The 57,671-nt window shown below is 57.4% G+C and carries 48 protein-coding genes (2 of these 48 cut by a window edge); 35 read left to right on the top strand and 13 right to left on the bottom strand.

What is annotated here, in order from left to right:
* From ACA373_RS15150 to ACA373_RS15060, 19 genes are all read left to right on the top strand, one after another.
* On the top strand, nucleotides 1-678 hold the 3' portion of the coding sequence (locus tag ACA373_RS15150) for a hypothetical protein (RefSeq protein WP_370734757.1). Its footprint begins 339 nt before the window's first position; 678 of the gene's 1,017 nt are visible here — the last part of the coding sequence; its start codon lies off the left edge, out of view; it ends in the stop codon at nucleotides 676-678.
* Nucleotides 679-698: 20 nt separating this feature from the next.
* The gene (locus tag ACA373_RS15145) at nucleotides 699-1,508 is read left to right on the top strand and encodes a type VI secretion system accessory protein TagJ (RefSeq protein ID WP_370734756.1); all 810 of its coding nucleotides are present in this window, start codon (nucleotides 699-701) and stop codon (nucleotides 1,506-1,508) included.
* A complete protein-coding gene (gene tssE / locus ACA373_RS15140) occupies nucleotides 1,501-2,052 on the top strand; it encodes a type VI secretion system baseplate subunit TssE (protein WP_125290453.1) in 552 nt (183 codons plus the stop codon). The genes ACA373_RS15145 and tssE overlap by 8 nt, the downstream gene beginning before the upstream one ends.
* A 2-nt stretch (nucleotides 2,053-2,054) precedes the next feature.
* On the top strand, nucleotides 2,055-3,932 hold the full coding sequence (tssF, locus tag ACA373_RS15135) for a type VI secretion system baseplate subunit TssF (protein ID WP_253455486.1): 1,878 nt from the start codon (nucleotides 2,055-2,057) through the stop codon (nucleotides 3,930-3,932).
* Nucleotides 3,929-4,978, top strand: a complete 1,050-nt coding sequence (gene tssG / locus ACA373_RS15130; RefSeq protein ID WP_301253415.1) for a type VI secretion system baseplate subunit TssG — start codon at nucleotides 3,929-3,931, stop codon at nucleotides 4,976-4,978. Before tssF ends, tssG begins: the two co-directional genes overlap by 4 nt.
* A gap of 137 nt (nucleotides 4,979-5,115) precedes the next feature.
* Complete coding sequence (gene tssH, locus ACA373_RS15125; protein WP_370734755.1) at nucleotides 5,116-7,725, top strand: type VI secretion system ATPase TssH; 2,610 nt, start codon at nucleotides 5,116-5,118, stop codon at nucleotides 7,723-7,725.
* A gap of 25 nt (nucleotides 7,726-7,750) precedes the next feature.
* The gene (locus tag ACA373_RS15120) at nucleotides 7,751-9,187 is read left to right on the top strand and encodes a serine/threonine protein kinase (protein ID WP_370734754.1); all 1,437 of its coding nucleotides are present in this window, start codon (nucleotides 7,751-7,753) and stop codon (nucleotides 9,185-9,187) included.
* A 79-nt stretch (nucleotides 9,188-9,266) separates the two neighbouring features.
* Complete coding sequence (locus ACA373_RS15115) at nucleotides 9,267-11,201, top strand: type VI secretion system Vgr family protein (RefSeq protein WP_370734753.1); 1,935 nt, start codon at nucleotides 9,267-9,269, stop codon at nucleotides 11,199-11,201.
* A 19-nt stretch (nucleotides 11,202-11,220) separates the two neighbouring features.
* Nucleotides 11,221-12,273, top strand: a complete 1,053-nt coding sequence (locus tag ACA373_RS15110; RefSeq protein WP_370734752.1) for a PAAR domain-containing protein — start codon at nucleotides 11,221-11,223, stop codon at nucleotides 12,271-12,273.
* A gap of 22 nt (nucleotides 12,274-12,295) precedes the next feature.
* On the top strand, nucleotides 12,296-12,733 hold the full coding sequence (locus ACA373_RS15105; RefSeq protein ID WP_301253562.1) for a hypothetical protein: 438 nt from the start codon (nucleotides 12,296-12,298) through the stop codon (nucleotides 12,731-12,733).
* A gap of 13 nt (nucleotides 12,734-12,746) precedes the next feature.
* A complete protein-coding gene (locus ACA373_RS15100) occupies nucleotides 12,747-13,814 on the top strand; it encodes a hypothetical protein (protein ID WP_370734751.1) in 1,068 nt (355 codons plus the stop codon).
* 121 nt (nucleotides 13,815-13,935) lie between these two features.
* A complete protein-coding gene (locus tag ACA373_RS15095) occupies nucleotides 13,936-15,858 on the top strand; it encodes a type VI secretion system Vgr family protein (protein WP_369895238.1) in 1,923 nt (640 codons plus the stop codon).
* The gene (locus ACA373_RS15090) at nucleotides 15,855-16,277 is read left to right on the top strand and encodes a DcrB-related protein (RefSeq protein WP_301253541.1); all 423 of its coding nucleotides are present in this window, start codon (nucleotides 15,855-15,857) and stop codon (nucleotides 16,275-16,277) included. Before ACA373_RS15095 ends, ACA373_RS15090 begins: the two co-directional genes overlap by 4 nt.
* A gap of 3 nt (nucleotides 16,278-16,280) precedes the next feature.
* Nucleotides 16,281-20,759 carry an RHS repeat-associated core domain-containing protein gene (locus ACA373_RS15085; RefSeq protein WP_370734750.1) on the top strand — a complete coding sequence of 1,493 codons (4,479 nt, stop codon included), beginning with the start codon at nucleotides 16,281-16,283 and terminating at the stop codon, nucleotides 20,757-20,759.
* Nucleotides 20,756-21,190: a type IV secretion protein Rhs gene (locus ACA373_RS15080; protein ID WP_370734749.1), complete on the top strand. Its 435-nt coding sequence runs from the start codon at nucleotides 20,756-20,758 to the stop codon at nucleotides 21,188-21,190. The genes ACA373_RS15085 and ACA373_RS15080 overlap by 4 nt, the downstream gene beginning before the upstream one ends.
* Nucleotides 21,191-21,603: 413 nt before the next feature.
* Nucleotides 21,604-21,795, top strand: a complete 192-nt coding sequence (locus ACA373_RS15075) for a hypothetical protein (protein ID WP_301730202.1) — start codon at nucleotides 21,604-21,606, stop codon at nucleotides 21,793-21,795.
* A gap of 62 nt (nucleotides 21,796-21,857) precedes the next feature.
* Nucleotides 21,858-22,001 (top strand): hypothetical protein, encoded by a 144-nt coding sequence (locus ACA373_RS15070; RefSeq protein WP_301252408.1) that lies wholly within the window; start codon nucleotides 21,858-21,860, stop codon nucleotides 21,999-22,001.
* Nucleotides 22,002-22,096: 95 nt separating this feature from the next.
* Entirely contained in the window at nucleotides 22,097-22,300 is a 204-nt protein-coding gene (locus ACA373_RS15065) for an RHS repeat-associated core domain-containing protein (protein WP_370734748.1), read from the top strand.
* A gap of 423 nt (nucleotides 22,301-22,723) precedes the next feature.
* Nucleotides 22,724-23,011 (top strand): HigA family addiction module antitoxin, encoded by a 288-nt coding sequence (locus tag ACA373_RS15060; RefSeq protein WP_253455458.1) that lies wholly within the window; start codon nucleotides 22,724-22,726, stop codon nucleotides 23,009-23,011.
* Nucleotides 23,012-23,367: 356 nt separating this feature from the next.
* Here the strand turns inward: ACA373_RS15060 and yghU are convergent, their stop codons facing one another.
* On the bottom strand, nucleotides 23,368-24,234 hold the full coding sequence (gene yghU / locus ACA373_RS15055) for a glutathione-dependent disulfide-bond oxidoreductase (RefSeq protein ID WP_253455456.1): 867 nt from the start codon (nucleotides 24,232-24,234) through the stop codon (nucleotides 23,368-23,370).
* Between the two features lie 199 nt (nucleotides 24,235-24,433).
* Here yghU and ACA373_RS15050 point away from each other — a divergent pair, with 199 nt between their 5' ends.
* The 12 genes from ACA373_RS15050 (at nucleotide 24,434) to yjjJ (ending at nucleotide 37,429) form a co-directional block, all read left to right on the top strand.
* Nucleotides 24,434-25,117: a DNA-3-methyladenine glycosylase I gene (locus tag ACA373_RS15050; protein ID WP_370734747.1), complete on the top strand. Its 684-nt coding sequence runs from the start codon at nucleotides 24,434-24,436 to the stop codon at nucleotides 25,115-25,117.
* Between the two features lie 280 nt (nucleotides 25,118-25,397).
* Nucleotides 25,398-26,987 (top strand): peptide chain release factor 3, encoded by a 1,590-nt coding sequence (gene prfC / locus ACA373_RS15045; RefSeq protein WP_253455451.1) that lies wholly within the window; start codon nucleotides 25,398-25,400, stop codon nucleotides 26,985-26,987.
* A 291-nt stretch (nucleotides 26,988-27,278) separates the two neighbouring features.
* Nucleotides 27,279-27,893, top strand: a complete 615-nt coding sequence (gene osmY / locus ACA373_RS15040) for a molecular chaperone OsmY (protein WP_370734746.1) — start codon at nucleotides 27,279-27,281, stop codon at nucleotides 27,891-27,893.
* A gap of 105 nt (nucleotides 27,894-27,998) precedes the next feature.
* Nucleotides 27,999-28,160, top strand: coding sequence for a DUF1328 domain-containing protein (locus ACA373_RS15035; protein ID WP_071995405.1), 162 nt, complete (start codon nucleotides 27,999-28,001; stop codon nucleotides 28,158-28,160).
* Between the two features lie 312 nt (nucleotides 28,161-28,472).
* The gene (locus ACA373_RS15030) at nucleotides 28,473-29,504 is read left to right on the top strand and encodes a patatin family protein (protein ID WP_253455449.1); all 1,032 of its coding nucleotides are present in this window, start codon (nucleotides 28,473-28,475) and stop codon (nucleotides 29,502-29,504) included.
* Nucleotides 29,501-30,271 (top strand): TatD family hydrolase, encoded by a 771-nt coding sequence (locus ACA373_RS15025; protein WP_370734745.1) that lies wholly within the window; start codon nucleotides 29,501-29,503, stop codon nucleotides 30,269-30,271. Before ACA373_RS15030 ends, ACA373_RS15025 begins: the two co-directional genes overlap by 4 nt.
* A 356-nt stretch (nucleotides 30,272-30,627) precedes the next feature.
* Nucleotides 30,628-30,759 carry a hypothetical protein gene (locus tag ACA373_RS15020; RefSeq protein ID WP_370734744.1) on the top strand — a complete coding sequence of 44 codons (132 nt, stop codon included), beginning with the start codon at nucleotides 30,628-30,630 and terminating at the stop codon, nucleotides 30,757-30,759.
* 900 nt (nucleotides 30,760-31,659) lie between these two features.
* A complete protein-coding gene (deoC, locus tag ACA373_RS15015) occupies nucleotides 31,660-32,439 on the top strand; it encodes a deoxyribose-phosphate aldolase (protein ID WP_301252412.1) in 780 nt (259 codons plus the stop codon).
* A gap of 103 nt (nucleotides 32,440-32,542) precedes the next feature.
* Complete coding sequence (deoA, locus tag ACA373_RS15010; protein ID WP_253455443.1) at nucleotides 32,543-33,865, top strand: thymidine phosphorylase; 1,323 nt, start codon at nucleotides 32,543-32,545, stop codon at nucleotides 33,863-33,865.
* Between the two features lie 61 nt (nucleotides 33,866-33,926).
* On the top strand, nucleotides 33,927-35,150 hold the full coding sequence (gene deoB / locus ACA373_RS15005; protein WP_301252413.1) for a phosphopentomutase: 1,224 nt from the start codon (nucleotides 33,927-33,929) through the stop codon (nucleotides 35,148-35,150).
* Between the two features lie 55 nt (nucleotides 35,151-35,205).
* Nucleotides 35,206-35,925 (top strand): purine-nucleoside phosphorylase, encoded by a 720-nt coding sequence (gene deoD, locus ACA373_RS15000; RefSeq protein ID WP_125290481.1) that lies wholly within the window; start codon nucleotides 35,206-35,208, stop codon nucleotides 35,923-35,925.
* A 172-nt stretch (nucleotides 35,926-36,097) separates the two neighbouring features.
* Nucleotides 36,098-37,429 (top strand): type II toxin-antitoxin system HipA family toxin YjjJ, encoded by a 1,332-nt coding sequence (gene yjjJ / locus ACA373_RS14995; protein WP_370734743.1) that lies wholly within the window; start codon nucleotides 36,098-36,100, stop codon nucleotides 37,427-37,429.
* Nucleotides 37,430-37,460: 31 nt separating this feature from the next.
* Here the strand turns inward: yjjJ and ACA373_RS14990 are convergent, their stop codons facing one another.
* Complete coding sequence (locus tag ACA373_RS14990) at nucleotides 37,461-38,114, bottom strand: YtjB family periplasmic protein (RefSeq protein WP_253455437.1); 654 nt, start codon at nucleotides 38,112-38,114, stop codon at nucleotides 37,461-37,463.
* Nucleotides 38,115-38,222: 108 nt separating this feature from the next.
* On the opposite strand from ACA373_RS14990, the gene serB reads away from it, so the two are divergent.
* The 3 genes from serB (at nucleotide 38,223) to nadR (ending at nucleotide 41,909) form a co-directional block, all read left to right on the top strand.
* Nucleotides 38,223-39,200, top strand: a complete 978-nt coding sequence (gene serB / locus ACA373_RS14985) for a phosphoserine phosphatase (RefSeq protein ID WP_125290483.1) — start codon at nucleotides 38,223-38,225, stop codon at nucleotides 39,198-39,200.
* A gap of 9 nt (nucleotides 39,201-39,209) precedes the next feature.
* Nucleotides 39,210-40,592 (top strand): DNA repair protein RadA, encoded by a 1,383-nt coding sequence (gene radA, locus ACA373_RS14980; protein ID WP_253455435.1) that lies wholly within the window; start codon nucleotides 39,210-39,212, stop codon nucleotides 40,590-40,592.
* Nucleotides 40,593-40,667: 75 nt separating this feature from the next.
* Nucleotides 40,668-41,909: a multifunctional transcriptional regulator/nicotinamide-nucleotide adenylyltransferase/ribosylnicotinamide kinase NadR gene (nadR, locus tag ACA373_RS14975; RefSeq protein ID WP_125290485.1), complete on the top strand. Its 1,242-nt coding sequence runs from the start codon at nucleotides 40,668-40,670 to the stop codon at nucleotides 41,907-41,909.
* Between the two features lie 43 nt (nucleotides 41,910-41,952).
* Here nadR and ACA373_RS14970 read toward each other — a convergent pair whose 3' ends face one another.
* The 4 genes from ACA373_RS14970 to ACA373_RS14955 form a co-directional block, all read right to left on the bottom strand.
* Nucleotides 41,953-43,230 carry an MFS transporter gene (locus ACA373_RS14970; protein ID WP_301252418.1) on the bottom strand — a complete coding sequence of 426 codons (1,278 nt, stop codon included), beginning with the start codon at nucleotides 43,228-43,230 and terminating at the stop codon, nucleotides 41,953-41,955.
* Nucleotides 43,223-44,374 carry a mandelate racemase/muconate lactonizing enzyme family protein gene (locus ACA373_RS14965; RefSeq protein WP_370734742.1) on the bottom strand — a complete coding sequence of 384 codons (1,152 nt, stop codon included), beginning with the start codon at nucleotides 44,372-44,374 and terminating at the stop codon, nucleotides 43,223-43,225. The genes ACA373_RS14970 and ACA373_RS14965 overlap by 8 nt, the downstream gene beginning before the upstream one ends.
* 310 nt (nucleotides 44,375-44,684) lie before the next feature.
* On the bottom strand, nucleotides 44,685-44,843 hold the full coding sequence (locus ACA373_RS14960; RefSeq protein ID WP_253461128.1) for a type I toxin-antitoxin system Hok family toxin: 159 nt from the start codon (nucleotides 44,841-44,843) through the stop codon (nucleotides 44,685-44,687).
* A 224-nt stretch (nucleotides 44,844-45,067) separates the two neighbouring features.
* On the bottom strand, nucleotides 45,068-46,069 hold the full coding sequence (locus ACA373_RS14955; protein ID WP_253455423.1) for a zinc-binding alcohol dehydrogenase family protein: 1,002 nt from the start codon (nucleotides 46,067-46,069) through the stop codon (nucleotides 45,068-45,070).
* A gap of 97 nt (nucleotides 46,070-46,166) precedes the next feature.
* Here ACA373_RS14955 and ACA373_RS14950 point away from each other — a divergent pair, with 97 nt between their 5' ends.
* On the top strand, nucleotides 46,167-47,063 hold the full coding sequence (locus ACA373_RS14950; RefSeq protein ID WP_253461126.1) for a LysR family transcriptional regulator: 897 nt from the start codon (nucleotides 46,167-46,169) through the stop codon (nucleotides 47,061-47,063).
* Nucleotides 47,064-47,155: 92 nt separating this feature from the next.
* Here ACA373_RS14950 and ettA read toward each other — a convergent pair whose 3' ends face one another.
* The 7 genes from ettA to urtB all read right to left on the bottom strand — a co-directional run.
* Nucleotides 47,156-48,823, bottom strand: a complete 1,668-nt coding sequence (ettA, locus tag ACA373_RS14945) for an energy-dependent translational throttle protein EttA (protein WP_125290490.1) — start codon at nucleotides 48,821-48,823, stop codon at nucleotides 47,156-47,158.
* A 107-nt stretch (nucleotides 48,824-48,930) separates the two neighbouring features.
* Entirely contained in the window at nucleotides 48,931-49,695 is a 765-nt protein-coding gene (gene deoR / locus ACA373_RS14940; protein ID WP_301252421.1) for a DNA-binding transcriptional repressor DeoR, read from the bottom strand.
* A 154-nt stretch (nucleotides 49,696-49,849) separates the two neighbouring features.
* Nucleotides 49,850-53,788, bottom strand: coding sequence for an amino acid adenylation domain-containing protein (locus ACA373_RS14935; protein ID WP_370734741.1), 3,939 nt, complete (start codon nucleotides 53,786-53,788; stop codon nucleotides 49,850-49,852).
* Nucleotides 53,789-54,242: 454 nt separating this feature from the next.
* Nucleotides 54,243-54,941: an urea ABC transporter ATP-binding subunit UrtE gene (urtE, locus tag ACA373_RS14930; protein ID WP_370734833.1), complete on the bottom strand. Its 699-nt coding sequence runs from the start codon at nucleotides 54,939-54,941 to the stop codon at nucleotides 54,243-54,245.
* 1 nt (nucleotide 54,942) lies between these two features.
* Complete coding sequence (gene urtD / locus ACA373_RS14925) at nucleotides 54,943-55,734, bottom strand: urea ABC transporter ATP-binding protein UrtD (RefSeq protein WP_301730190.1); 792 nt, start codon at nucleotides 55,732-55,734, stop codon at nucleotides 54,943-54,945.
* Nucleotides 55,727-56,803: an urea ABC transporter permease subunit UrtC gene (gene urtC / locus ACA373_RS14920; RefSeq protein ID WP_253455415.1), complete on the bottom strand. Its 1,077-nt coding sequence runs from the start codon at nucleotides 56,801-56,803 to the stop codon at nucleotides 55,727-55,729. The genes urtD and urtC overlap by 8 nt, the downstream gene beginning before the upstream one ends.
* On the bottom strand, nucleotides 56,803-57,671 hold the 3' portion of the coding sequence (gene urtB / locus ACA373_RS14915; protein WP_370734740.1) for an urea ABC transporter permease subunit UrtB. The gene runs 694 nt beyond the window's last position; 869 of the gene's 1,563 nt are visible here — the last part of the coding sequence; its start codon lies off the right edge, out of view; it ends in the stop codon at nucleotides 56,803-56,805. Before urtB ends, urtC begins: the two co-directional genes overlap by 1 nt.

Below are 57,671 nucleotides of genomic sequence, written 5' to 3'. Positions count from 1 at the left end.
ATAGAGGCGCAAACGCCAGCGGCCGCGCCGGTACAGGCGGCAACACCCACCGTGCCGGTTCAGGCCGCACCGACAGAAACCGCGCCAGCCGCCGCGCCGGTTAAGCCAGAAGATCTATCGCCGCCGGCGGATACCACGCCGTGGATCCAGTTCAGTCTGCTGGACGGCTGCCACTTCCGCACCTGGTGGAATAACGCCAGCCAGGCCAGCGCGCTGTTTGTGCCTGCGAAAGGCGGCGTGACCTGCGGCAGCGACGGCTGGCTCAGCGGCGACAGCCAGCTAACGCAGCTGGGCAAAGGCGGCGCCAAAAGCCGTCAGGTCAGCTTCGTGCAGGGTTTCCCGGTTTCCGGGCTGAACGGCAAAGCGATTGGTCGCGATACGCAGATCACCACCGTCAACAACGAGCGTATGGTGCTGAGCGACGAGCGCTCGCCGCAGAGCTGGATGATCGTGCCTTACGCGCCCGCGCTGAACGGCTGGCAGGCTGACGGCACCGTGGTGGTGGCGATAAGCCAGCAGGAAGCCAGCGATGCAAGTATCCTGAAGGCGCGCCTGGACGAAGTCCGTAAGGTCTGGTCGCCCTATCTGGCCGACGGCGCGGTGATCGTCAAGCTGGTGGATGAAATCAATCCGCAGCTGAAAGATCCGGCCGCCGGTGCTTACCGGACGCTTAACTGACTCTGTGCCCGAGGAAAGCTATGAAATCTCTGACTCAACTGATGTCCGGCGCCACGCTGTTGGAAACCCTGGCGCGTGTCGAAAGCGATATCAAAAGCCGCCCGGCGGATGCCGACCTGCGCGCCGCCTTCGTACAGTTGCTCTGTCTGGCGGGCCACTGGCCGCGCGCCAAAACCCAGCTGAAATCCTGGCTGGCTTTAAAGCCGCAGGCAAAGCCCATGGTTACGCTGCTGGAGCAGGCCATTACGGCAGAAATCCAGCGAGCGGCGGTCTTTGAAGGCCTGGCGATGCCGAGAATGCCCGGCGAGGCGTTCGCCTGGGCGGAAGCGTTACTGAAGGCGCTGCGTAAAGAGCATGCCGAAGAGGCCGATGAGTTACGCGCGGCGGCTTTTGCGGCGGCGCAGGCCAACCCGGCCCGTGTCACCATGCAGGACGAGCAGACGCAGACCGTGGCATGGCTGATCGACGGCGACGGGCGTCTCGGCCCGATTTGTGAGCTGATCGTTAACGGCCATTACACCTGGCTGCCGTTCGCCGCCGTGCGCGAAATGCGTTTTCAGCCGCCGGCGAGCGTCACCGATCTGGTCTGGCGGCACACGGCCGTCACGCTAATCGACGGCAGCGAACAGGTTTGCCAGCTGCCGGTGCGCTATCCGTTTGCCGATACGGCCGAAGACAACCTGCGGCTGGCCGCCGTCACCGAGTGGACGCCGCTGGACGACCAGCAGTTTATCGGCCACGGTCAGAAAACCTGGCTGAGCGAAGAGCAGGATTTTCCGCTGCTGAGCCTGGCGCATATTGTCTTTGCAGCGGAAGCCGACGATGAGTGACGGTCGCGATTTGCTGCACGGCGGTTTTCGCCAGCGCGGCAGGGAGACGATGACGGCGCGCGATAAAATGCAGCCGTCGCTGCTGGACAGGCTGACCGACAACGCGCCGGATAAGCCGCAGGAAGCCCCCGGCAGCCGCGTGATTTCGCACGCCACGCTGAAGCGCAACGTTCTGCGTGATTTGCAGTGGCTGTTCAACAGCATCAACAACGAAGCGCAGCAGGATCTTTCGCCGTTTCCGCACGTGCAGCGCTCCGCTTATAACTTTGGCGTTGCGCCGCTGGCCGGACAGCGTATGTCCGATATCGAACTGGCCGACATCCAGCGCAAAATCACCAACTCTATTTTGTACTTTGAGCCGCGCATTCTGCCGGCGGGGCTTCAGGTGCGCTGCATATCAGACACCAGCTCGCTCAGCCTGCACAACATGCTGTCGATTGAAATCAAAGGGCGGCTCTGGTGCGTGCCTTATCCGCTGGAGTTTCTGTTCCGCACCGATCTGGATTTAGAAAACGGCCATTTTGAACTGAAAGACGTAGGGTAATTATGGACAGCAAACTGCTCGATTATTACAACCGTGAACTGGCGTACCTGCGCGAAATGGGGGCGGAGTTCGCCGAACGCTATCCCAAAGTCGCCGGACGGCTGGGCATGAGCGGCATTGACGTGGCCGATCCCTATGTCGAGCGGTTGATGGAGGGCTTCGCCTTTCTGACCTCGCGCGTGCAGCTGAAAATGGACGCCGAGTTCCCGCGCTTTTCGCAGCGGATGCTGGAGATGATTGCGCCCAACTATCTTTCGCCCGTGCCTTCTATGGCGATTGCTGAACTGCATCCCGACGGTAAAAAAGGGGATATCAGCGGCGGTTTCCTGGTGCCGCGCGGCACCATGATGGACAGCCAGATGCTGAAAAAAAGCGGCGTCACCTGTAGCTACGCCACGGCGCACGACGTGATGCTGCAACCGCTGCGCATCGCTCACGTGGAGCTGGGCGGCGTGCCGGCGGATATCCCGCTTGGCAGCATGGGGCTGAGCCAGCGCGGTGCGGTCAGCGCGCTGCGTATCCGCCTGGAGTGCTTTAGCGAAGTGGCGCTGAGCCACCTAACCCTGAAAGATCTGATGTTTTTTCTCAGCGGCCCGGACATTCAGGCGCAGCAGCTGCTGGAGCTGATGATGCAGCACACGGTCGGCAGCTTTTGCCAGACGGTGGAGCCGCAGCCGCAGCGGGTCGTGCTGGGCGACGACGCGCTGAAGCAGGAGGGCTTTGCGGCTAACCAGGCGCTGCTGCCGGAAGATCTGCGCAATTTTGACGGTTACAGGCTGCTTCAGGAATATTTCGCTTTCCCTGCGCGCTTCCAGTTTGTCAGCATCAGCGGCCTGGGCGAGCTGCCTTCACGCTGTGGGCCAGAGGTAAAAGCCTTTGAGATCGTCCTGCTGCTGGACAAAGCCGACGCGGCGCTGGAGCGGACGATCGACAAAAGCCATCTGGCGCTGCACTGTACGCCGGTTATCAACCTGTTCCCGAAAACGGCGGAGCGGCAGAAAATCAGCGAAGGCGTGCATGAATATCATCTGGTGGTCGATAACATTCGCCCGCTCGACTACGAGATTTACTCGGTGCAGAAGCTGTACGCCACGGGCGACAGGCAGCAGGGCGAGCAGGTGTTCCGGCCTTTCTGGAGCACCTTCAGCCGTGACGAAGGCGACTACGGCGCTTATTTTTCGCTGCGCCGCGAGCAGCGCACGCTGTCTGAACGCGCGCAGCGTTACGGTACGCGCACCGGCTATATCGGATCCGAAGTCTTTCTTTCGCTGGTGGATGAGCGCCAGTCGCCGTGGCGCGACGATCTGACCCATCTGACGGCAGAAGTTTTGTGCACCAGTCGCGATCTGCCGCTGATGCTGCTGGCGCAGGATCAGGGCAACTTTATGATGGCGGACTCGGTGCCGGTCAGCCAGCTGACGCTGCGCAAAGGCCCAACGCCGCCGCGTCCGGCGCTGGCGGAAGGCATGGCGACCTGGCGGCTGATCAGCCATTTGCAGCTGAATTATTTAAGCCTGATGGACAGCGACGACGGCCAGGGCGCCACGGCGCTGCGCCAGCTGCTGGGGCTGTATGCCAATCTGGCGGAAGCGCCGGTGGCCCGGCAGATTGAAGGCATTCGCCACTGTCGGCTCAAACCGGTCAGCCGTCGGGTGCCGGAACCCGGCCCGATCGTGTTCGCGCGCGGCATCGGCATTGAGCTGAGCGTCGACGAGCAGGCGTTTTCCGGCGCCAGCCCGTGGCTGCTGGGCAGCGTGCTGGAGCAGGTCTTCGCCAGGCTGGTCGCCATCAACAGCTTTACCGAGCTGACGCTGACCAGCCAGCAGCGCGGCGAGGTCGGCTACTGGCCCGCGCGCATGGGCAAAAGGGCGCTGATATGAACGTGTTGCGCATTCGCAAAACGCAGCGGCTGCCGGAGGCGTTCTGGTCGGGCGTGACGCAGGCACCGTGGCGCTACGACCTGTTTCAGCTGCTGCGCAGGCTGGACGCACAGGGCGGCGAGCGCTATCCGCTGGGCCGCGCGCCGCTGCCGCGCCATGAGCCGTTGCGCATCGGTCAGGAGCCGTCGCTGGCCTTCGCGCCCGCCACGCTGTCAAAGGCCGGCCCGCGCGACAACAGCTCGCTGCACGACATCTCAATTTTAAGCTTCGGCCTGTTTGGCCCGAACGGCCCGCTGCCGACGCACCTGACGGAGTACGCCCGCGAGCGCATTATTCACCATCAGGATCGCAGTATGTCGGCCTTTGCCGACCTGTTTCACCATCGGCTGACGCTGCTGTTTTACCGCGCCTGGGCCGACGCGCAGCCAACGGTATCGCTGGATCGGGAAGACAATCAGCGCTTCGATCGTTATCTGGCGAGCCTGATCGGCATGGGCCAGCCGGGCCAGCTGGCAAAAGGCAGCCTGAGCGATCACGCGCGCTTTGCGGTGGCCGGGCATTTAACCCGCCACGCGCGCGACGTCGAAGGCCTGCAAAAGATCCTCAGCCACTATTTTAAGGTGCCGGTCAGGCTGGTGGGAAACGTGCCGCACTGGCTGCCGATCGACAGCCGCGAGCGGGCGAAGCTGGGCGCGGGCCGACATGCGCCGAAGCTGGGCGAATCGATGTTTCTGGGCGTGGCGGTGCGTGACGTGCAGCATAAGTTCCGCATCGAGCTGGGGCCGATGCCGCTGGAAACCTATAACCGCTTTCTGCCGGGCGAGGCCTGGACTCTTGCGCTGCGCGACTGGGTACGGCAATACCTGGGCATTGAATATATCTGGGAGCTGAAGCTGATCCTGGCGGCGGAAGAGGCCAAAGGGATCCGGCCCGGCGACGCAACCCGGCTCGGCTTTAACAGCTGGCTCGGCCATTTAAAAAGCGGCGAGCCGCTACGCGATCTGACCTTCAGCCCGGAACCGGCGGAGCAGGTCGCTGCCAGATAACGTTTTGTTAAAACCCGCAAGACCTTGACAGAGAAAGTCACTTTTTCCGGCCGCCTTGCCGAACCGGGCCGCTCGCTTATCGGGCTTGTTCTTTACGGCTCTCTGTTTTAACCGTCATCTACTTACCGAGAACAACCATGTCAGAAATCAGCCGCGCCGTACTGTTCGGCAAACTGGACACGCTGTTATTTACCTCGCTGGAAAGCGCCACCGCCTTCTGCAAGCTGCGCGGCAATCCCTATGTGGAGCTGGTGCACTGGCTGCATCAGCTGATGCAGCAGCAGGAAGGCGATCTGCAACAGGCGATCCGCTATTTTTCACTGGATGAAGAGGCGCTGACGCGCGATATCGTCGGGGCGCTGGATCGTCTGCCTCGCGGCGCCAGCGCGGTGTCGGATCTGTCCGAACATATCGACAGCGCGGTTGAGCGCGCCTGGGTGTACGGCTCGCTGAAGTTCGGCGTGCAGCAGATCCGTGGCGGCCATCTGCTGATTGGCCTGCTGAAAACGTTCAATCTGGCCAACGTGCTGAAAAGTATTTCGCCGCAGTTTGGCCGTATCAGCGCCGATACGCTGCTGGAGCAGTTCGACAGCGTGTTCGCCAACAGCAAGGAGAGCAGCATCACCGCCGCGCCCGTCCAGGAGGGTGCCGTGCTGCAGCAAAAAAGCACGCTGGCACAGTACGCGCAGGATCTGACGGCGCGCGCGCGCGAAGGCAAGATCGATCCGATCGCCGGACGCGATGAAGAGATCCGCCAGATGGTGGATATCCTGATGCGTCGCCGCCAGAACAACCCGCTGCTGACCGGCGAAGCGGGCGTCGGCAAAACGGCGGTGGTGGAAGGCCTGGCGCTGCGCATGGCGGCAGACGACGTGCCGGAGCCGCTACGCAACGTGCAGCTGTGGCTGCTGGATATCGGTATGTTGCAGGCCGGCGCGGGCATGAAAGGCGAATTTGAGGCGCGGCTTCAGGCGCTGATCAATGAAGTGCAGTCCAGCCCGACGCCGATCATCCTGTTTATCGACGAGATCCACACGCTGATCGGCGCGGGCGGCCAGCAGGGCACGGGCGATGCCGCCAACCTGTTAAAACCCGCGCTGGCTCGCGGCCAGCTGCGCACTATCGGCGCGACCACCTGGGCGGAATACAAAAAATATATCGAGAAAGATCCGGCGCTGACCCGGCGTTTCCAGACCGTGCAGGTGCAGGAGCCGGACGAAGAGAAAGCGCTGCTGATGCTGCGCAGCACCGTCACCACGCTGGAGAAGCACCATCGCGTCCTGCTGCTGGATGAGGCCGTGGCGGCGGCGGTTAAGCTTTCGCATCGCTATATTCCGGCACGCCAGCTGCCCGACAAAGCCGTGGCGCTGCTGGATACCGCCTGCGCCCGCGTCGCCGTCAGCCAGAGCGCGCAGCCGCCGCAGCTGGAAGATTGCCTGCACCGCATCCACGCGCTTTCGATTGAAAAAGAGATAGCGGAGCGCGAGGCGAAAGTGGCGATTGGCGATGCGTCCCGGGCGGTAAAAATCAGCGAGCAGCTGGCTGCGCTAGGCCGCCAGCGCGATGAACTGACGGCACGCTGGCAGAGCGAGCGCGGGCTGGTGGACGCCATTATCGCGCTGCGCGAGCGGCTGCATAAGGATGATGCGGAAGATGTCACCGCCCTTCAGCAGCAGCTCGCAGAGCAGCAGCAGCAGCTGAAAACGCTACAGGGCGAAGCGCCGCTGTTGTTTGCCGCCGTCGATGCCAACGTGGTCGCCGCTGTAGTTGCCGACTGGACCGGCATCCCGCTGGGCCGCATGATGAAAAACGAAATCGACGCGGTGCTGAAGCTGGCCGACACGCTGAACGAGCGCGTGATTGGTCAGCGCCATGGCCTGGATCTGATCGCCAAACGCGTGCGCACCTCCCGCGCGCGGCTGGACGACCCGAATAAGCCGGTCGGCGTCTTTATGCTTTGCGGCCCGTCCGGCGTCGGCAAAACCGAAACCGCGCTGGCGCTGGCCGAAACGCTCTACGGCGGCGAGCAGAACATTATCACCATCAATATGAGCGAGTTTCAGGAAGCGCACACCGTTTCTACGCTGAAAGGCGCGCCGCCGGGCTATGTCGGCTATGGCGAAGGCGGCGTGCTGACCGAGGCCGTGCGCCGTCGTCCTTACAGCGTGGTGCTGCTGGACGAAATCGAGAAGGCGCATCCCGACGTGCATGAAATTTTCTTCCAGGTCTTTGATAAAGGCTGGATGGAAGATGGCGAAGGGCGTCATATCGACTTCCGCAACACGCTGATTATTCTGACTTCCAACGTCGGCACGCAGCTTATCAGCGCCATGTGCGCCGATCCGGAACTGATGCCGGAACCGGACGCGCTGGCGGGCGCGCTGCGCGGGCCGCTGCTGGAGGTTTTCCCGCCGGCTTTGCTGGGCCGTCTGCTGGTGGTGCCTTATTATCCGCTGAGCGACGACATGCTTGCCAGCATTGTGCGGCTACAGCTAAAGCGCATCCAGCAGCGTCTGGCGCAGAACCACGGCATCGTCTCCGAGGTGGATGACAGCGTGATTGCACGCATCGTTCAGCGCTGCACCGAGGTAGAATCCGGCGGCCGTATGGTCGATGCCATCCTTACCAACACGCTGCTGCCGCAGATGAGCCAGCTGCTGCTGGACGCACACCGGCGTGAAGAGCAGTACCAGCGCCTGCGGGTAACCCTGCACGACGGCGAGTTCCAGTGTCAGTTTGAGGCGTAAGCCGCAATTAAGAGAGTTGTCCAATATGTCAGAACAAGATATTCCGCGAGCCATTCCTGGCGCTCTGCCGGTGGGCTACCGCTTTAACGAGTTTGAAATTAAAGAGGTCATCGGCGGCGGCGGCTTCGGTATCGTCTATCGCGCCTGGGATCATCAGCTTGAACGCACCATCGCCATCAAAGAGTTTATGCCCGCCTCGCTGGCGGTGCGCAGCGACGATCTGACGCTGGTACTGCGCAGCGAGCGCTTCAGCAAAACGTTTCACGCCGGGCTGAACAGCTTTATTCAGGAGGCGCGCCTGCTGGCCCGCTTTAATCATCCGAATTTGCTGCACGTGCTGCGCTTTTGGGTGCAGAACGATACCGCCTATATGGGCACGGCGTTCTATACCGGCACCACGCTGTCGCAGCTGCACAGTCGCCGCCCGGAGATGATTAGCGAAGCCTGGATCCGCTGCCTGCTGCCGCCGCTGTTCGGCGCTATCAATACTATCCACCGTGAAGGCTATCTGCATCGCGATATCTCGCTGGATAATATCCAGATCCAGGAAAACGGCGTGCCGGTGCTGCTGGACTTCGGTTCCGCCCGCAAGGCTATCGGCAACCTTTCTGATGAAACCGAAACCATGCTCAAGCCGGGCTTTGCGCCGATTGAGCAGTACAGCGACGACAACGAGAGCGAGCAGGGCACCTGGACCGATATCTATGCGCTGGGCGCGGTGCTGCATACGCTGATTGTTGGCTCGCCGCCGCCGGTCAGCGTGGTGCGCAGCATCGAGGATAACTATAAGCCGCTGGTGCAGCAGAAGCCCGCCGGCTACTCGCTGCCGCTGCTGCACGCGATTGACCGCGCGCTGGCGCTGCAACCGGAAGATCGGCCGCAGACCATAGACGAGCTGGCGGCGCTGATGGCGCTTTCCGCCAGCGATATCAGTGAAATCGTTGAGGTGAAGGTCAGCGGGCCTGGCACCATGCTGGTGCCGGTAGAAGAAGAGCAGGCTGCGCCAAAAGCCGCCGGGCTGAAGCGCTTTATGGTGCCTGGCCTGATTGCCGCAGGCGTGCTGGTGGGGATTGGCGTGGGCGCGCTGATGGCGGGCGGCGGCGGCGACGATGCGCCGCAGACGGCCGCCACGAATGCGCCAGCGGCAACTTCTGCGCCTGAGGTGACTTCTGCGCCAGCAGTAACGCCAACGGCCTCTCAGCCGCCAGCGGAAACGGCGAAGGCCGCCGAACCTGCGCCACCGCCGGAGCCTGTCGCCCAGGTCTATATCAAGCTGCTGCCGGGCGATAAAGTAGCGATGAACGGCAATCCGCAGGCGCTGGTGCCGTCGCCGAACGGCTTCGCTATGCTGCAGCTGCCGCCGGGCGATTACCGCTTCAGCATCAGCAACAGCGGCCAGACCCGCGATCAGCGCATTACCGTCGATCGCGAAGGCGTGTGGCTGCTGAACCCGCAAAGCTGAGGCCGCGCGCGCCGCTCAGTTCCTGTCCATTCCTTATCCGCCCGGCGTCCCGCCGGGCCTGCCAGTCCGGGAAATTACTATGTTTGATCGTATCACCGTCATCCTGCCGGTCGAGGGCCTGCTGTTCTGGAAGCTCAGCGGCCGGGAGAAGCTCGCCGACGCCTTTGAGTTCACCGTGGAGCTGCTGAGCCCCGACGCGCGCCTCGACCGCAAAACGCTGCTGGGCCAGCCGGTTACCGTCTGCATCCCCACGCAGGGCATGGGCACGCGCTACCTGAACGGCAAAATCACCCGCGCCGGGGTCTACAGCCAGGAGCTGAACGGCACGCGCTACGCGGTGTACCGCCTGAGCATGGAGCCGGACCTGTGGCCGATGAAGCGCGACCGCAACCTGCGCATCTTCCAGGGGCAGACGGTGGTGCAGATAATCAAAACGCTGCTGGACGAGTACGGCGTGACGGTGGAGGACCGGCTGACGGGCAGCTACCGGGTGTGGGAGTACTGCGTGCAGTACCAGGAGAGCAGCTTTGACTTTATCAGCCGGCTGATGGAGCTGGAGGGGATTTACTACTTCTTCCGCCACGAGGCGGACAGGCACACGCTGGTGCTGGCGGACAGCGCGCGGCAGCACCAGCCTTTTCCGGGCTACGGGGTTATTCCGTACCACGCGACGCCGTCGGGCGGCAGCACCTCCGCGGAGGGCATCAGCGTGTGGGAGATGGAGGACAGCGTGACGCCGGGCATCTACAGCATCGACGACTACGACTTCCGCAAGCCGAACGCGTGGATGCTGCAGGCGCGGCAGAACCCGGCTTCGCCGGCGCCGGGGCAGATAGACGTGTACGACTGGCCGGGGCACTTCGTGGACCACGACCACGGGGAGCACTACGCGAAAATCCGCCAGGAGGTGTGGCAGGTGGAGCACCAGCAGATAAGCGCGGTGGGCACGGCGCTGGGGCTGGCGCCGGGGAACACCTTCACGCTGCTGAACGCGCCGTTCTTCAGCGACAACGGCGAGTACCTGACGGTGAGCGCGTACTACGACTTCGAGGAAAACCGCTACGCCAGCGGGGGCGAGGGCGGCACGAAGCACAATATCGCCATCGGGGTTATCCCGTCGGCGGTGACGTTCCGTGCGGCGCCGGAAACGCCGTGGCCGCGCACGCACGGGCCGCAGACGGCGAAGGTGGTGGGGCCGAAGGGCGAATCCATCTGGACGGACAAGTACGGGCGCATCAAGGTGAAGTTCCACTGGGACCGTCTGGCGAAGGGGGACGACACCAGCTCGTGCTGGGTGCGCGTGTCGAGCGCCTGGGCGGGCCAGGGGTATGGAAGTATCCAGATACCTCGCGTAGGTGATGAAGTGGTGATCGACTTCATCAACGGCGATCCCGATCGACCAATGGTAACGGGCCGCGTCTATAACGAAGGGAACATGCCACCATGGGGATTACCGGCGGCCGCAACCCAGATGGGATTTTATAGCCGTAGTAAGGATGGACATAAAGATACCGCCAACGCGCTGCGCTTTGAGGACAAAGCCGGTCACGAACAGATTTGGATCCATGCGGAAAAAAACATGGATACGGAAGTCGAGAGCTGTGAAACGCACCACGTGGGCGTCGATCGTCTGAAAGCGATTGGCCGTGACGAAAAAGTCACGATAAAGCGCAATCATCTGACGGAAACGGGTGAAAAACACGTCGTTAATGTCGGCAAGGATGAAACTGTGCTGACCATGGACAAAGAGGGTAATGCGCTGCTTGAGGCCAATACCAGCATTAAATTAAAGGTGAAAGACAACTATATATTGATTTCGCCCGACACCATTGAAATTCAGGTAAAATCAGGGGATCTTCACGCCGAAAGCGAATTACAGGCGCTGTTTAAAGGCAACGAACTGACCACGGTAGGCGACGGTAAAAATACCGAGATGAAAGCGAACGACACGGTAAGTATTACCGGAACGAACGTGGCTGATATCAAAGGCGCGATGGTTAAAATTAACAGTTAATGGCTGAGGAAAAATAAGTATGGGTATGCCTGCGGCCAGAGCATCCATCGATAAAGCCGCTCACGATGGCCCAATTCAGTGCGGGAGTCCTGACGTTATCATTGGAGGATTTCCTGCTGCCCGTAAAGGTGATTCGTTTTCCTGTACGCAGCACGGCAGCGGCATTATTGTCGGTGGTTCCGGCAGCGTGCTGGTTAACGGCGTATCGCTCGCCCGCCAGGGCGATAAAACCCAGTGTAACGCTGGCGGCGCATCAGCTCCTGCAAAACCTAAACCTGCGGCTCCGCAATACTGGGGCGGCTCGCTGGCTAAAAAGGCCGGTGAAGACGGTAAAATACATGGCGATCATTATGATGGTCGTATATTAAGCATCTGGAATAACGAAGAAGATAAAACGGAAGATGGACACTATGACACGGCTTCAATGGGCGTGGCATTAGAAGATTTAACGCTTGGCAATATGCAGAGCACGGATGTTCTGAAAGGAGAGTTGAGAAATAAAATAGGCGTGGTAAACGTCAATAGCACGGATTACGGATATTCGACTGATTTATCAGGGTTTAATACGGTAGCGACGGCGACTGGCGCGCAGTATGGTGCAACAGGCGCGTTAGGAAATCAGGGAACGCTATATTTAGGTGCTACGGGGGATGTCACATTAGGCACTGCCGAGGCCAAGGCCATCAGCGAATTTTATACGGGTGATAAAGGACGTTATGGTTTTTCTGGTGAGGTGGGCGCCGAGGCTGCAGCAGTAAAAGGAGAGCTGACAGGGAATGTTGATTTATATGGTATTTTGGTAACGGGTGGTAAAGTTGGTGGGAGTGCAGGGGCCGTTGGTGCCTCTGCTGGAGTAACCGGATATTGGGATGAGACAGACTATTCGGTGAATGTTAAAGCTTCAGGTGAATTAGCTTTAACTGTGGGCGTGAAAGTTGATGTGGATTTTAAACTTTCTTTTAAAAAGATAATAAGTTGGGGCTTTAAAGAAGGCGATGAGAAAAATATACCGGAGAAAAATGGCGATGGGGTAATTAGTACTGGTTGTAATACAGTGCTAATAGGTGATTGACTTTTAAATCGGTGGGTTAAGTATGTCTTGGTTAGGTTTTCTTATATTTTTAGCTATTTCTCTATGGTATGTGTGGAATGGAAAAGACAGTTTTTCTAAAAAAGATTGGTTTTTGTTTGCAGCTAAAGTAATTGGTGTATTAATTGGAACTGCTCTGTTTGGCAGGCTAATGTATAACATGATAACTTCATGGCACTTTATGCCCATGTCTGACGCAAAAAAACTCACTGCCTCTTTAGGCGGAGCATGTATCGCGGTACTTGGCAGTAAATTCTTGATAGTAGCACTTTGTTCCATCTTTTCAAATATCATGGGGTTTCATAAGGAATATAATACACAGAACTATGAAAAATTATCATCTTTTTCGAAAAGTGTTTCTCCGTCACTTCTTCTTTTCGTAAAGTGTTTAGTTTCCGCAGCATCTGCATTGATGCTTTATGGGATTTGGTTAGGTAGATAAAAAGGAGGGGGTTATGAGCAATTACATCAGCTACGACTTTCCGCTTGCCTCTCCTTTTACTAAAGAGGAAATGCAGCAGCGTTACTGGAAGTGTCTTTACACCTCTTCCAGTGAGAAGATGCTGCACTATTGGGTAGCTTTACCGCAAAGCCTGAAACCTGCTGAAATCAAACCGGTGGACTTCCCGGAAGTAGGGTTGGTGAATATTGGTCGTTATATTACATCCGATGATACGCCTTATCTTGAGGTTTGGGCAGCTTATGAGCGATGCGAGTGGGAAATGAACGCATCTGACTGGCTGTTCAAAAAGCTGTCCATTATGGGTGAAAAGATCCTGCACCAGCGTATAATTAATAATCCCAACGGTAGCGGCAAGTTTGCAGATGTGTTAACAGTCAAAGTTCATGCCTCTGGTGATGAAGTCATCTCGCGCTATACCATACAAAAAGATTACAATCCTGCGGAAGGCGGCGGGAATTACTTCCTTTTGAAAGCTTCCTGCGCTTCACGAGATTATGCTGCGCTGGCTGATGATATCTTTTTTGTCGTGGTTAACTGGGATCTCTTAAATCGTAGCAATCTGGCGCTGGCTGAATTATTAACTACCGTTAATCTGGGAGCAGGAAGTTCGTTTAAAGTACCGTTATCCTGGAAAGCTAAAGTTATTTCAGAAAACAGAATGCTCATAGAGCATACTATCGAAAATATTAATTATGGTGCGATAAATTTATACTTTTATCCTGACACTGTGGTTCACTCGGCAGAAGAAATTTTTGATAAATGTGCCGAGCGTTTTCATCAACAGGATAATGGAATAACACTGGTAGCAAACGAGCTGGAGCCCATCCAAAATGATTTTAACAGCAATCTGAATATTGATTTATTCACGTGCACGGGTGAGATCACCAGCAGAGATGACCATATGCGCGCTTTTTATCAGGCATACGTTTTCAATAAAAATAACGTATGGGCATATATAGAATTAGTTGGCAGGCATCGTAACGTAAAAGACTATCATTTTGAAGAAAATAAGCGATGCCTGGAAATTATTTTCTCTACCATGCAGATCTCGGCTCATTAAGTTGATGTCTGTCTTTTAGACACCAATACGATAACCCTGCTCTTAAAAACACACTCCGTCTGACCCTACTAAATCTTATCCGCCCGGCGTCCCGCCGGGCCTGCCAGTCCGGGAAATTACTATGTTTGATCGTATCACCGTCATCCTGCCGGTTGAGGGCCTGCTGTTCTGGAAGCTCAGCGGCCGGGAGAAGCTCGCCGACGCCTTTGAGTTCACCGTGGAGCTGCTGAGCCCCGACGCGCGCCTCGACCGCAAAACGCTGCTGGGCCAGCCGGTTACCGTGTGCATCCCCACGCAGGGCATGGGCACGCGCTACCTGAACGGCAAAATCACCCGCGCCGGGGTCTACAGCCAGGAGCTGAACGGCACGCGCTACGCGGTGTACCGCCTGAGCATGGAGCCGGACCTGTGGCCGATGAAGCGCGACCGCAACCTGCGCATCTTCCAGGGGCAGACGGTGGTGCAGATAATCAAAACGCTGCTGGACGAGTACGGCGTGACGGTGGAGGACCGGCTGACGGGCAGCTACCGGGTGTGGGAGTACTGCGTGCAGTACCAGGAGAGCAGCTTTGACTTTATCAGCCGGCTGATGGAGCTGGAGGGGATTTACTACTTCTTCCGCCACGAGGCGGACAGGCACACGCTGGTGCTGGCGGACAGCGCGCGGCAGCACCAGCCTTTTCCGGGCTACGGGGTTATTCCGTACCACGCGACGCCGTCGGGCGGCAGCACCTCCGCCGAGGGCATCAGCGTGTGGGAGATGGAGGACAGCGTGACGCCGGGCATCTACAGCATAGACGACTACGACTTCCGCAAGCCGAACGCGTGGATGCTGCAGGCGCGGCAGAACCCGGCGTCGCCGGCGCCGGGGCAGATAGACGTGTACGACTGGCCGGGGCACTTCGTGGACCACGACCACGGGGAGCACTACGCGAAAATCCGCCAGGAGGTGTGGCAGGTGGAGCACCAGCAGATAAGCGCGGTGGGCACGGCGCTGGGGCTGGCGCCGGGGAACACCTTCACGCTGCTGAACGCGCCGTTCTTCAGCGACAACGGCGAGTACCTGACGGTAAGCGCGTACTACGACTTCGAGGAGAACCGCTACGCCAGCGGGGGCGAGGGCGGCACGAAGCACAATATCGCCATCGGGGTTATCCCGTCGGCGGTGACGTTCCGTGCGGCGCCGGAAACGCCGTGGCCGCGCACGCACGGGCCGCAGACGGCGAAGGTGGTGGGGCCGAAGGGCGAATCCATCTGGACGGACAAATACGGGCGCATCAAGGTGAAGTTCCACTGGGACCGTCTGGCGAAGGGGGACGACACCAGCTCGTGCTGGGTGCGCGTGTCGAGCGCCTGGGCGGGCCAGGGATTCGGCGGCGTGCAGATCCCGCGCGTCAACGACGAGGTGGTGATCGACTTTATCAACGGCGATCCGGACAGGCCGATCGTGACGGGCCGCGTGTACAACGAGGCGAGCATGCCGCCGTGGGCGCTGCCCGGCGCGGCAACGCAGATGGGCTTTTTAAGCCGCTCGAAGGACGGCACGCCGGACAACGCCAACGCGCTGCGCTTTGAAGACAAGGCGGGCGAGGAACAGGTGTGGATCCAGGCGCAGAAGAATATGGATACCAATATCAAAAACGATGAAACCCACACGGTAGGCGGTAATCAGACGGTATCCGTTAATAAAGATTTTACCAGCACGGTAAGCGGCGCTTACGTGCAGAAAACACAGAAATCACGTAATGAACTGGTGGGAGGAGATTACGAGCTTTGGGCGCAGGATGGCTTGCAAATTGCCGCCGGACAAGGCATCAGCTTTGTTTCGGGGGAGAGCGTGCTGACGCTCGATCCCAACGGCACCATTTCGTTGCAATGCATTCAGTTCCAAATCAACGCCACCGGCAACGGACAAATCAATACCGGCGGCACGCTGGATCTGAATATCAGCACGCCAACGCCGGGCATCACGCCCGATCCAACACCGATGACTATCGGCTATGAGGTTCTTCAGGCCTTCGATAAAAAAGGAAGCAATTCATGAATTACATTTTATCCGAAGGCACGCTGACGTTACCTGAAGCGGTCCAGGAACAAAGCATCACCTTACTGAAACTGCCCAAAGCACGCGCCACGCTGGTCGTGACCCGAGCGTGGGATGTGCAGGAAGGCGAAGAAGCGCGCTATCTGCAACAGCAGTTGGAAAAAGTGAAACGCGATATGAAAAAATTCGCGGCTGAAAAAGTGCAGGAGGCGCTTTTCGGCGGCCTGCCTGCGCAGGAAGTGGCGATGCGTTTTGAAAACCAGGGTGTGGCGGTCGTGCAAAAGCTGCTGGTCGCCAGAACCGCTACGCATCTGATGACGTTGACCTTCAGCCGGGCAGGATCTTTCGATGCGGCTTCCCTGGCCGTCTGGCAAGATATTAAAAAAGGATTTATTCCTGCCGCAGGATCGGAGGCTTGAGTGATGTCCGATTCGATCGCAGCCCGTTTAGACGATCCTTTAGTGCACAGCTCCGCACTGGCGGATCTTGTCAGCGGATTAGTTGAAGGAGCTATCTATACCGGCATTTTAGCCGGCGCTGGCCTGCTGTTTGCCGTCAACCCGGTAGCCGGCGTCGCGGTTGGCGCGGCAGCCATGCTGGGTGCGATGGCATCCGGCTATCCTGAAAAATTGGGCAACAAAGCCAGCGACGCCGTTGACGGCCTGCTGGATACGCTGGGCATGCGCGGGCCGCCGGATGCGGTTATAACCAGCGGTTCTGATAACGTTAAGATCATGGGCAAACCGGCTGCACGCGCGGCAGGAACCGTAAGCCGTGCCTGGCTGGCTTCGCCGTCTGTCGGCAGCGAAGAAGCGCCGGGGCTGAAAGATATTGCCATGGCTGTGGCGGGCGGGATCGCTTCCACTATCCGTCATCCGGGCGATGCCGTGAGCGCCGCGCTGGATAAGGTCAGCCATCTTAACGCTGAATCGGTAGGCAACTGGTTTAGCAATCTTTGGGATGATTTGATTCAGCCGACCGTTGCCAGTGCCAGTCCTTATGCCACGCCAGCCAATAAAGATACCGTCGCCTGTACCAAAGGGCATCTGGCCGAGAATGCCAATTTTCTGGCGGAAGGCTCGAAAAAGGTGATGATCAACGGCCATCCTGCAGTGCGCAACGGGCATCGCAGCACCTGTGAAGCTACTGTTCAGGTCAGCGATAACCCGCGCGTGCGTATCGGCGGGGACAGCGTGGTGGTGCGCGATATTCGCAGCGGCAAAAACATGCTGGCCTATTTTATCGGCGGCCTGCTGAGCGGCGGTATCGGTAAAGAAGGGGCAAAACTACTGGAACAGCTTTTTACCCGCATCGCCGCCCGGCGCGCGCTGCGGCAACTCACCTGTACGATCGTTTCTGAAGCCGGAGGAACGGTTGCCGCAGGCGCCATCTCCTCCGTGGCGATGCAGAGTTTTCACCCGGTTAACTATGCTACCGGGGCCAAGATCCTTGCCGGTCAGGACGATCTGGATTTTGTGCTGGAGGATCGTATCCCGCTTTACTGGCAACGCATCTATCACAGCCGCAACCTGACGACCGGTCTGCTGGGCACGGGCTGGATGCTGCCGTTTGAAACGCGTCTGCTCCGCTTTCGTCATCCGGACGGGACTTTCCAGTTTGCCTGGCGCGACATAACGGGTCAGGAGCTGGGACTGGGCGAGATTGCGCCAGGCGACGTGGTGCGTTTTGATGAAGAGGGCTTTACGCTGTTCTGCTCGCTGCAGGGCGTTATCGTCATGCAGACCGCCCAAGGCGAGTTTCATCTTTACGAGCCAGATCCGCAGCGTGAGGGTGAATGGCGAATCGGCCGCATTTATGACCGTCATGAAAACTGCCAGCATTTTACCTGGAATGAAGCCGGACAGCTGACCGCCATCGCTGGCGATAACGAAGCGCTGGACGTGCGGCTGAGCTATGAACCGCAATATGGCCGACTGACGGCGCTGCATCAGGTGGTCGCCGGGGAATTATGTCCTCTGGTGAATTATCGCTATAACCCGCAGGGCCAGCTGATTGCGGTGCAGGATGCTGATGGGGTTGAAACCCGCCGCTTCAGCTGGGATCGCGCCAGCAATCTGATGGCCTCGCACAGTTACGCCACCGGCCTGACCGTGGCCTATCAGTGGCAGCCAGCCCGCGATCCACGTTACTGGCGCGTATATGAGTATCAGGTGCTGGACGAACATCAGCATTGCCTGGAGCGCTGGCTGATCGATGCAGACGAAGAAGATCGCAGCGCAAACGTGACCTGTTTTTCTGGCGGCACCACGCAGCATCGCTGGGACGAGCTTTGTCGTATTACCGACTATATCGACAGCTATGGCGCGCACTGGCGATACCGCTGGGCGGAGCAGGGCGACCTGCTGATGGCTACCCTTGCGCCGGGCGATCGGGTCTGGACCTATGACTACGATGAACGCGCCAATCTGTCGATGGTGCGCGATCCGCTGGGTCAGACCACTACGACCCTCTGGCATCCATCCTATGCGTTTCCGTTAAAAGAGGTGCAGCCCGACGGTGCAGTGTGGCAATACGAGTACAACGACGCCGGAGATGTTATTGCGGTAACCGATCCGCTCGGCGGTACCAGCCGTTTTACCTGGAACGAGCAGGGCGATTTAATCACGCGCACCGACGCGCTGGACAACATGCATCGCTTCTGGTGGAACGAGCGCGGGCAGCTCCGGCGCGACGAGGACTGCTCCGGCAACCAAAGTTATCGTCTGTATGATGATGCGGGAAGGTTGCTGAGCAGCACGGACGCGGAAGGCAACACTACGCGTTATCGCTGGAGCGCTGCGGGTCGTCTGCAGTGCCTGACGCGTCCTGACGGACGTGAAACGGAATATGAATACGATCGCGCCGGCATGCTGGTTGGCGAGAACGTCGACAGCTTTTCAGAGCGGCACGTGGCCCGTAACGTGCGCGGGCAGATCGTCAGCCAGACCGATCCAGCAGGGCATATTACCCGCTATCAGTACGATCGCTTTGGACGGATGACGGCGTTAATCAATCCAAACGGCGATCGCTGGCAGTTCGAGTATGACAACAGCCAGCGCCTGCTGGCGCAGATTGACTACGCGGGGCGTCGCAAAAGCTATGGTTATGACGAGCTGGGCCAGGTTACGGAAGTCGTACAGCATCCGTTGTCTGTTGAAGGCGAAAACCTGCCGCCTCACCGCACGCAGTTTGAATATGATGAAGTCAGTCGCCTGACGGTGAAAACTACGCAGCAGCACCGTACCGAATATCACTACGGCCCGGACTGCGTGGAAGTCAGAAAGATAGCGCTGACGGAATGGGAGAAGGCACGAGCTGAAGGCCGTGAGGCAGAAGCCGAAGTACTGACCTTAACCAGCGACGCGCTGGGCAACCTGCTCAGCGAAGAGAACAGCGGCGGGCTGTTCACGCATCAGTATGACGCGCTGGGCAACCTGACCGGCAGCACGCTGCCGGACGGGCGCGAGCTGAACTGCCTGCGCTACGGCACCGGTCATCTGCTGCAGATGAACCTGAAAATGCACGGTAAGCAGAGCGAAATCGCGGGCTATCAGCGCGATAAGCTGCATCGTGAGATCGATCGCACCCAGGGCGCGCTGCATCAGGAGACGCGCTACGATCCTGTCGGGCGGATCGTGATGCGCCGCAGCGGCTTTATCGATCGTTCAGGCGTGGTGCTGGAGCGCCGCTATCGCTGGGATCGTCTGGATCAGGTGATGCAGCAGCTGGTGTCGGACAGCGCAACGCGGCAGAACGAGTGGGCAAACCAGCAGCAGCGCTTTGGCTATGATGCAACGGGGCAGGTCACGCGTGAAGTCCGCACCTATAAGGAAGAGCATTTCAGCTGGGACGCTGCCGGAAACCAGACCGACAGCCCGGGCGAAACCGTCTGGCGCAACCTGCTGCTCAGGCTGAAGGGTGCGCGCTGGCGCTACGACGGCTTTGGTCGCATGACGTGGCGGAAATCGTCTGCCGATGCCGTGGAGCAGCACTTCAGCTATGACGACGAGCACCGCGTCAGCGAAGTACGTTTCGACGGGCACAGGGAGTTCAGTCGTGCGGAATATCGCTACGACGCGCTGGGTCGCCGTACGCAAAAAATTCTGCATCGCCACGGAAGGGAAAAGGAAGTTATTTCGTTTCTGTGGAGCGGCATGCGGATGGTGGGCGAAAGCAGCAGCCTTCAGCCTGCGCGCAACACGCAGTACATCTACGGCGAAAACAGCTGGGAACCGCTGGCGCGCGTAGACAGCATCGGTGAACAGTCGGATATTTTCTGGTATCACACCGAACTGAACGGCCTGCCGGAACGGATGACCGACGAACACGGCGAGGTGGTATGGCGCGGCCGTTTCTCCACCTGGGGCGAAACGGAGCGCGAAAGCGTCACCGGCTTCCAGGCGGTACAGCAGAACCTCCGGTTTCAGGGGCAGTACCTGGACAGGGAGACGGGCCTTCATTACAATTTATTCCGCTATTACGATCCGGTGGGTGGGCGGTTTACCCAGGTTGACCCGATAGGGCTGGCGGGTGGGATTAACCAGTACGCTTACGCACCTAACTCATTAAACTGGATCGATCCTCTTGGTTTAACGAAATGTCACGAGAGTTTTGAGCAAGCCAGGAATAAAGCACTAAAATGGCTTGAAGAACGAGGTTTTAAGGCTGAGAAAGTAAATACTGGTAAATTTGGTATGACTAAAGGAAGACCCGTGGGGATGACAACTTCTGATGGTAAAACAGGTTTCAGGATTGAATATGATGAACGCAGCGGAGCTCATATAAACGTGTTTAGTGGTAAGGAAAAAGGTGAGCACTTCCTTTTTGATGCGACTGAATCATCAGTGACCCGATTGCAGAATTTATTTAATTTACCATCTAAAATTTGGAGGGGGCAATGACATTGCAATATGAGGTATTAAAAGGTGTGAGTAACTTACGCTATCCACCAGAAGTCATTGAAGATTGGGAACCAATAGCAGATATACTCTCAGATAGATTCCCCTGGAAAGGGTCAAAGATTGATTGGAATCATTTAAAATGTCATGTTGAAGATAAATTTAATTTTTCAAGTGACGATCACTCAAAAGAGATTGAAAGGTTTCTGATAAAAAGTGGTGCGATTAATAAAATTAGCAAAAGTAATGTAATTTATTACATAAATGATTCTTCATTAGACTTTGCATTCTTGCTGAAACCAAATTCATTTATAGATTTTGCTAGCTATGCAACAAATAATATACCACAGCATCATTATTTTTTTGATAATGAGGGTTGCTGGTGTTTAGCTATAACATCAGAAGGATATATAGACTTTGGACTTGCTGAGTAAATAAAATGTAAGCCGGAGGTAGGAAAATGGCCTCAAATCCTTCCGGTTTTAAAATTTAAGCGTGCACCCCCTTACATATTATGCATTCTGAAAGCGATGCTGGCGCCGCACAGCATTCGTTTTGAATACCACCCAGTGAACCGCCAGACGGTAAAAACTGCAGTGCAGAGGCGCATCAAATACCACTACGTTGACAACGGCGTGACGGTGAAAAGATGCCGCTGGCTGCCTGGCTGAGCATGCAGGCCGAAGGGCGGAAAGTTACCGACGTCGAGGTGGTGAGCTTCGCCAGCCATGCTTTGTGTACCTGCTTACGAAGTAAAACGACGACGGCCTCATCGCGCATCAGTATGACGTGCGGAGCAACATGGACTCGATCATAATGCCGTACGGACGGGTGCGAGCTGAGCTGCATGCGTTATGGCACCGGGCATATGCTACAGATGAACCTGAAGCACAACGGCAAACTTCAGGAAATCGCTGGTGTGAATCCTGAGACCGGCCGAAGCCAGAGCGTGCTGCATCAGGAAACGCGCTACGACCTGACGGGACGCATTGTGATGTGGCTTAATGGCTTCAGCGGGCGCAACATCGTAGTTGTGTGAGCGCCATTACTGCTCAGATCGTCCCAATAAGGTGATGCGTCAGCTAGTGACGGACAGCAGCAGTGAGCAGCGAAAGTGACAGGACCAGCAGCCAGGTGACGCACGGGGTGCGGTCTTTTAAGGAAGGGCACTTCATGTGGGATGCGGCGGGTAACCAGACCGATGAACCGGGCGATATCATCTGGCACAATCTGTTGAAAAGCTGAAGGGCGCGTACTGGCGCTATGACGGCCTTGGCCTGATAAAGTGCGCAAGGCTGTTGAAGACATCTCCTAACATATGACTGATACACTGTGAAGTAGTGTGGCGCGGACGTTTCTCCACCTGGGGCGAAACGGAGCGCGAAAACGTGACCGGCTTCCAGGCGGTACAGCGGAACCTCAGATTCCAGGGACAGTACCTGGATCGTGAAAGCGGGCTGTACTACAATCTTTTCCGATATTATGACCCGGTCAGCGGACGATTTACCCAGTCCGACCCAATAGGTTTGGCTGGCGGGGATTAATACTTATGCCTATGTGACGGATCCTATAACATTTGTAGATCCGTTGGGGGGAAGGCTGTAGTGTTCGTGAAGGTGACGGTATAACTCATGACATTCAGCTTGTACTAATGCATAAGCATTATAAACAGACATTTGTTCATATTAAAGATGTCATTATAAGTGTGCAGAAAAATATATTTACGATACAACGCACAATGGCGGCTGCCAACAATTATGGGTTTGCGAATTAGCTCATCTGAGCCAACAGCGCCTGCCGCCTGACCCGAGCAACCTCCCGCTTCTACTGTTCAGGCGCAGCCACCATCTATCGGCGCCTGCTTATTTAATTTGCGAGCCGTCTCGCAAGAAAGAGCATCAACTATTTTTATTTAATTCAGCGGCAGTAATATAGCCCTCAGGAATAGCAAGCATTGAGGGAACAATATGAAAGTAATCACAGCCGTTCATCCGGGGATTATCCTGCGGGAATATCTGGGCGAGATAACGGTTTCTGAAGCCGCCGCCGCGCTGGATATCACCTGCGAGACGCTTTCCAGCCTGCTAAGCGGGCGATCAGGTATTAACGCCGATATGGCGCTGCGGCTGGAGGTAGCGTTGGGAACCAGCCCCGTTATGTGGTTAGCGATGCAGGCTGGATATGATTTGCTGATAGCGTCTCAGCAGCGCCGGCCCTATATTAAGCCCCTGATAAAACCCGTGCAGTGTCATTAGGATTGCCGAATTTTAATAATTGAATAAAGCTGGGGAATTTAAGGGGTAATTAAAGGGTAATTAAAGGGGTAATTAAAGGGCTGATTGCTAAGTGACTGCTCCGTTATAGATGGTTTATCCTTATTATTTCTTGTATTTTTTTATTATTTGTAGCAGGTTAATATTTAAGTGTATTTGCGCCGTATACCTTATAGCGTTCCTGATAAGATCAATTAGTAAAAATATTTTTCAGGTTGCTAACTGCTAAATTATAGCCACGAAAAGATGCTTGCATATTAAAATAACGCGCTGACTGGTCATTGGCTGCAAAGCGACCCGTAGCGCTGTAATAATCTGCGCGCTACGGGCCTGGCCTGTTACTTCGCCAGCTTGTCTTCGGTACGCAATTCAAAATCAGAGGCATCGTGGCGCTCGTGCAGCTGTTCGGCTGGCTCGCCCCAGGTGCGGTTGACGATGCGGCCACGCTGAACGGCAGGGCGCTGTGCAATTTCATCGGCCCAGCGTTGCAGGTTCTTATACGATCCTACATCCAGGAACTCGGCTGCGTTGTACAGATCGCCCCGAACCAGCGCGCCATACCATGGCCAGATGGCGATATCAGCGATGGTGTAATTTTCACCCGCAATATAGCGGTTCTCCGCCAGCTGGCGATCCAGCAGATCGAGCTGACGTTTGGCTTCCATGGTAAAGCGGTCGATGGCGTATTCGATTTTTACCGGCGCGTAGTTATAAAAATGACCAAAGCCACCGCCCAGATAAGGTGCAGAGCCCTGTAGCCAGAACAGCCAGTTCAGCGTTTCGGTACGGCCTGCCGGATCTTTTGGTAAAAAGTGGCCATATTTCTCTGCCAGATAAAGCAGGATGGCGCCGGATTCAAACACGCGGGTCGGTGGCGTGGTAGAGACATCCAGTAGCGCCGGGATTTTAGAGTTCGGGTTCACTTCGACAAAGCCGGAAGAGAACTGATCGCTGTCGCCAATGCGGATCAGATGCGCATCGTATTCGGCATCGTTAACGTTCAGCGCCAGTAGCTCTTCCAGCAGGATAGTAACCTTCTGGCCGTTAGGCGTACCCATAGAATAGAGCTGCAAAGGATGTTTGCCGATTGGCAGAATAGCTTCGTGGCGCGAACCGGCGGTCGGGCGGTTAATGCTGCCCCAGGTGCCGCCTGCGTTTTTGTTCTCCGACCAGACTTTAGCCGGCTGATAATCGTTGCTGCTCATAAAATTTTCCCTTTTCACGGTTGGATGGCGTAGCGGGACTGACTTCTCGCTGTTAATGGTCTAAAAATAGCGTCGATTGCCGCACTGCACCAAAAGCGGTTGTTACAGCTGATGTCAGATATAGCACCGCTACCGCGCAGACGTTTATCTGGAAAGAGCGATCGCTACGGTAATTCAGATACTTCCGTAAGGAGAAAGAATGAAGCACGACAAAGCCGCATTAAAACAGGCGGGGCTGACGCTGTCCGAGGATGGTCGCGTGTGCTGTTACTGGCAACCGTCAATGCCGGACTATCACGATAATGAATGGGGCAGGCCGGTTGTGGACGATCGTCGTCTTTTTGAAAAAGTCTGCCTTGAAGGCTTTCACTCGGGGATGTCGTGGCAGCTCATCTATAACAAACGGGAAAATTTTCGTCGGGCCTTTGCCGACTTCGATTTTCATCAGGTGGCGACGTTCACGGAAGACGACGTCGCCAGGCTGATGGCGGATAAAAGCATTGTGCGCAATCGGGCGAAAATTCTTTCCACTATTAACAACGCGCAGCGGGCTATTGAGCTGCTTAACGAGGCGGGATCGTTGGCGGAGTGGTTCTGGCAGTTTGCGCCCGGGCCTGATGCCCGACCGGAAATTATCGATCTGGCGTACTGGCAGCAAACCAAAACGTCGCCGGAAGCGATAAAGATGTCAAAAGCGTTGAAAAAACGCGGCTGGACATGGGTTGGGCCGGTAACCGCCTATTCGCTGATGCAGGCGCTGGGCCTGGTGAACGATCATCTGACAGGTTGTGAATGCCGTAGGGCGGTAGAGGCGGCAAGGGAAAAGGCCTGCTTGCCTTGTGCTAACCAGCACGAGTTAACATCGTACTCTGAAAAAGAATAAAAGGTACGGACCGATCAGGAGAGTGAGAAAATTGTCTGGTAAGCCGCCATCGCCGCTAGACGTAAAAAGAGACTTCGTCCTTTAGCGCCGCTGGCTTCCGCTGACGGGCGCACTTTTACGCCGCGCTTTGCGGCCTTTCTTCCATTTACGCCAGGCATTCGCCGTTGTGGATTGTGTATAGCGTCCGAATCGGCGAAAATGCCGGCCATTGATGATTAATCGCCTGTGTCTTCCTGCGCAAACCGCGCAGCGGCGGCACAGCACCAAACAGAGTTTTTTCATGTCAAATGCACCTTTTATGCAAGAGGTGGCTCGTCGCCGCACTTTTGCCATTATCTCGCACCCGGATGCCGGTAAAACCACCATCACCGAAAAGGTGCTGCTGTTCGGACAGGCGATCCAGACCGCCGGTACGGTAAAGGGACGCGGCTCCAGCCAGCACGCGAAATCCGACTGGATGGAGATGGAAAAGCAGCGTGGTATTTCGATCACCACCTCCGTGATGCAGTTTCCCTATCGCGACAGCCTGGTCAACCTGCTGGATACGCCGGGACACGAAGACTTCTCGGAAGATACCTACCGCACGCTGACGGCGGTCGACTGCTGCCTGATGGTTATCGATGCCGCTAAAGGCGTTGAGGATCGTACCCGCAAGCTGATGGAAGTCACCCGCCTGCGCGATACGCCGATCCTGACCTTTATGAACAAGCTGGACCGTGATATCCGCGATCCGATGGAAGTGCTGGACGAGGTGGAAAGCGAGCTGAAGATTGCCTGCGCGCCGATCACCTGGCCAATCGGCTGCGGCAAGCTGTTCAAGGGCGTTTATCACCTCTATAAAAACGAAACCTATCTTTATCAGTCCGGTAAAGGCCACACCATTCAGGAAGTCCGTGTGGTGAAAGGGCTGGATAACCCGGAGCTGGACGCCGCCATTGGCGAAGAGCTGGCGGCACAGCTGCGCGAAGAGCTGGAGCTGGTCCAGGGCGCGTCGCACGAGTTTGAGAAAGAAGCGTTCCTGAACGGCCAGCTGACGCCGGTGTTCTTTGGTACCGCGCTGGGCAACTTCGGCGTGGATCATATGCTGGATGGCCTGGTGGAGTGGGCGCCGTCGCCTATGCCGCGCGCCACCGATACCCGTACCGTTACCGCCGCAGACGAGAAATTCACCGGCTTCGTGTTTAAGATCCAGGCGAATATGGATCCGAAACACCGTGACCGCGTGGCCTTCCTGCGCGTGGTTTCCGGCAAGTATGAAAAGGGCATGAAGCTGCGTCAGGTTCGTCTGGGCAAAGACGTGGTGATTGCCGACGCGCTCACCTTTATGGCGGGCGATCGCTCGCATGTTGAAGAGGCGTATCCGGGCGATATCATCGGCCTGCATAACCACGGCACCATTCAGATCGGCGATACCTTTACCCAGGGCGAGAACATGAAGTTCACCGGTATTCCGAACTTCGCGCCGGAGCTGTTCCGTCGTATTCGCCTGCGCGACCCGCTCAAGCAAAAGCAGCTGCTGAAAGGGCTGGTGCAGCTGTCGGAAGAGGGCGCGGTACAGGTGTTCCGTCCCGTGCACAATAACGATCTGATTGTAGGCGCGGTCGGCGTGCTGCAGTTTGACGTGGTGGTGGCGCGACTGAAAAGCGAATACAACGTCGAAGCGATCTATGAGTCGGTCAACGTCTCTACCGCCCGCTGGGTGGAATGCAGCGACGCGAAGAAGTTCGACGAGTTCCAGCGTAAAAACGAGGTAAACCTGGCGCTGGACGGCGGCGATAACCTGACTTATATCGCGCCGACCATGGTCAACCTGAATATTACCCAGGAACGCTATCCTGACGTGGTGTTCCGCAAAACGCGCGAACACTAACAGGCAGCCTACATACGGTTACCCTGACAGGCGGCGCTTCGGCGCCGCTTTTTTTTGCCCGCTGTTGTTCAGATCCCACCTTACAGACTCATCTTAAAAAAATCCGCTTTTGCCCATTTATCCGCCATATCAACCACAAAGGGCAGCAGAATTCAGATCAGCGTCTATATTTATTTCAACAGGACGCAAAATATGTGGCGCGGTTGCTACAAAGCCTGACTACTGCAGTCACGCCGTTTGTGACTGAAAGCTCACAGTTGTGGGTGCATCAACCTAAGAAGGAAGAGATCGATGAACAAGACTAAGATTGCTAAAACTCTGATGGCTGCTCTGGTAGGTTCTGCACTGGTTAGTGGCGCTGCGATGGCAGAAGACACCACTACGCCAAAAGTACAGTCCACGACCGACAGCGCGGGTTCTAAAATCGATAGCTCTATGAAAAAAGTCGGTGGATACATGGATGACAGCGGCGTGACCGCCAAGGTGAAAGCTGCCCTGGTTGATAACGACGCTATTAAAAGTACGGATATCTCAGTCAAAACTCATGAAGGCGTCGTGACGCTGAGTGGTTTTGTCGCTTCTCAGGATCAGGCTGAACTGGCCGTTTCCGAAGCGAAAAAAATTGAGGGCGTAAAATCCGTCAGCGATAAACTACACGTTAAAGACAGCGCAAAAAGCAGCGTCAGCGGCTATACCGGTGATGCAGCAACAACCAGCGAAATTAAAGCTAAACTGTTAGCGGATGACATCGTACCGTCCCGCAACGTGAAAGTTGAAACCACCAACGGTGTGGTTCAGCTTTCCGGTTCGGTAAAAACCCAGGCACAGTCAGATCGTGCTGAAGGCATTGCCAAAGCGATTGAAGGCGTCAAGAGCGTGAAAAACGATCTGGCGGTGAAATCGTAATACCGGCGCGGGCTGGCTATTACGGCCAGCCCGTGACGGCGCCGTCGTCAGGCAGAAATCAATAACAGATGATGTTCGATTTTAATATAGGGTAAGGAGAAGCTTATGTTTCGTTGGGGTATTATCTTTCTGGTTATCGCACTGATCGCCGCTGCATTAGGTTTCGGTGGTCTGGCAGGTACGGCAGCATGGGCAGCGAAAATTGTCTTCGTTGTCGGTATCATTATCTTCCTGATCAGCCTGTTTACCGGCCGCAAGAAGTTATAGCTTTAACGCTCTCCACGGCAGCGTCAGCGCTGCCGTGGGAAGAAACGTCTCGCCCGTCTGCACTTCCTCTCTTTTCCCCGTTTACTTCTCGCTGCATTTTTTTCCCACGTTCATGTCACGCTGCATTTCGTCACTTTTTACCTGCGTTCATTTCACGCTGCATTTCATTACCTTTTTGCCCCGCGTTCATTTCTCGCTACACTTCGTCACGCTTTTCACTCCCCGCATTAACACTCATAGCAATAAGCGCCAAACCGCCGCCACTACGTGAGCGTATCCTCACCGCATTAGCTATCAGAGGGAGGGAGAAAGGTGGGCAGACGCATTCCGATTACGCTCGGCAATATTACGCCGCTGGCGCTGGCACCTTTTCATCCGGGCAAGCTCGCTCTGGTCTGTGAAGGCGGCGGACAGCGCGGGATTTTTACCGCAGGCGTACTGGACGAGTTTCAGCGGGTTGGTTTTAATCCTTTTGACCTGATGATTGGTACTTCCGCAGGCGCGCAGAACCTCTCTGCATTTATCTGCGGTCAGCCTGGCTATGCCCGGCGGGTGATCACGCGCTATACCACCAGCAAACTTTTCTTCGATCCGCTGCGCTTTGTGCGCGGCGGCCATCTGATCGATCTGGACTGGCTGGTGGATATTACCGCCAAAGAGTTTCCGCTGGCGATGACGGCGGGCGAAGAGGCGTTTTCCCGGGGGCGCGAGTTTTACATGTGCGCCTGCCGCAGCGACGACTATTCGCCCGGCTACTTTGCCCCCACCGCAGCGAACTGGCTGAACATCATCAAAGCCTCCAGCGCCATTCCCGGCATGTACCGACCCGGCGTCGATCTGGAAGGCATCAGCTACCTGGACGGCGGAATCAGCGATGCGGTGCCGGTACGCGAAGCGGCGCGGCGCGGTGCCGACACCATAGTCGTCATCCGAACCGTGCCGTCGCAGATGACCTATACGCCGCAGTGGCTGAAGCGCGTCGAGCGCTGGCTGGACAAAGGCGCGCTACAGCCGCTGGTTAATATCATGCACCTGCATGAAGAGAGCTACCGCCAGACCCAGCAGTTCATTAACGAGCCGCCTGGCGATCTGAATATCATTGAAATCTTCCCGCCGCGCGCGCTGGCAAGCATGGCGCTGGGCAGCCGCATCGCCTCGCTCAATCAGGACTATCATCTGGGCCGTCGCTGCGGCCGTTATTTTTTGGCTACAATAGGGCAGTGGTTGCAGGGTGAAGCACAGGCTACTGCGCCAGTGGTGCCGGACGTGCCGCCCGCCAATGAACCGGCGATCGTACCACCGGCGAGCAATGATGATGATTTTCCTGAAGGATCGCTGGCATGACTTTTGTCGATACGCACTGTCACTTTGATTTTCCGCCCTTCTGCGGCAACGAGGCGGAAAGCCTGCGGCTGGCGGCGGAAGCCGGGGTGGAAAAGATCATTGCGGTGGGCGTTTCGGCGGATCGTTTTGCCGGGGTGCTGGCGTTGGCGGAAAAGTATGCGCCTTTATACGCGGCGCTGGGTACGCATCCGATGGCGATTGCCGGCCATCAGGAAGCGCATCTGCAACAGCTGGAAGACTATCTACGGCAGGGGTCGTCGAAGCTGATAGCGATCGGCGAGATCGGGCTGGATCTTTATATTGAAAACCCGCAGTTCGACAAGCAGCAGGCGGTGCTGGAGGCGCAGCTGCGGTTGGCAAGGCGCTATGATTTACCGGTGATCCTGCATTCAAGGCGCACGCACGACAAGCTGGCGATGCAGCTGCGCAAGCTCGATTTGCCCGCGCGCGGCGTGGTGCACGGCTTTGCCGGTAGCGAGCAGCAGGCGTTAGCCTTTATCCGCGAAGGCTTTGCCATTGGCGTCGGCGGCACTATCACCTACGAGCGGGCCAGCAAAACCCGCAATGCTATTGCACGTTTGCCGCTGACCTCGCTGCTGTTAGAAACCGATTCGCCCGATATGCCGGTGCAGGGTTTTCAGGGCCAGCCAAACCGTCCCGAAAGAATCAAGCACGTCTGGCAGAGCCTGTGCGAGATCCGCGATGAATCGCCGCAGGAGATTGCCGACACGCTTCGCGAAAATACCCGCCAACTGTTTCGGATCTGAAGCTGGTATATACAGTAGGTCATTAACCGTCCATCCTGGCTAATGTACGGTTTCGAAACCTTTCCCGGCAGACCGGGCTGCTATCGCTGTGATACGTCAGGCCACCCTTTCACGGCACAATAATTGTGATTGCCATCATATTAATTCAGTTATTGCCGATCGTGTATTCCATATCCCACCTGATATCGCGCAAAATTAATTCCCAATCCTTTGTTTGATAATGTCTTTAGTCTTTATTTTTGACGAAAATTTCGCTGCTTGACGGTTTCCTGAATCAGGTGTAAAACTTTCTTTGCCTTGTTAAGACGTGAAAGGAAACTAATTATATTTCAGGTTGAAGTTAAAAGAATTTTATTATGGCTATTCGAGAAATTAGTGCTGAACTTTGGGGGCTATTTCAGGGGGTAATGGATATAGCAATTATGAGGCTGGTGGTGCAGGTAAAAAAAATTCACGGCAATCAACTATACAGCGGGGAGCTGGCGTAGATATTTACAAAGATGTTAATGTTGACTGCCTGGTAGACACAGGAATGGGTATAATTGGGGGAGTTAAAGAAGGCCCGGCGGGTATGACAGGCGGCATGTTGCTAACAGCTATAAATCATGTGTGAGGGAACCTAACCGAAACTCAAACAGAGGGGGGAGCATTTCCCCGGGGCAATGTACCTGGTAAAGAAAGAATCCTTAATAAAAATTGGGCATATAATTGTTATTATCGTGGGGTTTCAATTTGCATCAGCCATATTAAGTGGGATGGGCATTGTGTCCGCCTGGTGCCCGCTACCGCAAAGCTTTTCTCGCTGGGCAGTGATAATAATAACTTCTTTGGGCAGCATTCGGCTTTTAGATGATATCTTTGTTTTTCTTCTTAACAGATTAAATAAATCCGGTAGGGACAGTAATTATTGAAATGCCTGAATGAATCAGCCCATATCGCTCAAGGTCGCTTTGATTAGCGGCCTTATTTATTGAAAGGGCCATAAATAGCAGCACCATTAATGCTAACATTGATGCGGGCGGCGCGCAGTGTCATAACCTGTGACGTAGTTATTTCATAATTCGTGGATCCCATGCTGCTGGCAGAGAGGTTTATCAGGCAGGGCATCCATAATTATCGTCTGAAGAAATATGCCTGATGTTATTCTCCGCCAGTGAATAACGTCGTTTCTCAATGTTACTATCATAACATTTTGTGATGTCCGATCGGCGGGCCTGTACCCTGTATTCCGGCAGTCTGGTGTGATTTCTGTCCGGTTTGCGCTACAATTACGGCAACAGCAGCGGCCTCAATGTGAAAGCTATCACAGACGAAGCCCGGAACGAATGTTACTATCCTAACATTGTCCCTGTGCTGCGCCCACGCCAACCGCCTTTTCGGAGAAAACCATGACTGATTTAACCACCGCCGCCGTTCGCGCGCTGAAGCTGATGGATTTGACCACCCTGAACGACGACGATACGGACGCCAAAGTGGTTGCGCTGTGTCATCAGGCCAAAACGCCTGTTGGCGAGACGGCGGCCATCTGCATCTATCCCCGTTTTATTCCGATTGCGCGTAAAACGCTGCGCGAGCAGGGCACGCCGGATATTCGTATCGCTACCGTGACTAACTTCCCGCACGGCAACGACGACATCGAAATCGCACTGGCGGAAACGCATGCCGCTATCGCCTACGGCGCTGATGAAGTGGACGTAGTTTTCCCTTACCGCGCGCTGATTGCCGGTAACGAAGAGGTCGGCTACGACATGGTTTACGCCTGCAAAGAAGCCTGCGCCGACGCGGGCGTGCTGCTGAAGGTCATTATCGAAACCGGCGAGCTGAAAACAGAAGAGCTGATCCGTAAAGCGTCTGAAATCGCTATCGATGCCGGTGCAGACTTTATTAAAACCTCTACCGGTAAAGTCGCGGTTAATGCCACGCCGGAAGTGGCGGAAATCATGCTGCGGGTTATCGCCGAAAAAGGCGTAAAGCACCAGGTTGGCTTTAAGCCGGCGGGCGGCGTGAAAACTGCTGAAGACGCGGCTATCTACCTGAAGCTGGCGGACGATATCCTGGGCGAAGAGTGGGCCGACGCGCGGCATTTCCGCTTCGGCGCCTCCAGCCTGCTGGCCAGCCTGCTGAACGCGGCCGGTCACGCTGGCGCAAAAAGCGATTCCGCTTACTAATCCACCTTCATAAACGGGTCAGCCCGCCTGCCGAAATAAGCGGGCGCCCGTCAACCCAGCCCGGACGCGACGGCCGGGCCATCAAACCTCACCAGGGGGTAACGTGTTTCTGCCACAGGAAATTATTCGTAAAAAAAGAGATGGTCAGGCGCTGAGCGAGGAAGAAATTCGCTTCTTTATTAACGGTGTACGCGATAATGCGGTATCGGAAGGACAAATTGCCGCGCTGGCGATGACCATCTGGTTCCATGATATGACGCTGCCGGAGCGCGTGGCGCTGACGATGGCAATGCGCGATTCCGGCTCGGTGCTGAACTGGCAGAGCCTGGGGCTGAACGGGCCGGTAGTGGATAAGCACTCAACCGGCGGCGTGGGCGATGTCACCTCGCTGATGCTTGGCCCGATGGTGGCGGCCTGCGGCGGCTATGTGCCGATGATCTCCGGGCGCGGCCTTGGTCACACCGGCGGCACGCTGGATAAGCTGGAGGCGATCCCCGGCTTCGATATCTTCCCGGAAGATCACACCTTCCGTAATATTATCAAAGAGGTTGGCGTGGCGATTATCGGCCAGACCAACTCGCTGGCGCCGGCCGACAAGCGCTTCTACGCCACGCGCGATATCACGGCGACCGTTGATTCCATTCCGCTGATCACCGCCTCGATCCTGGCGAAAAAGCTCGCCGAAGGGCTGGATGCGCTGGTGATGGACGTTAAAGTCGGTTCAGGCGCTTTTATGCCGACTTTTGAGCAGTCTGAAAGCCTGGCACAGGCGATTGTCGGCGTGGCCAACGGTGCAGGCTGCAAAACTACCGCGCTGCTGACCGATATGAATCAGGTACTGGCCTCCAGCGCGGGCAACGCGCTGGAAGTGCGCGAGGCGGTGCGCTTCCTGACCGGCGAATACCGCAATCCGCGCCTGCTGGAAGTGACGATGGCGCTCAGCGCCGAAATGCTGCTGTCAGGCGGGCTGGCGGCCGATCGCGATGAAGCCATGCGTAAGCTTCAGGCGGTGCTGGATAACGGCCGCGCGGCGGAAGTGTTTGCGCGCATGGTGGCCGCGCAAAAAGGCCCAACCGACTTTATCGACAGGCTGGACAGCTACCTGCCCGCGCCGATGCTCAGCAAAGCGGTGTATGCCGACCGGCCCGGCATCGTCAGCGCAATGGATACCCGCGCGCTGGGGCTGGCCGTAGTGGCGATGGGCGGCGGTCGTCGTCGCGCCAGCGACAGTATCGACTACAGCGTAGGGCTGAGCGAGATGGCGCAGCTGGGCGACAGCGTGGACGGCCAGCGGCCGCTGGCGGTGATCCACGCCGCCAGCGAAGCGAGCTGGCAGGAGGCCGCCGCCGCAGTGAAACAGGCGATAACCCTGGCAGAAAAATCACCGCAGCCGACGCCAGTTATTTATCGCAGAGTGACGCAATAAACGGCATACTGTTCCGATCGATAAAATTTAGCTCATCGCGTTAACAACGCAGGAGACCACGATGAAACGTGCATTTATTATGGTGCTCGACTCTTTCGGCATTGGGTCAAGCAAAGACGCTCATAAGTTTGGCGATGAAGGTTCCGATACGCTGGGGCATATTGCCGAAGCCTGCTTTAAAGGCGAAGCGAATATCGGCCGCAAAGGGCCGCTGCATCTGCCCAATCTTACCGCGCTGGGCTTAGGCAAAGCGGCGGAGGCCTCTACCGGTAAGTTCCCATTGGGGCTGGATAAAGACGCTGAAATTATCGGCGCCTACGCCTATGCCAGCGAGCTGTCGTCGGGCAAAGATACGCCTTCCGGCCACTGGGAAATCGCCGGCGTGCCGGTGCTGTTTGACTGGGGCTACTTCACGGAAAAAGAGAACAGCTTCCCGCAGGCGCTGCTGGACGAGCTGGTAGAAAAAGCGGGCCTGCCTGGCTATCTGGGCAACTGCCACTCTTCCGGCACGGTGATCCTTGACCAGCTGGGCGAAGAGCATATGAAAACCGGCAAGCCGATTTTCTATACCTCTGCCGACTCGGTGTTCCAGATCGCCTGTCATGAAGAAACCTTTGGCTTACAGCGCCTGTACGATCTCTGTGAAATCGCCCGCGAAGCGCTGACCGAAGGCGGCTATAACATTGGCCGCGTGATCGCACGTCCGTTTGTGGGCGACAAAGCGGGGCACTTCGAACGTACCGGCAACCGTCACGATCTGGCCGTTGAACCGCCTTCGCCCACCATCCTGAAAAAGCTGGTGGAGGAAAAAGGCGGCGAAGTGGTCTCCGTGGGCAAAATCGCCGATATCTATGCGCACGTCGGCATCACCAAAAAAGTGAAGGCGACCGGGCTGGACGCGCTGTTTGACGCGACCGTGCAGGAGATGAAAACGGCGCCGGACAACAGCATCGTCTTTACCAACTTTGTGGATTTCGACTCCACCTGGGGCCACCGTCGCGACGTGGCTGGCTACGCGGGCGGCCTGGAGCTGTTTGACCGTCGTCTGCCGGAGCTGATGGCGCTGGTACAAGAGGGCGATATTTTGATCCTCACCGCCGACCACGGCTGCGATCCAACCTGGCAGGGCACGGAACATACCCGCGAGCACATCCCAATTTTGATTTACGGCCCGAACGTTAAGCCAGGCTCGCTGGGATACCGTGACACTTTTGCGGATATCGGTCAGACTGTCGCAACGTATTTTGGCCTGTCCGCAATGGAATATGGCAAAAGCATGCTGTAATCAGCGCAACGTAACACGCCGGTGCAAGCCGGCAAAAAGTAAATAAGGATAAAAGATGGCTACCCCTCATATTAACGCAGAAATGGGTGATTTCGCTGACGTGGTGCTGATGCCGGGCGATCCGCTGCGCGCAAAGCACATTGCGGAAACCTTTTTGCAGGATGCCGTGGAAGTCAATAACGTGCGTGGGATGCTGGGCTATACCGGCACTTACAAGGGCCGCAAAATCTCCGTGATGGGCCACGGCATGGGCATTCCTTCCTGCTCAATCTACGCCAAAGAGCTGATCACCGAATTCGGCGTGAAGAAGATTATTCGCGTAGGCTCCTGCGGCGCGGTTCGTGAAGACGTGAAGCTGCGCGATATCGTGATCGGTATGGGTGCCAGCACCGATTCCAAAGTGAACCGCATGCGCTTCAAGGATCACGATTTCGCGGCCATCGCCGATTTCGATATGGTGCGCGACGCGGTAGACGCGGCGAAAAACCTGGGCGTGGAAGCACGCGTCGGCAACATCTTCTCCGCCGATCTGTTCTATACGCCGGATCCGCAGATGTTCGACGTGATGGAAAAGTACGGCATCCTGGGCGTGGAAATGGAAGCAGCGGGCATCTATGGCGTGGCGGCGGAGTTCGGCGCGAAAGCGCTGGCTATCTGTACCGTTTCCGACCATATCCGCACCCATGAGCAGACCTCGGCGGCCGAGCGTCAGACCACGTTTAACGACATGGTTGAGATCGCGCTGGAATCCGTTCTGCTGGGCGATAAAGCCTGATTTAAGCGGCCGCTGCCCTCAGCGGCCGTTGGCTAAAACCGGTCGGAGAACCGACCGGTTTTCCCGTAAAAGTATCTATTCATCTTTCCCGCTCGTTTTTTGTCATTGTCCTTTATCCTCAGACAATTAAGTGATAAGTATCTATTCATGAATCTATTCATGGTGGGTCATTATGTCTGCAATAACGTCACTTTTGCTGCACGGCCCGCTTGATGCCGCCACGCTGATCCAGCGCTCAGGCGTCAGCCAGGCCACGCTGTCACGCACGCTTTCCGCTCAGCCGCAGGTGCTGAAGTTTGGCCGTGCGCGCGCCACGCGCTATGCGTTGCTGCGACCGGTGCGGGAAGAGTGCGTTTTTCCGCTCTGGCAGATTGATGAGCAGGGCCGTGCGCAGGAAGCCGGGCGGCTTTACAGTATCTGGCCCGCAGGAAGCTGCCTGATAGAAGATATGCAGGGAGACTGGCAGCAGTTCGACGGCCTGCCCTGGTATCTGAGCGATATGCGGCCACAGGGTTTTCTGGGACGCGCGTGGGGCAAAGAGTGTGCGTTACAGCTCGGATTGCCGGAAGACAGCCGACAGTGGAATGAAGACCATTGCCTGCTTGCGTTAACGAGACGCGGCAGCGATATTTCCGGCAACTGGCTGATCGGCACCCAAAGCTATCAGCAATGGTTACAGCAGCCCGTGCCGCAGCCCATCAGCCCGCAGGAAAAACGCTATCGCTATCCGCAGCTGGCGGAGAAAGTGCTGACCGGCGAAGATATCGGATCCTCTGCGGGCGGCGAACAGCCGAAATTCGCCTGCTGCGTTGAACGGGCCGACGGTAGCGGCGTGCATCTGCTGGTAAAATTCACGCCGCCTCAGCGTAACCAGAACAGCCAGCGCTGGTGCGATCTGCTCAGAGCAGAAGCGCTGGCATTGCAGCTGCTGGCTGAAAATGGCCTGGCGGCGGCGCAGGGCAGCATTTTTAGTGCGCCGGACGGCCAGACCTTTCTGGAAGTCGTGCGCTTCGATCGTATTGCCGATCGAGGCAGAAAAAGTCTTGTTTCGCTGGAGGCGGTACAGGCTGAATATCTCGGCAGCCAAACCCGCTGGCCGCAGGCGTTAGCCATGCTGGCAGAGCAACGGTTGATATCCCTGGAGGATGCAACGCGCGGTACGCTACAGTGGGCGTTTGGCCGCCTGATCGCTAACGGTGACATGCACAGCGGCAACCTGTCGTTTTTCCGGCAGGCCGCCGGGCTGAGCCTGACGCCCGCTTACGACATGCTTCCCATGAGTTTTGCGCCGAACAGCAGCGGGCACATGCGTGATAAGCCGCCGCAGATTGCCCTCGATCCCGCCGTGCCGCGCGAGGTGTGGTTTCGGGCATTAGCTATGGCGCAGCGCTACTGGCAGATGATTGCCGCAGGCGCTGAATGGAGTGACGAGTTTTGCCGGATTGCGGCGGCTATGCAGCAGACGCTGAACGCGCTGCCGCCGCAGATTGAGCGAATGGCGTAAGAGGTGAAGGCCGCCCGGAAAAAAGCGACCGCTAGCTTTTATCCGCAGGCGCGTCGTCGCCGTTATCTTCTTTTACCGGACGGTTAGCGGTAAGCAGAAAGGGCGACTGCTGCCAGCGCGTGCGGCGATCCCGCAGCAGCGTACGGGTAAGGATAATGCCGATAGCCAGCGCCAGCAGCATCATCAGGCGCAGGATATTGGTGGTGTTATCGACCTGCCGCGAATCCGTCACCAGCACGTGGGTATCCAGCGTGACGCGCAGAAAACCGCGCGGCCCGTCAGCGCTGGCCAGCGGCTCCACCAGCTGATGGTTGAAGTAGCTGCCGGCCCGTTGTCCGTCCAGCGCCAGCCGGTCGCGCACGTTAATGGTTTCGCCGCTGCGCGCCAGCAGCGTGCCGCTGTCGTCATAGACTGATGCGTCCAGAATGCGGCTCTCTTTGGTCAGCTGTGCGAGAACATCGATAATCTTCTGATGGTTGTCATCGCTGTTTTCCATCAGCGGCGACAGGCTAAAGGCGACCTGGCGAGTCAGCGTGCGCGCCAGCTCCTCCACCTGCTCCGAGCGGGCCATCTGATGGCCCATGCTGAACCATGATGCGCCCTGCATCAGCACGACCAGCAGCGCCAGGCAGATCAGGACGATTACCGTGCGGTGCAGCCGAAATGTTAGTTTGGCTTTTGCCATTTTTGCCCTTCACCTATTGTCCGGAAACGGAACCGCATTTATGTTGCCAGAAGCGGGCGAGACAGGGTAGCCTCTTGCGTGATTAAACTGTCCCCTACAGGAGCTGTAATGCCAAATAGTCTGACCTGGTGCGACCTGCCTTCGGATGTCTCTCTCTGGCCGGGTTTACCTCTTTCCCTCAGCGGCGATGAAGTGATGCCGCTGGATTATCGCGCTGGCCGCACCGGCTGGCTTCTGTATGGGCGCGGCCTGAATAAAGATCGCCTGACGGCGCTACAGCACAGGCTGGGGGCGGCGATGGTTATCGTCAGCGCCTGGGCGGTGGAGGACTATCAGGTTATCCGGCTGGCGGGCTCGCTGACGCCGCGCGCGGCCAAACTGGCGCACGAAGCCGGGCTGGACGTGGCGCCGCTGGGCCGTATTCCGCATCTGAAAACGCCGGGTCTGCTGGTAATGGATATGGATTCCACCGCTATCCAGATTGAATGTATCGACGAGATCGCCAAACTGGCGGGCAGCGGCGAGCTGGTGGCGGAAGTGACCGAACGCGCGATGCGCGGCGAACTCGATTTTACCGCCAGCCTGCGCCAGCGCGTGGCTACACTTAAAGGCGCCGACGCCAATATTCTGGCACAGGTCAGGGCGGAAATGCCGCTGATGCCGGGTCTCAGTTCGCTGGTGCACAAGCTCCAGGCGCTGGGCTGGCAGGTGGCGATCGCTTCCGGCGGCTTTACCTATTTTGCGGAATACCTGCGCGATAAGCTGCGCCTTTCCGCGATTGTGGCGAACCAGCTGGAAATCCGCGACGGCAAGCTGACCGGCGAAGTGCTGGGCGATATCGTCGATGCGAAATACAAAGCCGAGACGCTGCGAAAGCTGGCGAAGCGCTTTGAGATCGCGCCGGAACAAACCGTGGCAATTGGCGACGGCGCCAACGATCTGCTGATGATCCAGGCGTCCGCGCTGGGCATTGCCTATCACGCCAAGCCGAAAGTTAACGAAAAAACAGAAGTTACCATCCGTCATGCTGACCTGTTAGGCGTGCTCTGCATCCTGACCGGCAGCCTGATCCATGAAGAACGCTAAGGGGTAGATTTGGCCAAAGCGGTAAAGCGCGCCTTTGTTTGTAATGAATGCGGCGCAGATTATCCACGCTGGCAGGGGCAATGCAGCGCCTGCCAGGCCTGGAACACCATCACCGAGGTGCGCCTGGCGGCGTCGCCAACGGTGGCGCGTAACGAACGTCTGACCGGCTATGCGGGCAGCGCCGGCCCAAGCCGTGTGCAAAAACTGTCGGAAATCAGCCTGGAGGCGCTGCCGCGCTTCAGCACCGGCTTTAAGGAGTTCGATCGCGTGCTGGGCGGCGGCGTGGTGCCGGGCAGCGCCATCCTGATCGGCGGCAGCCCCGGCGCGGGGAAAAGTACGCTGCTGCTGCAAACGCTCTGCAAGCTTTCCGAGAACATGAAAACGCTCTACGTCACCGGCGAGGAGTCGCTGCAGCAGGTGGCGATGCGCGCGCACCGGCTGGGTTTGCCGACCGCCAATCTGAATATGCTTTCGGAAACCAGCATTGAGCAGATCTGCCAGATCGCCGAGCAGGAAGAGCCGAAGCTGATGGTGATCGATTCCATTCAGGTGATGCATATGGCGGATATTCAGTCCTCGCCCGGCAGCGTGGCGCAGGTCAGGGAAACCGCCGCCTACCTGACCCGCTTTGCGAAAACACGCGGCGTGGCGATCGTGATGGTCGGCCACGTTACGAAAGACGGCTCGCTGGCGGGGCCAAAGGTTCTGGAACACTGCATCGACTGCTCGGTGCTGCTGGATGGCGATGCGGATTCGCGTTTTCGCACCCTGCGCAGCCATAAAAACCGCTTCGGCGCGGTGAACGAGCTGGGCGTGTTCGCCATGACCGAACAGGGGCTGCGGGAAGTCAGCAATCCTTCCGCCATCTTCCTCAGCCGCGGCGACGAGGTCACCTCCGGCAGTTCGGTAATGGTGCTGTGGGAAGGCACGCGGCCGCTGCTGGTTGAGATCCAGGCGCTGGTGGATCACTCGATGCTGGGGAATCCACGACGCGTGGCGGTCGGCCTGGAGCAGAACCGTCTGGCGATCCTGCTGGCGGTGCTGCATCGTCACGGCGGTCTGCAAATGGCCGATCAGGACGTTTTCGTCAACGTGGTCGGCGGCGTGAAGGTCACGGAAACCAGCGCCGACTTAGCGTTAATGCTGTCGATGGTCTCCAGCCTGCGCGATCGCCCTTTACCGCAGGATCTGGTGGTGTTTGGCGAGGTCGGGCTGGCCGGAGAAATCCGTCCGGTGCCGAGCGGCCAGGAGCGTATTTCCGAAGCGGCCAAGCACGGCTTCCGTCGCGCCATTGTGCCCATTGCCAACGTGCCGAAGAAAACGCCGGAGAACATGAAGGTGTACGGCGTGAAAAAGCTGGCCGACGCGCTGGCGATCCTCGACGAGCTTTAACTTAAAAGCGGAGCGTGTTGCGCGCTCCGCACTTCAAAGCGGCGGAACGTACGCCCGTTATGCAGGAGGCACCCGGTGTCGTCATTTGATTATCTGAAAACGGCTATTCGCCAGCAGGGCTGTACGTTGCAGCAGGTGGCGGAAGCCAGCGGCATGACCAAGGGCTACCTCAGCCAGCTGCTCAACGCCAAGATCAAAAGCCCCAGCGCGCAAAAGCTGGAGGCGCTGCACCGCTATCTTGGCCTGGAGTTTCCGCGCCGTGAAAAAACCATCGGCGTGGTGTTCGGCAAATTCTATCCGCTGCATACCGGCCACATCTATCTGATCCAGCGCGCCTGTAGCCAGGTTGACGAGCTGCATATCATTATGGGCTACGACGAGTCGCGCGACCGCGAGCTGTTCGAGGCCAGCGCCATGTCGCAGCAGCCGACCGTCAGCGATCGCCTGCGCTGGCTGCTGCAAACTTTTAAGTACCAGAAAAATATCCGTATCCATTCGTTTAACGAAGAGGGTATGGAGCCTTATCCGCACGGCTGGGACGTCTGGAGCCGGGGCATCAATGACTTTATGGAAAACCACGGTATTGTCCCCAATCGGGTTTATACCAGCGAAGAGCCGGATGCGCCGCAGTATCAGCAGCATTTGGGCATTGAGGCGGTGCTGATCGATCCTAAACGATCCTTTATGAACATCAGCGGCGCGCAGATCCGCCAGGATCCTTTTCGCTACTGGGAATATATTCCGACGGAAGTAAAACCGTTCTTTGTGCGCACGGTGGCTATCCTGGGCGGCGAGTCGAGCGGTAAATCGACGCTGGTTAACAAGCTGGCAAATATTTTTAACACCACCAGCGCCTGGGAATTTGGCCGCGACTACGTGTTCTCACACCTGGGCGGCGACGAGATGGCGCTGCAATATTCTGACTACGATAAGATCGCGCTGGGCCAGGCACAGTACATCGATTTTGCGGTGAAATATGCGAACAAGGTCGCCTTTATCGATACCGACTTTGTGACGACCCAGGCCTTCTGTAAGAAGTATGAGGGGCGCGAGCATCCTTTTGTGCAGGCGCTGATTGATGAGTACCGCTTTGATTTGGTGATCCTGGTCGAGAACAACGTCCCCTGGGTAGCGGACGGGCTGCGTAGCCTCGGCAGCTCGGTGGATCGCAAAGAGTTCCAGGCGCTGCTGGTTTCCATGCTGGAGGCGAACAATATCGATTTTGTGCACGTCGAGCAGGATAGCTACGACGAGCGCTTTCTGCGCTGCGTGGAGCTGGTGCAGGAGATGCTGGGCGCGCGTTCAACCGGCGGCTGAGCGAATAAAATAAAGGGAGCGAAGCACGCTCCCTTTTTGTTCGTTAAGCCAGCGCCCGCAGCGCGTTGACGCTGCGCTCACGCACAAAGATACCCAGCAGCGCCATTCCGGTCAGCGCCAGTACGCTGGCCAGTAAAAAGGCCGACGAATAGCCGCCGCCATACTGGATCAGAAACCCGGTGATGCCCGGCGACAGGATGCCCGCCAGGTTCGCCAGCAGATGCACAAAGCCGCCGGCGGTACCGATGCGCTCGGCGGGCACGATATCCTGCAGCAGCGACCAGCACGCCTGTGGCGTCATATAGGCGAACACGCTGGCCAGCGTAATCAGCGAAACCGCCAGCGTGACGCTGCTGGCCCAGGCCGTTAGCATCACGCAGACGGCGGCTACCGCCAGCCCAAAGAAGATAACCAGCTTGCGCGACAGCAAAAAATTGCCGGTACGGCGGAACAGCGCATCGGAAATCATGCCGCCGCCGATAAAGCCGATGGTCGCGCCCAGCCACGGCAGAATGCCGATCAGGCTCATGCTTTTAATATCCAGATGCTGAAAGTCGGTCAGGTAGCTGGGCAGCCATGACAGAAAGAAAAACTGGATGTAGTTAAAGCAAAAGAAGGCTGCCGCGACGCCCAGTACCGGCAGCGACAGCACGTAGTGCCAGAGCGGCGTCTTAGCCTGGCCCGTCGGGGTAACGCGAGTGGCGGGGCGCTGAGCGGCGATCATCTGTCTTTCCGGCTCGCTGACGCGCGGATGGTGTTCCGGCCTGTCGCGAAACAGCCACAGCCAGAAAGCCAGCCAGACAAAGCCCAGCGCGGCAATCACGATAAAAGAAACGCGCCAGCCGAAGTGCAGCCCGACCAATCCTACCACGGGCGCGGCGATAGCGGCGCCCAGCGGCTGACCGGCATTGGTGAAGCCGACGGCGCGGCCGACTTCCTTGCGCGGGAACCAGTTGGAGATCGATTTATTGGTGGTGGTGCCCATCGGCCCTTCGCCGATGCCAAACAGCACGCGGACGATCAGCAGGTGCGTAAAGCTGCCCGCCAGCGCCGTCGCGCCGCAGAACAGCGACCAGACGGCCGCCGCCCAGCCAAATACCTTGCGCGGGCCGTAGCGATCGGCGCCCCAGCCGCCCAAAAAGCAGAACAGGCAGTAGCCGATAAAAAAGCAGCTGAACAGGATGCCCATCTGCGCGTCGTCAATCTGCAAATCCTTTTTCACCAGCGGCGCCATCACCGACAGCGCAGCGCGATCCAGATAGTTGAGCACGCCCGCGAAAAACAGCAGCAGCGCCACAACGCTGCGATAGTTTTTAAACATGACTGGCCTCCGCGCTTAAGGTGATATGGCTGATGGTATGAGCTTTCAGCACGGTCAGATCGGGCGAGAAACCCAGGCCTGGCGTAGTGGAGAGGGTAAGCGTCGGGGAAAAATCGAGCTGCGGATAGAGCTGCGGCGTAAAGCGGATCCAGGGCACTTCCAGCAGGATATCCTGCGGCAAGGCGGCCACCAGGTGCGCCGTCGCCAGCAAACCTGCGCCGTAGTAGAAACAGTGCGGCACCACTTTAATGCCGTGCCCGGCCGCCTGGGCTATCACGCGCAGCATGGCCGTGATGCCGCCTACTTTTGCCACGCTGGGCTGCAGCACGTCCACCGCCGCCGCAGAGTAAAACGGCTCAAATCCCCAGTCACCGCAAACATTTTCCCCGGCGGCTATCGGCGTGCCCGCGCGGCGTACCGCCGCCAGGCCTGCAATATCATCCGGCGGCCAGATCGGCTCTTCCAGCCAGCCCAGCTTTAATTCCGCCAGCTGGCGAGCGCGGGCGGTGGCTTCTGCTACCGTCCACGGGCAGTTTACGTCCACCATCAGGGTCGCTTCCTGCGGCAGCGCGGCTCTGGCGGCGGCAATGGCGGCGTAATCGGTTTCATGCAGCTTCATCGTGCGAAAGCCCGCCTGCCAGGCGCGCAGTACCTGACGAGCGACCTCTTCCTGCTGGTTGTTGTAGCTGACCAGGCTGGCGTAGAGGCCGATCTCGCTGCGCGTCGCGCCCAGCAGCTGCCATAAAGGCTGGCCAAGATGCTGACCCAGCAGATCCCATAGCGCGATATCGATAGCCGACAGCGCATAGCGTACCGGCCCGCTGCGGCCAAAAGCGTGCAGCGCCTGCTCCGCCTCGCTAACCAGCGCCGTCAGCGCCTCGCGGCTTGCGGGCGCCGTTTTTCCCAGAAAAAGCGGGATGACCAGCGATTCCAGCGCCTGAAGCGTCACCGGATTGCATAAATGGCCGAAGCCTTCACCCCAGCCCTGGCGGCCATCGTCCGTGGTAATGCGCACCAGCAGCGTTTCCATTTTCTTTAACGCAGGCGAAGCGGCGTTCCAGGCCGTTGTCTGCTCCTCTGGCGTACTGCGATCGCTTTCAAAAGGAATAGCGAGGCGGATCGCCTCAATGTGACTGATTTTCATGCCATAAACCTCATCGGGTAGGGAGGGAGACAGCGGCTTGTAATCAGATTTATGAGCGCCGGCTGCCTGTTGCCGTTTCAGTATAAAAAAGCGTCCAGGCGGCGGCATCGTACAGCCGCACAAGGATGGCGGGGCAAGGCGAGGGAAATTTTGGCATCTGGCTAAGCGGCTGCGGGACAGCTCACAGAAGCGGCGGATAAAAAGATCGGAAAGGGCCGTCAGCGTTACCCGACGGCCCTGTAAAAGGCGCTTGCGGCACGCCAGCTTTCATCATCTCCAAAAAGGCAGGGTTTCCCCCGCCTTCAGGTAGCTACTTGCCGGATTCGTAAGCCATGAGCGCCGCCACCTCCCTGTTACCGTCCCTGTAGCGGATCTCGCAGAGCGATTTCCTTACCAGGCCGGTGAATAGTAACAGCGTGAGACACACTATTAATATGCACAGAATAAGCGTGTTATGCGGTATTTTCATGGCTGCCTTCTCCTTGCCTTGCGGCGGGCAAGAAGCTATTCTGATGCTGTTGGTCATGCAGAACGCCTCGTTGGTTAATTGAAAAATGACCTTCGGGGCTTTCTTCTTTCTGCCACACTCTCCATCAGCATCGCTGCCAACGACATGAGGCAAAAAGCCTCAAGCGCCGACGCCATTATATCGTTTCTACCTTCGAAGGATTGCGAGCCGTCTCGGGAGTTCGATTAATAAACCATCACCACTTTACCGCGCATATGGCCTTCCAGCACCAGACGGTGCGCTTCCGTCAGCGTTTCCACGCTCAGTCCCTGCAACGTTTTGCTCAGCGACGTGGTGACTTTTCCGTCGTCCAGCAGTTTCGCCGTGGCGTCCAGAATTTCACCCTGGCGAGCGATATCCGGCGTGTTATACATGCTGCGGGTATACATAAACTCCCAGTGCAGCGCGGCGCTTTTCAGCTTCAGCTGATCCATATTGAGCGGCTTTTCGTTTTCCACGATGGTGCAGATTTGCCCCTGCGGCGCGATCAGCTGTGCCAGCGTCTCCCAGTGGCCGTCGGTATCGTTCAGGCAGAAAATATAGTCGACCTGCTTCAGGCCATGTTTTTCCAGTTCCGCAGGCATATCTTTATAATCGATAACCAGATCCGCGCCGCGATCTTTACACCACTGCGCCGAGTCAGGACGGGAGGCGGTGGCGATGATGGTGACCTTGCTGTGCAGCTTAGCGAAAGGAATAGCCAGCGAGCCTACGCCGCCTGCGCCGCCAACAATCAGCAGCGTTTTGCCTTCTTCAGCCTTATCAATCAGCAGGCGGTCAAAGAGACCTTCCCAGGCGGTCAGGGCGGTCAGCGGGATCGCGGCGGCTTCGGCCCAGTTTAGCGAGGTGGGCTTGTGGCCGACGATGCGGGAATCGATCAGCTGCTGCGTGGCGTTGCTGCCCGGACGGGTGAGATCGCCCGCATAGTAGACTTCGTCGCCGACTTTAAAATTGCTGACCTTGCTGCCGACTTCCAGCACCACGCCGCTGGCGTCCCAGCCCAGAATGCGCGGCTCCTTAAGGCCGTTTTTCTGCGCGCCCTTATGGACTTTGGTATCCACCGGATTCACCGAGGCGGCTTTCACTTCGACCAGCAGGTCGTAACCCTCAGGGCCACGCTTATCTGTTTGTATTTCAATAAATTGATCCGGTTTTTCTGGATTAACGGCAATAGCTCTGATTGTCATAACACCTCTCCTTTGATTTATGCTATTGAGTGTAGAAGCTAAGCAGACTAATGATAAGTCGCACAATCACTAACTCAGCGTTCGTTTCAGGTGAACAATAATGTTTAAACAGCTGCAGGATATGGCTCTCTTTGCAATGGTAGCCGAGTGCGGCAGTTTTACCGGGGCAGCAAAGCGCGCAGGGTTGCCGAAATCCAGCGTCAGCCAACGTATCAGTCAACTTGAACAGGCGCTGGGATTGCGCCTGATTAACCGTACGACCCGCCAGCTTAATCTGACTTTTGCTGGCGAGCGTTATCTGGTGCACTGCCGCGAGATGCTACAGGCCAGCGAAAGGGCCAGCATGACCATCGATCGCCTGCGGGACAATCCAAGCGGACGCTTACGTATCACGTCGCCGGCCGGGATCGGAGCCACGCTGCTGGCGCGGTTTAACGCCGCTTTTCAGCAGGCCTGGCCGGATGTCATGCTGGAGGTGTCAGTATCGGATCGGATGCACGATATCGTGCAGGAAGGCTATGACATTGCGCTACGTACCGGCCAGCCGCAGGATTCTTCGCTCATCGGCAGGCGGGTTGGCTACACCAGGCGCTTACTGGTCGCTTCACCTGCCTATCTGGCGCGCTATGAAGCGCTTACCCATCCTCAGCAGCTGGCGGATCACCGCTGCATTGCCCATCAGGTATGGAACGAGTGGCCGTTAAGAAAAGAGGATGAGTATTATCGCTGGCAGCTGCCGCCGGTGCATACCGCCAATAATCTGCTGTACGCGCGAGAATGCGCCCTGGCCGATGCGGGTATTACGCTGCTGCCGGAAATGCTGGCTAAAGACATGCTGGCTGAAGGAAAGCTGGTAGAGGTGCTCCAGGACTGGAAAGCGTTGGGCAGCGAGCTGTGGCTGGTTTATCCCAGCCGTAAGCTGAACTCGCCCGCGCTGGTGCGCTTTGTCGATTTCGCGCTGGAGTCGGAGATTTTCCGGGAGTTTTATCGTTAGGGCTCGGTGTGCTCAGGCGAACTACGGGGATTTCAACGGCAGGAAAAGGTGACACGCCGTGCCGGCAGACAGCCGGGCACGGCGTAGCGAGATTACTTCGCCATACGCTTGTACTTGATGCGTTTCGGCTCCAGTGCTTCCGCACCCAGCGTACGCTTCTTGTACTCTTCGTATTCGGTAAAGTTACCCTCAAAGAACTCGATCTTGCCTTCATCCTGATAGTCCAGGATGTGCGTGGCAATACGGTCCAGGAACCAGCGGTCATGCGAGATAACCATTGCGCAGCCAGGGAACTCCAGCAGGGCGTTTTCCAGCGCGCGCAGGGTTTCGATGTCCAGGTCGTTGGTTGGCTCATCGAGCAGCAGCATATTGCCGCCGACCTGCAACAGCTTGGCCAGGTGAAGACGACCGCGCTCGCCGCCGGACAGTTCGCCTACGCGTTTGCCCTGATCGACGCCCTTAAAGTTAAAGCGGCCGACATAGGCGCGGCTTGGCATTTCGGTATTGCCGATGCGCATGATGTCCTGGCCGCCGGATACTTCTTCCCAGACGGTTTTCGAGTTATCCATGCTGTCGCGGAACTGATCGACCGAGGCCAGCTTGACGGTATCGCCCAGCACGATGCTGCCGGAATCCGGCTGTTCCTGACCGGACATCATGCGGAACAGCGTTGATTTACCCGCGCCGTTCGGGCCGATGATGCCGACAATGGCGCCTTTCGGCACGGAGAACGACAGGTCGTCAATCAGCAGGCGGTCGCCATAGGATTTGCGCAGGTTGCTGACTTCCAGCACTTTATCGCCCAGGCGCGCGCCAGGTGGAATAAAGAGTTCGTTGGTTTCGTTACGCTTCTGATAGTCGGTGCTGTTCAGCTCTTCAAAGCGGGCCAGACGCGCTTTGCCTTTAGACTGACGGCCTTTGGTACCGGCACGCACCCACTCCAGCTCTTTCTCGATCGATTTACGGCGGGCCGCTTCGCTGGAGGCTTCCTGCGCCAGGCGGGCATCTTTCTGCTCCAGCCAGGAGGAGTAGTTGCCTTCCCACGGAATACCTTCGCCACGGTCCAGCTCCAGGATCCAGCCCGCGACGTTGTCCAGGAAGTAACGGTCGTGGGTAATCGCCACCACGGTGCCTTCGAAGTCATGCAGGAAGCGCTCCAGCCAGGCCACGGATTCGGCATCCAGGTGGTTGGTCGGTTCGTCCAGCAGCAGCATGTCCGGCTTTTCCAGCAGCAGACGGCACAGCGCGACGCGGCGACGCTCACCACCGGAAAGATTAGCGACTTTCGCATCCCAGTCCGGCAGGCGCAGCGCGTCGGCGGCGCGTTCCAGCTGGGTATTCAGATTGTGGCCGTCGTGCGCCTGGATAATCTCTTCCAGACGACCCTGCTCGGCGGCCAGCTTATCGAAGTCCGCGTCTTCTTCCGCGTACAGCGCGTAAACTTCGTCCAGACGCTTCAGCGCGCCCACGACGTCGGCCAGCGCCTCTTCTACCGATTCACGAACGGTATGCTCCAGGTTGAGCTGCGGCTCCTGCGGCAGATAGCCGATCTTGATGCCGGGCTGCGGGCGAGCTTCCCCTTCGATATCTTTATCAATGCCGGCCATAATGCGCAGCAGCGTAGATTTACCCGCGCCGTTTAAGCCCAGCACGCCGATTTTTGCGCCGGGGAAAAAGCTCAGGGAAATATTTTTCAGGATATGACGCTTCGGCGGAACCACTTTGCCGACGCGATGCATGCTATAGACGAATTGAGCCACGTAGGATGAGCCTCTTGGTGTCTGTGTAATAATCGGGGCAGTCGCTGCCCACTCAGATAGCGAAGTTTAGCTGGTTTCACCCGGCAATCACAGACGCAGGCGGCAGATTATCCTGAGTACTGCGTCACGCCCGCCTGTTCCAGCCGCCGGGCCAGCGCTTCCGGCGCCGCTTTATCGCTGATTAGGGTATCGAACAGCGAGAGCTCGCCGATGCGCGCGGGCAGCACCTTGCCGAATTTGCTGCTGTCCGCCACCAGGATATTCTGGCTGGCGCGCTGTAGGGCCTGATGCTTCATCGGCAGTTCGTTGAGGTTGAAGCAGGTCACGCCCTGATGCGCATCAATGCCCGCCGCAGAGATAAAGGCTTTGCCGGGACAAAGATTATCGATAACCGAGCCCTGGCCCAGCGGCGTGAAAATGGCGTTGTCGGCGTGAAACTCGCCGCCGTTGAGGATCACCTTACAGCGGGGTTTTTCTTTCAGCGCCAGGAAGGTGTTTACCGCGCAGCAGATGGCGATAAACTCCAGCTCGTTATCAATGGCGTCGATAATCCACGGCATGGTGGTGCCGCAGTCAAAAAACACCGTTTCGCCGGGCTGAATTAGCGTGGCCGCCAGCTGGCCCAGCCGCCGCTTCTTTTCCACGTTGTGCGCCTGCTGATCGGAAACGAAGTAGTGGCGCTGGGTAGCTTTAGGATCGCTGACGATATAGCCGCCAAGCAGCACCACGGAAGAGGGCTGCTCGCCAAGATCGCGTCGAATGGTCATTTCGGAAACGCCCAGCAGCAGCGCCGCTTCTTTCAGATGGATCTTGTCGGTACGCTTCAGCGCGTGGGCCAGTTTTTTTACTCGCTCGCTGCTACGGCTTTCCATAAACGGTTGTTCCTGTTCGGGGACGGGCGCTGCTTTTCCGTATAAATCGCTCTGATTTTAATAAGTTGCAGGGAAAGATGCAGGCAGAGGGATTATCTTACCCGCATCGGTAAAGCGCCGCAAACGCCAGTGGTTACGGCCCTGAAAGCAGCGGTTATGCGGTAGAGCTTTTCGTCGCGTGGTTGTCGGTTAGCGCCGCGATAATGTCCTGATGGCAAGAGATAATAGAGTGATGATCCGCTGCCAGCGGCACGATTTTAAGATGCTGACAAATTTGACCTAATCCATTATCGGTCATCGCCAGTATTTCGCGCCCATCGTTTCGATCGATATTAATCAGGTTCACAAATTTTGTGGCCTTGAACAGCGTCACCCTGGTATGGCGAAGCGCTGAACTCAGCGGCTGATCGTTTAGCTTTAACTCCGTGTCTTCAATGCGAATAACGCGCCGGGCCGCTTCGCCTTCTAAGCCAATAGCCGCCAGCAGCGATCCCAGCATGCCTGGGGTAACGCGCTGCTGAACGGCCGTCTGGTAAAGGCTGTCCAGCACAAAAACGTGGATATGCCGATAACCGGCGCGTTCCAGCTGCGCGGCGATTTCCAGCGCAATAATGCCGCCCAACGACCAGCCGAGCAGATAAACCGGCCGATCCTGCGGCAGGCCGCGCTGTAGCATATGCTGCAAATAGTAAGCAGCCAGCGCGGGCAGGGCAGACACGGCAGGCTGATTAAAAAGGTTATAGTTATTAATCCCGATGACGTTCATTTTGCCTTCCAGGCTTAGCGCCAGATCCTGATAGATCTCGCAGCCGACAATGGCGGGATGCACCATCCACATTTCTCGGCTGGCCGTATGAACATTCAAAGGCTGAAGCAGACGAAACTCTGTCTGCGACCTGTTCATATGCTGAAGCAGTTTTTGCAGCGGCGGCGGCGAGGCGGCCGGGGTTTCGGCATGGTAACCGCTGCGAATAGCGTTGGCCTGTTGACGCAGCGTAGCGTGCGAGAGCAGCGTCTTCATCTCTATTGCGATCCCCTGGTTTTTCAACTTCATCATCAGCTGGATGGCATGAATTGAATGACCGCCAAGCTCGAAAAAATCATCGTCGCGGCCGATCCGGGAAACGCCCAGAAGATCGCTCCAGCACGCGGCCAGCAGACGCTCCTCGTTATCGATCGGCGGCAGAAAGGTTTTCTCTTCCCGTGCCTGTAAAACGGGCTGCGGCAGCGTTTTACGATCCAGCTTGCCGTTGGGCGAGAGCGGGAAGGCATCCAGCCGCACAATAGCGAACGGGATCATATAATCGGGCAGCGTTTCCTTCAGCTGTTCGCGAAGCCGCTGCTCAAGCCGGGCTTCCGGTTTAGCCACTACCCAGGCGACCAGCCGCTTATCGCCCCGATCGTCATCGCAGGCCTGCACCAGCGCACCTTCTACGCCAGCGCAGTGGCCAAGCTGCTGCTCAATTTCGCCCAGTTCGATACGCAAACCGTGAATTTTTACCTGAAAATCATTGCGCCCCAGATAGTCGATGCTGCCGTCGTCCAGCCAGCGGGCCAGGTCGCCGGTTTTGTACAGCCGGCCTTCACCGCAGGCGCTGAAAGGATCGGCGATAAACCGTTCCCTGCTCAGTTCAGGACGGTTGAGATAGCCTCTTGCGACCTGAATGCCGCCAATATGCAGCTCGCCGCTGACGCCAGGCGGAACGGGTTGCAGCTGCGCGTCAAGAATATAGAGGCGAGTATTGGCAATGGGTTTGCCGATAGGGATTAGCGGACGCGGATCCGCAGGCGAGCAGTGCCAGGCAGAAACATCCACGGCGGCTTCCGTCGGGCCGTAAAGATTGTGCAAAGCCGCCTGGGGCAGCTGCTGGTGGCAGCGTTGCACGGTAGCCAGCGGCAACGCCTCACCGCTGCAAACGATGCGTTTAAGGCTGCCGCACTGGACCATGTCGCCGTGGCGTAAAAAAAGTTGCAGCATGGAAGGAACAAAATGCAGCGTGGTAACCTGGTACTGCTGAATAACCTCGCTGAGGTAATCCGGCTCGCGATGACCGCCAGGTTTCGCCAGCGCCAGCCGCGCGCCTGTCATCAGCGGCCAGAAAAACTCCCAGACCGAGACGTCAAAACTGAACGGTGTTTTTTGTAACACCGTCTCTTCCGGCCGAAGCTGATAAGCCTGCTGCATCCATTTCAGCCTGTTCATAACGGCCAGGTGTTCATTCATTACGCCTTTCGGCTTACCGGTCGAGCCTGAAGTATAAATAACATAGGCCAGCGAGCGCTGTGGATGGTCGCAGGCAGCGGAAAGGTTGCCGGTTGGCGCTTCCCGCCAGTGCATTTTATCGTTCAGCAGATGCAGGCGGGGAACCGAGCCCAACCCCCGCAGGGCTTTCTCCCCGGCATCGTCAACCAGCAGCGCGACGGCGCCGCAGTCTTCAAGCATATGTTCCAGGCGCTCCTGCGGGTAATCGGGGTCAAGCGGCACATAGGCACCGCCGGCTTTCAGTATCGCCAGCAGCGCTACCACCATCTCGCGACTGCGCTCAACGCAAAGCGCCACGCGGTCGTCCGCCTTAACGCCCTGCCTGCGTAAATGCCAGGCCAGCTGATTAGCCTGGCGGTTGAGCGATTGATAGCTGGTTTGCTGGCTGTAGCCACAGAGCGCGATGGCGTCGGGACGGTCGGCGGCCTGCTGTTCAAAATAGCGGTGGATACCTTCGGGAAAAGACCAGGCTTGCTCCGTAGCGTTCCAGCGATGAAAAATATTTTTCTGCTCGTCGGGCAGCAGCAAAGGCAGCTGCGCCACGGGCAGATCCTGAGGGCCGTCCAGGATTGCCGTCATCATTTGCAGCAGGCGATCGGCGATACGCTGCGCTTCTTCTTCACTAAACCAGGCCAGATTGACGTTGCACTCAAGCAGCGGGTCGTCGCCGGGATGGTAGTGCCGTAAATACACGGCCAGCGGCATTTGTTCATGGTGATGGCGCATCGCCTCGACCTTGAGCGGCAGGCCGTTCAGCTCGATGTCGGTCGGAAACGTTTCCAGCGAAAAGCTCAGGTCAAACAGCTGGCGGCGGCCCTGCTGGCTAAGACGCAGATGGCGATTCAGCTCGGCGATGGGAAAACGCTGGTGACGGTAGCTTCGGCGCAGTTCGTCAGCGACCTGTTTAATCAAGGGGGCAAAAGGCTGGCTAACGTCGATAGCCAGCCTGGCCGGGATCATCGATGAAAACATGCCGGGCGTTTGCTTATAGCGTGCGCCGCTGCGGTTATGCACCGGCATGCCCAGGGTAAGCGAATCGGTCTGCCACTGACGAGCGAACCAGCAGGCGAGGAGCGCGCTAAAAAAATGCATAGCAGAGCCGCCGTGCTGCTCTGCAAAGTTTTTCAGCTGTTGATAGCGTGCCGCCGTAATACGCCGCACCGCGTGCGCGCTGGGCCAGGCTTTGTTTTCCTGAAAGCCCTGACGGCGCTCCAGCAATGAAGCGGGCGCTTCGGCAAAATGGTTAATCCAATATGCCCGATCGTGCTGATAGCGCTCGGAGCGGAGATATTGCTGGTCGCGGATAATAAAATCGCTATAGCCCGCAGAGAGAACGGGCGCACAGGGCGCCTGCGCCTGTAATGATTTATAACCGGCCATAATCATTTTACTTAACAGCGAAACTGAGGTGCCGTCGGCAATGATATGATGCGTGCTGAACAGCCAGAGCGTAGTGACATCATTAACTTTAACCGTCATGCTGCGCCAGAGCAGTTCGCCATGTAATTTAAAAGGTTTAATAAACTGGCGGCGAATAAATGCTTTGGCTTCATTTAACGACAGAGACGCCTGACTGACATCGTGGTATTCAAGGACGGGTTCTTTTTTATGGACGGTCGTCTGATTAATGCCGTGTTCATCTTCTTCAAGAATGATATTTAACGCCTCATGCTGCGCCATAACTTTCCTGATAGCGTCATGCAATAGATCTTCGGTAAATGTTGTATCGATGTGCCACAGCGCGCCCACGTTATAGCAGGGTGCTTCTGGGGTAAGAAGCTGATCGAGCCAGACGGCTTGCTGTACGGTAGTCAAAGGAAAAGTAGCCACGCAAATACCTCCGATGAGGGATAATTGGAAAAAATAAATCAGTAACAAGGTGGTTAAGTATATAAAGTTTACGAAAAGAAGATATGAAAAATTGGAGGAAACGTTATGAGTAAATTAACCTTAATTAATATACCGTTAATTTTTTATGGGGTAAAAATAATTAGTGTTTGATAAACAGTTAAATAAGGAGAAATAGAGATATTGGTCTTTTTTAGAGACGGTGGTACAGCGCTATTTAAAAAAAGGTTTTACAGGATTGAACAGGCATGTGGTTATTGGGATGGCAATGTATTTTAGGGATGGGTGTATATTTATCGCTGCGAATAATGTTTAAAGTTAATTGTGCGAAAACTCCGAGAAATATAATTGAGATGGCAATATATTAATCGATAAATATTAAGTCCTGTCGGGAAATAAACAACGCCTGCGGCCTTTTTCAGCGCAGGCGTCGCCATTAAATAGCCACCAGCCCGCGTACGCCGTCCGCTTCCATGGTTTCACCCCGGCCGCGCCGCACAATTTCACCGCGCGACATCACCAGATAGCTGTCGGCAAGCTCGGCGGCAAAATCGTAAAACTGCTCCACCAGCAGGATGGCCATATCGCCGCGCTGCGCCAGTTGGCGGATCACCGCGCCAATCTCCTTAATGACCGAAGGCTGGATGCCTTCCGTCGGCTCGTCCAGGATCAGCAGTTGCGGACTGGCGGCCAGCGCGCGGCCAATGGCTAACTGCTGCTGCTGGCCGCCGGAAAGATCGCCGCCGCGCCGCAGCCGCATTTCCCGCAGCACCGGAAAAAGCTGATAAATCTCTTCCGGCACCCGTTTTGCCTGCGAGCCGGAAAAGCGCGACAGCCCCATCAGCAGGTTCTCTTCCACCGTCAGGCGCGGGAAAATCTCCCGTCCCTGCGGCACATAGGCCATCCCGGCCTGCACGCGCTGATGCGGTCTGCGGCCGTTGATGCGCTGCTCTTGCCAGCTGATGACGCCCGATTTGGCCGGCAGCAGGCCCATCAGACACTTCAGCAGCGTGGTTTTCCCCACGCCGTTGCGCCCCAGCAGGCAGGTGATTTCGCCCGGACGTACCTCAAAAGAGAGGCCGCGTAAAATATGGCTGCCGCCATAATATTGATTCAGATCGGTGACTTTCAGCATCTCAGCGCCCCAGATAAACGTCGATAACCTGCTCATTCGCCTGCACCTCGCGCAGCGAGCCTTCCGCCAGCACCTGACCCTGATGCAGCACCGTTACGCGGTCGGCTATTGCTTCCACAAAGCCCATATCGTGCTCCACCACCATCAGCGAATGGCGGCCAGCCAGATCCTTAAACAGCCCGGCGGTGTACTCCGTTTCCGCATCGGTCATGCCCGCCGCGGGCTCGTCCAGCAGCAGCAGATGCGGATCCTGCACCAGCAGCATGCCAATCTCCAGAAACTGCTTTTGCCCATGCGAGAGCAGGCCCGCCGGACGCCCGCGCTCCGCGCCCAGCCGCAGCAGCTTCAGGACATCGTCAATACGATCCTGCTGCTCGCCGTTGAGTTTGCCGCGCAGGCAGGCCCACACCGATTTGTCGCCTTTGAGCGCGATTTCCAGATTTTCAAATACGGAAAGCGCCGCAAACACCGTGGGCTTCTGGAATTTACGGCCAATGCCCTGCCGCGCAATCTCTACCGGCGACAGCATCGTCAGGTCGGTGGTCTGATCGTAAAATACTCGCCCGCTGGTAGGGCGCGTTTTGCCGGTGATCACGTCCATCAGGGTGGTTTTTCCGGCGCCGTTCGGGCCAATAATGCAGCGCAGCTCGCCCACGCCAATCTGTAGCGACAGGTCGGTCAGCGCCTTAAAGCCGTCGAAAGCCACCGTAATATTTTCCAGCTGTAAGACCGGGTCGGTTTGTCCGCGATAGCGATCCGCAGGGTGCGGCTGGGTAAAAAGCGGTTCAGTCATGCTTCCTCCGGCGAAGCAGGCCAATCACGCCGTGCGGCAGAAACAGCGTGACCAGGATAAACATCAGCCCCAGAAAAAAGAGCCAGTATTCGGGAAAGGCGACGGTAAACCAGCTCTTAGCGCCGTTGACGATGCCCGCGCCGAGCAGCGGGCCGATCAGCGTGCCCCGGCCGCCGAGCGCCACCCAGATAGCCGCCTCGATAGAGTTGGTCGGCGACATTTCACCCGGATTGATAATGCCGACCTGCGGCACGTAGAGCGCGCCTGCCAGCCCGCACAGCACGGCGGAAAGCGTCCAGACAAACAGCTTAAAGCCCTGCGGATGGTAGCCGCAAAATATCAGGCGGTTTTCCGCATCGCGCACCGCCGTCAGCACGCGGCCAAATTTGCTGCGCGCCAGCGCAAAGCCGATAGCGAGCGTGGCCAGCAGCAGCAGCACCGTAACGATAAACAGGGCGATGCGGGTACCGGTCGCCGTGACCGGAAAGCCGAGCAGGGTAGTGAAGCCGGTAAAGCCGTTGTTGCCGCCAAAGCCGGTTTCGTTGCGGAAAAACAGCAGCATCCCGGCCCAGGTCAGCGCCTGGGTCATAATCGAAAAGTAGACGCCTTTGATTTTCGAGCGAAAGGTAAACCAGCCGAAGATCAGCGCCAGCAGGCCCGGCACCAGCACGATCAGGCAGAGCGCCCAGGCAAAGTGCTGCGTGCCCGCCCAGAACCACGGCATTTTCTGCCAGGAGAGAAAGGTCATAAAGGCGGGCAGGCTGTCGCCCGAGGCCTGGCGCATCAGGTACATGCCCATCGCATAGCCGCCGAGCGCAAAGAACAGCCCGTGGCCGAGCGACAGCAGTCCGGCATAGCCCCAGACCAGATCCAGCGCCACGGCGACGATCGCATAGCAAAGAATTTTGCCGATCAGCGTCAGCGTCCAGGTAGAGATTGCCAGCGGATTGTCCGCCGGCAGCAGCGCGAGAAAAGGCAGGATCAGCAGCGCCGCCGTCACCAGCAGACCGGCGACGACGCTCAGGCGCGGCGCTTTTCGCGTCAGAGTCAGCGTAATAGGTTGCGTCATCAGTCAGTCACCCTTCCTTTGATGGCGAACAGGCCCTGCGGCCGCTTCTGGATAAACAGCACGATCAGCGCCAGCAGCAGGATTTTCCCCAGCACCGCGCCGATTTGCGGCTCCAGGATTTTGTTGAGGATGCCTAAACCGAACGCGGCCAGCACCGTGCCCGCCAGCTGGCCGACGCCGCCGGTCACCACCACCAGGAAAGAGTCGATAATGTAGCTCTGGCCCAGCTCCGGCCCGACGTTGCCCAGCTGCGACAGCGCCACGCCGCCCAGCCCCGCAATGCCGGAACCCAGCCCGAACGCCAGCATATCCACGCGTCCGGTCGGTACGCCGCAGCAGTCGGCCATGGCGCGGTTCTGCGTCACCGCCCGCACGTTCAGCCCAAGACGGGTTTTGTTCAGCAGCAGCCAGGTCAGGATCAGCACAAAGATCACAAACAAAATCACCGCGATACGGTTGTAAGGCAGCACCAGCCCCGGCAAAGCCTGCCAGCCGCCGGACAGCCACGGCGGATTAGCGACCTCCAGGTTTTGCGTGCCGAACAGCACGCGCACCAGCTGGATCAGCATCAGGCTGATGCCCCAGGTCGCCAGCAGCGTCTCCAGCGGACGGCCATAAAGATGGCGCACGATGGTGCGCTCCAGCGCCATGCCGATGGCGGCGGTGACGAAAAAGGCCACCGGCAGCGCCAGCAGCGGATAGAAAGCGAGCCACTCCGGGGCGTAGCGCTGAAACAGCGTCTGCACCAGCCAGGTGGCGTAGGCGCCCAGCATCAGCATTTCGCCGTGGGCCATATTGATAACGCCCAGCAGGCCATAGGTGATCGCCAGGCCCAGCGCCGCCAGCAGCAGCACCGATCCCAGCGACA

Source organism: Erwinia sp. STN24, assembly GCF_041320675.1.
Classification (GTDB): domain Bacteria; phylum Pseudomonadota; class Gammaproteobacteria; order Enterobacterales; family Enterobacteriaceae; genus Erwinia; species Erwinia aeris.
The sequence above is the reverse complement of the archived record's forward strand: the minus strand, read 5'-3'. Positions and strand labels throughout refer to the sequence as shown.

Bases quoted from the DNA above. Each gene is read 5' to 3' on its own strand.
- ACA373_RS15145 (WP_370734756.1), top strand. From the start codon at position 699: ATGAAATCTCTGACTCAACTGATGTCCGGCGCCACGCTGTTGGAAACC.
- tssE (WP_125290453.1), top strand. From the start codon at position 1,501: ATGAGTGACGGTCGCGATTTGCTGCACGGCGGTTTTCGCCAGCGCGGC.
- tssF (WP_253455486.1), top strand. From the start codon at position 2,055: ATGGACAGCAAACTGCTCGATTATTACAACCGTGAACTGGCGTACCTG.
- tssG (WP_301253415.1), top strand. From the start codon at position 3,929: ATGAACGTGTTGCGCATTCGCAAAACGCAGCGGCTGCCGGAGGCGTTC.
- tssH (WP_370734755.1), top strand. From the start codon at position 5,116: ATGTCAGAAATCAGCCGCGCCGTACTGTTCGGCAAACTGGACACGCTG.
- ACA373_RS15120 (WP_370734754.1), top strand. From the start codon at position 7,751: ATGTCAGAACAAGATATTCCGCGAGCCATTCCTGGCGCTCTGCCGGTG.
- ACA373_RS15115 (WP_370734753.1), top strand. From the start codon at position 9,267: ATGTTTGATCGTATCACCGTCATCCTGCCGGTCGAGGGCCTGCTGTTC.
- ACA373_RS15110 (WP_370734752.1), top strand. From the start codon at position 11,221: ATGGGTATGCCTGCGGCCAGAGCATCCATCGATAAAGCCGCTCACGAT.
- ACA373_RS15105 (WP_301253562.1), top strand. From the start codon at position 12,296: ATGTCTTGGTTAGGTTTTCTTATATTTTTAGCTATTTCTCTATGGTAT.
- ACA373_RS15100 (WP_370734751.1), top strand. From the start codon at position 12,747: ATGAGCAATTACATCAGCTACGACTTTCCGCTTGCCTCTCCTTTTACT.
- ACA373_RS15095 (WP_369895238.1), top strand. From the start codon at position 13,936: ATGTTTGATCGTATCACCGTCATCCTGCCGGTTGAGGGCCTGCTGTTC.
- ACA373_RS15090 (WP_301253541.1), top strand. From the start codon at position 15,855: ATGAATTACATTTTATCCGAAGGCACGCTGACGTTACCTGAAGCGGTC.
- ACA373_RS15085 (WP_370734750.1), top strand. From the start codon at position 16,281: ATGTCCGATTCGATCGCAGCCCGTTTAGACGATCCTTTAGTGCACAGC.
- ACA373_RS15080 (WP_370734749.1), top strand. From the start codon at position 20,756: ATGACATTGCAATATGAGGTATTAAAAGGTGTGAGTAACTTACGCTAT.
- ACA373_RS15075 (WP_301730202.1), top strand. From the start codon at position 21,604: ATGCGTTATGGCACCGGGCATATGCTACAGATGAACCTGAAGCACAAC.
- ACA373_RS15060 (WP_253455458.1), top strand. From the start codon at position 22,724: ATGAAAGTAATCACAGCCGTTCATCCGGGGATTATCCTGCGGGAATAT.
- yghU (WP_253455456.1), bottom strand. From the start codon at position 24,234: ATGAGCAGCAACGATTATCAGCCGGCTAAAGTCTGGTCGGAGAACAAA.
- ACA373_RS15050 (WP_370734747.1), top strand. From the start codon at position 24,434: ATGAAGCACGACAAAGCCGCATTAAAACAGGCGGGGCTGACGCTGTCC.
- prfC (WP_253455451.1), top strand. From the start codon at position 25,398: ATGTCAAATGCACCTTTTATGCAAGAGGTGGCTCGTCGCCGCACTTTT.
- osmY (WP_370734746.1), top strand. From the start codon at position 27,279: ATGAACAAGACTAAGATTGCTAAAACTCTGATGGCTGCTCTGGTAGGT.
- ACA373_RS15035 (WP_071995405.1), top strand. From the start codon at position 27,999: ATGTTTCGTTGGGGTATTATCTTTCTGGTTATCGCACTGATCGCCGCT.
- ACA373_RS15025 (WP_370734745.1), top strand. From the start codon at position 29,501: ATGACTTTTGTCGATACGCACTGTCACTTTGATTTTCCGCCCTTCTGC.
- ACA373_RS15020 (WP_370734744.1), top strand. From the start codon at position 30,628: ATGGCTATTCGAGAAATTAGTGCTGAACTTTGGGGGCTATTTCAGGGG.
- deoC (WP_301252412.1), top strand. From the start codon at position 31,660: ATGACTGATTTAACCACCGCCGCCGTTCGCGCGCTGAAGCTGATGGAT.
- deoB (WP_301252413.1), top strand. From the start codon at position 33,927: ATGAAACGTGCATTTATTATGGTGCTCGACTCTTTCGGCATTGGGTCA.
- deoD (WP_125290481.1), top strand. From the start codon at position 35,206: ATGGCTACCCCTCATATTAACGCAGAAATGGGTGATTTCGCTGACGTG.
- yjjJ (WP_370734743.1), top strand. From the start codon at position 36,098: ATGTCTGCAATAACGTCACTTTTGCTGCACGGCCCGCTTGATGCCGCC.
- ACA373_RS14990 (WP_253455437.1), bottom strand. From the start codon at position 38,114: ATGGCAAAAGCCAAACTAACATTTCGGCTGCACCGCACGGTAATCGTC.
- serB (WP_125290483.1), top strand. From the start codon at position 38,223: ATGCCAAATAGTCTGACCTGGTGCGACCTGCCTTCGGATGTCTCTCTC.
- ACA373_RS14970 (WP_301252418.1), bottom strand. From the start codon at position 43,230: ATGTTTAAAAACTATCGCAGCGTTGTGGCGCTGCTGCTGTTTTTCGCG.
- ACA373_RS14965 (WP_370734742.1), bottom strand. From the start codon at position 44,374: ATGAAAATCAGTCACATTGAGGCGATCCGCCTCGCTATTCCTTTTGAA.
- ACA373_RS14960 (WP_253461128.1), bottom strand. From the start codon at position 44,843: ATGAAAATACCGCATAACACGCTTATTCTGTGCATATTAATAGTGTGT.
- ACA373_RS14955 (WP_253455423.1), bottom strand. From the start codon at position 46,069: ATGACAATCAGAGCTATTGCCGTTAATCCAGAAAAACCGGATCAATTT.
- deoR (WP_301252421.1), bottom strand. From the start codon at position 49,695: ATGGAAAGCCGTAGCAGCGAGCGAGTAAAAAAACTGGCCCACGCGCTG.
- urtE (WP_370734833.1), bottom strand. From the start codon at position 54,941: ATGCTGAAAGTCACCGATCTGAATCAATATTATGGCGGCAGCCATATT.
- urtD (WP_301730190.1), bottom strand. From the start codon at position 55,734: ATGACTGAACCGCTTTTTACCCAGCCGCACCCTGCGGATCGCTATCGC.
- urtC (WP_253455415.1), bottom strand. From the start codon at position 56,803: ATGACGCAACCTATTACGCTGACTCTGACGCGAAAAGCGCCGCGCCTG.